Source organism: Paraburkholderia sp. (genome assembly GCF_050742655.1).
Taxonomy (GTDB): domain Bacteria; phylum Pseudomonadota; class Gammaproteobacteria; order Burkholderiales; family Burkholderiaceae; genus Paraburkholderia.
The window spans coordinates 228504-285547 of record NZ_JBOIGG010000005.1 but is presented as its reverse complement, the minus strand read 5'-3'; the positions used below and the strand labels follow the sequence as shown (position 1 = coordinate 285547).

51 protein-coding genes, 2 tRNA genes and 2 pseudogenes (2 of these 55 cut by a window edge) are annotated in these 57044 nt (G+C 62.8%); 37 read left to right on the top strand and 18 right to left on the bottom strand.

The genetic code is table 11. The annotated features are described in order from the left end of the window. Positions 1-914, bottom strand: partial view of a 4Fe-4S dicluster domain-containing protein gene (locus ACREXZ_RS10175; RefSeq protein WP_431763919.1) — the 5' portion only. It extends 760 nt beyond the left edge of the window; the window shows 914 of its 1674 coding nt (coding positions 1-914); the start codon lies at positions 912-914; the stop codon falls past the left edge of the window. 187 nt (positions 915-1101) lie between these two features. On the opposite strand from ACREXZ_RS10175, the gene ACREXZ_RS10170 reads away from it, so the two are divergent. Both ACREXZ_RS10170 and ACREXZ_RS10165 read left to right on the top strand, forming a co-directional pair. Further along, positions 1102-1881, top strand: a complete 780-nt coding sequence (locus ACREXZ_RS10170; protein ID WP_431763918.1) for an SDR family oxidoreductase — start codon at positions 1102-1104, stop codon at positions 1879-1881. Positions 1882-1933: 52 nt separating this feature from the next. Next, the gene (locus tag ACREXZ_RS10165) at positions 1934-2365 is read left to right on the top strand and encodes an acyl-CoA thioesterase (RefSeq protein ID WP_431763973.1); all 432 of its coding nucleotides are present in this window, start codon (positions 1934-1936) and stop codon (positions 2363-2365) included. A 27-nt stretch (positions 2366-2392) separates the two neighbouring features. Here ACREXZ_RS10165 and ACREXZ_RS10160 read toward each other — a convergent pair whose 3' ends face one another. Continuing rightward, complete coding sequence (locus ACREXZ_RS10160) at positions 2393-2938, bottom strand: LuxR C-terminal-related transcriptional regulator (protein WP_431763917.1); 546 nt, start codon at positions 2936-2938, stop codon at positions 2393-2395. 239 nt (positions 2939-3177) lie between these two features. Here ACREXZ_RS10160 and ACREXZ_RS10155 point away from each other — a divergent pair, with 239 nt between their 5' ends. From ACREXZ_RS10155 to ACREXZ_RS10085, 15 genes are all read left to right on the top strand, one after another. Then, a complete protein-coding gene (locus ACREXZ_RS10155; RefSeq protein WP_431763916.1) occupies positions 3178-3882 on the top strand; it encodes a CoA transferase subunit A in 705 nt (234 codons plus the stop codon). Positions 3883-3884: 2 nt separating this feature from the next. Continuing rightward, on the top strand, positions 3885-4526 hold the full coding sequence (locus tag ACREXZ_RS10150) for a CoA transferase subunit B (protein ID WP_431763915.1): 642 nt from the start codon (positions 3885-3887) through the stop codon (positions 4524-4526). Positions 4527-4745: 219 nt separating this feature from the next. Next, positions 4746-5666: an alpha/beta fold hydrolase gene (locus ACREXZ_RS10145; protein WP_431763914.1), complete on the top strand. Its 921-nt coding sequence runs from the start codon at positions 4746-4748 to the stop codon at positions 5664-5666. A 91-nt stretch (positions 5667-5757) separates the two neighbouring features. Then, positions 5758-6111 (top strand): RidA family protein, encoded by a 354-nt coding sequence (locus ACREXZ_RS10140; protein WP_431763913.1) that lies wholly within the window; start codon positions 5758-5760, stop codon positions 6109-6111. A 54-nt stretch (positions 6112-6165) separates the two neighbouring features. Further along, entirely contained in the window at positions 6166-8415 is a 2250-nt protein-coding gene (locus ACREXZ_RS10135) for a RelA/SpoT family protein (RefSeq protein WP_431763912.1), read from the top strand. Positions 8416-8522: 107 nt separating this feature from the next. Next, positions 8523-8599: transfer RNA gene (locus tag ACREXZ_RS10130), tRNA-Val, on the top strand. Between the two features lie 255 nt (positions 8600-8854). After that, positions 8855-10762 (top strand): threonine--tRNA ligase, encoded by a 1908-nt coding sequence (thrS, locus tag ACREXZ_RS10125; RefSeq protein WP_431763911.1) that lies wholly within the window; start codon positions 8855-8857, stop codon positions 10760-10762. A 50-nt stretch (positions 10763-10812) separates the two neighbouring features. Next, on the top strand, positions 10813-11334 hold the full coding sequence (gene infC, locus ACREXZ_RS10120; protein WP_431763972.1) for a translation initiation factor IF-3: 522 nt from the start codon (positions 10813-10815) through the stop codon (positions 11332-11334). Between the two features lie 255 nt (positions 11335-11589). Next, positions 11590-11787, top strand: coding sequence for a 50S ribosomal protein L35 (gene rpmI / locus ACREXZ_RS10115; protein WP_431763910.1), 198 nt, complete (start codon positions 11590-11592; stop codon positions 11785-11787). A gap of 29 nt (positions 11788-11816) precedes the next feature. Further along, positions 11817-12176: a 50S ribosomal protein L20 gene (gene rplT, locus ACREXZ_RS10110; protein ID WP_006052502.1), complete on the top strand. Its 360-nt coding sequence runs from the start codon at positions 11817-11819 to the stop codon at positions 12174-12176. A 160-nt stretch (positions 12177-12336) separates the two neighbouring features. Continuing rightward, positions 12337-13350 (top strand): phenylalanine--tRNA ligase subunit alpha, encoded by a 1014-nt coding sequence (gene pheS / locus ACREXZ_RS10105; RefSeq protein WP_431763909.1) that lies wholly within the window; start codon positions 12337-12339, stop codon positions 13348-13350. Between the two features lie 117 nt (positions 13351-13467). Continuing rightward, positions 13468-15900, top strand: a complete 2433-nt coding sequence (gene pheT, locus ACREXZ_RS10100; protein WP_431763908.1) for a phenylalanine--tRNA ligase subunit beta — start codon at positions 13468-13470, stop codon at positions 15898-15900. Between the two features lie 69 nt (positions 15901-15969). Beyond that, positions 15970-16380, top strand: a complete 411-nt coding sequence (locus tag ACREXZ_RS10095; protein WP_431763971.1) for an integration host factor subunit alpha — start codon at positions 15970-15972, stop codon at positions 16378-16380. Positions 16381-16432: 52 nt separating this feature from the next. Further along, positions 16433-16831, top strand: coding sequence for a MerR family transcriptional regulator (locus ACREXZ_RS10090; RefSeq protein WP_431763907.1), 399 nt, complete (start codon positions 16433-16435; stop codon positions 16829-16831). An 83-nt stretch (positions 16832-16914) separates the two neighbouring features. Further along, positions 16915-16991, top strand: a tRNA-Pro gene (locus ACREXZ_RS10085). A gap of 80 nt (positions 16992-17071) precedes the next feature. Here the strand turns inward: ACREXZ_RS10085 and ACREXZ_RS10080 are convergent. The 4 genes and pseudogenes from ACREXZ_RS10080 to ACREXZ_RS10065 all read right to left on the bottom strand — a co-directional run. Continuing rightward, positions 17072-17642, bottom strand: a pseudogene (locus ACREXZ_RS10080) (type VI immunity family protein); the annotation flags it as partial. A gap of 62 nt (positions 17643-17704) precedes the next feature. Beyond that, positions 17705-19039, bottom strand: coding sequence for a type VI immunity family protein (locus tag ACREXZ_RS10075; protein WP_431763906.1), 1335 nt, complete (start codon positions 19037-19039; stop codon positions 17705-17707). A 41-nt stretch (positions 19040-19080) separates the two neighbouring features. Further along, positions 19081-20316, bottom strand: coding sequence for a VRR-NUC domain-containing protein (locus ACREXZ_RS10070; protein ID WP_431763905.1), 1236 nt, complete (start codon positions 20314-20316; stop codon positions 19081-19083). 27 nt (positions 20317-20343) lie between these two features. Then, on the bottom strand, positions 20344-23103 hold the full coding sequence (locus ACREXZ_RS10065) for a type VI secretion system Vgr family protein (protein WP_431763904.1): 2760 nt from the start codon (positions 23101-23103) through the stop codon (positions 20344-20346). Positions 23104-23385: 282 nt separating this feature from the next. Here ACREXZ_RS10065 and ACREXZ_RS10060 point away from each other — a divergent pair, with 282 nt between their 5' ends. From ACREXZ_RS10060 to ACREXZ_RS10020, 9 genes are all read left to right on the top strand, one after another. Next, positions 23386-23757 (top strand): hypothetical protein, encoded by a 372-nt coding sequence (locus tag ACREXZ_RS10060; RefSeq protein ID WP_431763903.1) that lies wholly within the window; start codon positions 23386-23388, stop codon positions 23755-23757. Positions 23758-23876: 119 nt separating this feature from the next. Beyond that, entirely contained in the window at positions 23877-24359 is a 483-nt protein-coding gene (locus ACREXZ_RS10055; protein ID WP_431763902.1) for a MarR family winged helix-turn-helix transcriptional regulator, read from the top strand. Between the two features lie 346 nt (positions 24360-24705). Then, the gene (locus ACREXZ_RS10050) at positions 24706-25701 is read left to right on the top strand and encodes an ABC transporter substrate-binding protein (protein WP_431763901.1); all 996 of its coding nucleotides are present in this window, start codon (positions 24706-24708) and stop codon (positions 25699-25701) included. Continuing rightward, positions 25698-26567 (top strand): ABC transporter ATP-binding protein, encoded by an 870-nt coding sequence (locus ACREXZ_RS10045; protein ID WP_431763900.1) that lies wholly within the window; start codon positions 25698-25700, stop codon positions 26565-26567. The genes ACREXZ_RS10050 and ACREXZ_RS10045 overlap by 4 nt, the downstream gene beginning before the upstream one ends. Positions 26568-26585: 18 nt before the next feature. Further along, positions 26586-27335 (top strand): ABC transporter permease, encoded by a 750-nt coding sequence (locus tag ACREXZ_RS10040; protein WP_431763899.1) that lies wholly within the window; start codon positions 26586-26588, stop codon positions 27333-27335. Positions 27336-27371: 36 nt separating this feature from the next. Next, complete coding sequence (locus tag ACREXZ_RS10035; RefSeq protein ID WP_431763898.1) at positions 27372-28103, top strand: ABC transporter permease; 732 nt, start codon at positions 27372-27374, stop codon at positions 28101-28103. Positions 28104-28176: 73 nt separating this feature from the next. After that, positions 28177-29013, top strand: a complete 837-nt coding sequence (nadC, locus tag ACREXZ_RS10030; RefSeq protein WP_431763897.1) for a carboxylating nicotinate-nucleotide diphosphorylase — start codon at positions 28177-28179, stop codon at positions 29011-29013. A gap of 5 nt (positions 29014-29018) precedes the next feature. Then, positions 29019-30785, top strand: a complete 1767-nt coding sequence (gene phnN / locus ACREXZ_RS10025) for a phosphonate metabolism protein/1,5-bisphosphokinase (PRPP-forming) PhnN (protein ID WP_431763896.1) — start codon at positions 29019-29021, stop codon at positions 30783-30785. Positions 30786-30840: 55 nt separating this feature from the next. Further along, positions 30841-31638, top strand: coding sequence for an FRG domain-containing protein (locus tag ACREXZ_RS10020; protein WP_431763895.1), 798 nt, complete (start codon positions 30841-30843; stop codon positions 31636-31638). Positions 31639-31880: 242 nt separating this feature from the next. Here the strand turns inward: ACREXZ_RS10020 and ACREXZ_RS10015 are convergent, their stop codons facing one another. Further along, positions 31881-32291 carry a hypothetical protein gene (locus ACREXZ_RS10015; protein ID WP_431763894.1) on the bottom strand — a complete coding sequence of 137 codons (411 nt, stop codon included), beginning with the start codon at positions 32289-32291 and terminating at the stop codon, positions 31881-31883. Between the two features lie 123 nt (positions 32292-32414). Beyond that, entirely contained in the window at positions 32415-33716 is a 1302-nt protein-coding gene (locus ACREXZ_RS10010; RefSeq protein ID WP_431763893.1) for a hypothetical protein, read from the bottom strand. Between the two features lie 439 nt (positions 33717-34155). On the opposite strand from ACREXZ_RS10010, the gene ACREXZ_RS10005 reads away from it, so the two are divergent. Then, positions 34156-34959 carry a lytic transglycosylase domain-containing protein gene (locus tag ACREXZ_RS10005; protein ID WP_431763892.1) on the top strand — a complete coding sequence of 268 codons (804 nt, stop codon included), beginning with the start codon at positions 34156-34158 and terminating at the stop codon, positions 34957-34959. 36 nt (positions 34960-34995) lie between these two features. Here the strand turns inward: ACREXZ_RS10005 and ACREXZ_RS10000 are convergent, their stop codons facing one another. The 6 genes from ACREXZ_RS10000 to ACREXZ_RS09975 all read right to left on the bottom strand — a co-directional run bounded on the left by ACREXZ_RS10000 (position 34996) and on the right by ACREXZ_RS09975 (position 41653). Then, positions 34996-35823: an ABC transporter permease gene (locus ACREXZ_RS10000; RefSeq protein ID WP_431763891.1), complete on the bottom strand. Its 828-nt coding sequence runs from the start codon at positions 35821-35823 to the stop codon at positions 34996-34998. Positions 35824-35847: 24 nt separating this feature from the next. Next, entirely contained in the window at positions 35848-37101 is a 1254-nt protein-coding gene (locus ACREXZ_RS09995; RefSeq protein WP_431763970.1) for an ABC transporter permease, read from the bottom strand. A gap of 37 nt (positions 37102-37138) precedes the next feature. Further along, on the bottom strand, positions 37139-38185 hold the full coding sequence (locus ACREXZ_RS09990; RefSeq protein ID WP_431763890.1) for an ABC transporter substrate-binding protein: 1047 nt from the start codon (positions 38183-38185) through the stop codon (positions 37139-37141). A 1-nt stretch (position 38186) separates the two neighbouring features. Continuing rightward, positions 38187-39368: an ABC transporter ATP-binding protein gene (locus ACREXZ_RS09985; protein WP_431763889.1), complete on the bottom strand. Its 1182-nt coding sequence runs from the start codon at positions 39366-39368 to the stop codon at positions 38187-38189. 42 nt (positions 39369-39410) lie between these two features. Then, complete coding sequence (locus ACREXZ_RS09980) at positions 39411-40559, bottom strand: SRPBCC family protein (RefSeq protein ID WP_431763888.1); 1149 nt, start codon at positions 40557-40559, stop codon at positions 39411-39413. Between the two features lie 164 nt (positions 40560-40723). Further along, positions 40724-41653 (bottom strand): LysR family transcriptional regulator, encoded by a 930-nt coding sequence (locus ACREXZ_RS09975; RefSeq protein ID WP_431763887.1) that lies wholly within the window; start codon positions 41651-41653, stop codon positions 40724-40726. A gap of 199 nt (positions 41654-41852) precedes the next feature. Here ACREXZ_RS09975 and ACREXZ_RS09970 point away from each other — a divergent pair, with 199 nt between their 5' ends. The 5 genes and pseudogenes from ACREXZ_RS09970 (at position 41853) to ACREXZ_RS09950 (ending at position 46997) form a co-directional block, all read left to right on the top strand. Then, the gene (locus tag ACREXZ_RS09970; protein WP_431763886.1) at positions 41853-43211 is read left to right on the top strand and encodes a flavin-containing monooxygenase; all 1359 of its coding nucleotides are present in this window, start codon (positions 41853-41855) and stop codon (positions 43209-43211) included. A 55-nt stretch (positions 43212-43266) separates the two neighbouring features. Further along, positions 43267-43704, top strand: a complete 438-nt coding sequence (locus ACREXZ_RS09965; RefSeq protein WP_431763885.1) for a RidA family protein — start codon at positions 43267-43269, stop codon at positions 43702-43704. Between the two features lie 9 nt (positions 43705-43713). Beyond that, entirely contained in the window at positions 43714-44391 is a 678-nt protein-coding gene (locus ACREXZ_RS09960; RefSeq protein ID WP_431763884.1) for a DUF1028 domain-containing protein, read from the top strand. Next, positions 44384-45553: an acetylornithine deacetylase gene (gene argE, locus ACREXZ_RS09955; protein ID WP_431763883.1), complete on the top strand. Its 1170-nt coding sequence runs from the start codon at positions 44384-44386 to the stop codon at positions 45551-45553. Before ACREXZ_RS09960 ends, argE begins: the two co-directional genes overlap by 8 nt. A gap of 24 nt (positions 45554-45577) precedes the next feature. Continuing rightward, positions 45578-46997 (top strand): annotated as a pseudogene (locus ACREXZ_RS09950) (purine-cytosine permease family protein). Between the two features lie 73 nt (positions 46998-47070). On the opposite strand, the gene ACREXZ_RS09945 reads toward ACREXZ_RS09950, so the two are convergent. Continuing rightward, complete coding sequence (locus tag ACREXZ_RS09945; RefSeq protein WP_431763882.1) at positions 47071-48033, bottom strand: GlxA family transcriptional regulator; 963 nt, start codon at positions 48031-48033, stop codon at positions 47071-47073. A 118-nt stretch (positions 48034-48151) separates the two neighbouring features. Between ACREXZ_RS09945 and ACREXZ_RS09940 the strand changes: the two genes are divergently transcribed. Both ACREXZ_RS09940 and ACREXZ_RS09935 read left to right on the top strand, forming a co-directional pair. Then, the gene (locus ACREXZ_RS09940; RefSeq protein ID WP_431763881.1) at positions 48152-48454 is read left to right on the top strand and encodes a putative quinol monooxygenase; all 303 of its coding nucleotides are present in this window, start codon (positions 48152-48154) and stop codon (positions 48452-48454) included. 164 nt (positions 48455-48618) lie between these two features. Further along, entirely contained in the window at positions 48619-49578 is a 960-nt protein-coding gene (locus ACREXZ_RS09935; protein WP_431763880.1) for a LysR substrate-binding domain-containing protein, read from the top strand. Positions 49579-49669: 91 nt separating this feature from the next. Here the strand turns inward: ACREXZ_RS09935 and ACREXZ_RS09930 are convergent, their stop codons facing one another. The 3 genes from ACREXZ_RS09930 to ACREXZ_RS09920 all read right to left on the bottom strand — a co-directional run bounded on the left by ACREXZ_RS09930 (position 49670) and on the right by ACREXZ_RS09920 (position 52292). Beyond that, positions 49670-50851, bottom strand: coding sequence for an alpha/beta fold hydrolase (locus ACREXZ_RS09930; RefSeq protein ID WP_431763879.1), 1182 nt, complete (start codon positions 50849-50851; stop codon positions 49670-49672). A 170-nt stretch (positions 50852-51021) separates the two neighbouring features. After that, on the bottom strand, positions 51022-51366 hold the full coding sequence (locus ACREXZ_RS09925) for a DoxX family protein (RefSeq protein WP_431763878.1): 345 nt from the start codon (positions 51364-51366) through the stop codon (positions 51022-51024). A gap of 2 nt (positions 51367-51368) precedes the next feature. Continuing rightward, entirely contained in the window at positions 51369-52292 is a 924-nt protein-coding gene (locus ACREXZ_RS09920; protein WP_431763877.1) for an NAD-dependent epimerase/dehydratase family protein, read from the bottom strand. 130 nt (positions 52293-52422) lie between these two features. On the opposite strand from ACREXZ_RS09920, the gene ACREXZ_RS09915 reads away from it, so the two are divergent. From ACREXZ_RS09915 to uvrA, 3 genes are all read left to right on the top strand, one after another. Continuing rightward, entirely contained in the window at positions 52423-53028 is a 606-nt protein-coding gene (locus ACREXZ_RS09915; protein ID WP_431763876.1) for a TetR/AcrR family transcriptional regulator, read from the top strand. Positions 53029-53544: 516 nt separating this feature from the next. Then, positions 53545-53925 carry a helix-turn-helix domain-containing protein gene (locus tag ACREXZ_RS09910; protein WP_431763875.1) on the top strand — a complete coding sequence of 127 codons (381 nt, stop codon included), beginning with the start codon at positions 53545-53547 and terminating at the stop codon, positions 53923-53925. A gap of 143 nt (positions 53926-54068) precedes the next feature. After that, positions 54069-57044: the 5' portion of an excinuclease ABC subunit UvrA gene (gene uvrA / locus ACREXZ_RS09905; RefSeq protein ID WP_431763874.1), read on the top strand. It continues 2922 nt past the right edge of the window; 2976 of the gene's 5898 nt are visible here — the first part of the coding sequence; its start codon is at positions 54069-54071; its stop codon lies off the right edge, out of view.

Sequence of the window (57044 nt, the reverse complement as noted above, 5' to 3'; positions counted from 1 at the left end):
TTGCCGCCCTCGAGAAACGCGCGGATCGCCGGATGCGTCTTGTAGCGCTGGAATTCCTCGAACGGCGACAGATACGGATTCGTGTACCCCAGCCCGACGATGAAGCCGACCATCACCTGGTTGTTGTCGAGGTGATAGAGGAACGAGCCGCCGTACGTGTCGTTCTCGAGCGGCCAGCCGGCCGAGTGGATCACGAGTCCCGGCTTGTGCTTCGCGGGATCGATCTCCCACAGTTCCTTGATGCCGATGCCGTACGACTGCGGGTCGACGCCATCGCGCAGCTTGAAGCGCTCGGACAGCTGGCGGCCGAGATGGCCACGCGCGCCTTCGCAGAAGAGCGTGTACTTCGCGTGCAACTCCATGCCGAGCTGGAAGTTTTCGGTCGGCTCACCGTTCTTGCCGATACCCATGTTGCCGGTGGCGACGCCTTTGACCGAGCCGTCGTCGTTGTACAGCACTTCGGCGGCGGGGAAGCCCGGAAATATCTCGACGCCGAGCGCTTCGGCCTGCTGGCCCAGCCAGCGCGTTACGTTCGCGAGGCTGATTACGTAGTTGCCGTGGTTCTTGAAGTTGTCCGGCAGCGCCCAGTTCGGCACGGTCTTCGCGCCGGTTTCGGACAGGAACAGGAAGCGGTCCTCGGTCACTTCGACGTCGAGCGGCGCGCCCTTTTCTTTCCAGTCTGGAATCAGTTCGGTGAGCGCACGCGGGTCCATCACGGCGCCCGACAGGATGTGCGCCCCGATTTCCGAGCCCTTCTCGAGCACGCAGACCCCGATCTCGACGCCTTGCTCCTGCGCCCGCTGCTTCAGCCGGATCGCCGCAGACAGACCAGCCGGGCCGCCGCCGACGATTACGACGTCGTATTCCATCGATTCGCGCGGGCCGTACTGCTCAATGAGACTGGTGGGGGTCATCGGTGCTCCTCTTACCGTTAGAATGCTTTTTTCGGGTTCGTATTGTCAGCGAACGATACCTGAGCCGCAACCCGATGAGCAACGATTAGCACGATCGTTCCATTTATGTGATACGGTATTGCCGCGCGAAGTCGAAGCGCTTTGTGGCGGCTCCGTACCCGCTACCATCAACGAAAAGGGAACGACAATGGGCCGTTCGATCAATCTGGAAGGCAAGGTCGCGCTGATTACGGGCGCGTCGAGCGGTCTCGGCAAGCGCTTTGCGCAGGTGCTGTCGCAAGCGGGCGCGAAGGTCGTGCTGGCGAGCCGACGTACCGAACGTCTGAAGGAGCTGCGCGCCGAAATCGAGGCGTCCGGCGGCGCGGCACACGTCGTATCGCTCGACGTCACCGACTATCAGAGCATCAAGTCGGCCGTCGCGCATGCGGAAACGGAAGCGGGCACGATCGATATCCTCGTGAACAACTCCGGCGTGTCGACCACGCAGAAGCTGTGCGACGTCACACCCGCGGATTTCGAATACGTGTTCGACACGAACACGCGCGGCGCTTTCTTCGTCGCGCAGGAAGTCGCGAAACGGATGATCATGCGCAGCAACAACGGCGGCCAGAAGCCGGCGTACCGGATCATCAACATCGCGTCGATGGCCGGGCTGCGCGTGCTGCCGCAGATCGGGCTGTATTCGATGAGCAAGGCGGCTGTCGTCCATATGACGAAAGCGATGGCGCAGGAGTGGGGCCGGCACGGCATCAACGTGAACGCGATCTGCCCGGGCTATATCGATACCGAGATCAATCACCATCACTGGTCGACCGAGCAGGGACAGAAGCTGATGTCGATACTGCCGCGTCACCGGGTCGGCAAACCGGAAGATCTCGATGGCCTGCTGCTGCTGCTCGCCGCCGACGAGTCGCAGTTCATCAACGGCTCGATCATTGCCGCCGACGACGGTTTCGGTCTGGCCTGACGGGCCTGTAACACTGCTGTTTCAACGAGTAAGAAGAAGTGCAATGAGTACGATGAGCGATTACCACGCAGTTTTCGAGATGTCGATGCCGATCCGCTGGGGCGACATGGACGCGTTTGGCCACGTCAACAACACGGTCTATTTCCGCTACATGGAGCAGGTGCGGATCTCGTGGTTCGAACGGCTCGGCATCGCTGGCGGCAACGGCGAAGGGCAGGGGCCGGTGATCGTCAACGCGTCGATGGAGTTTCTGAAGCAGTTGCACTATCCCGGCGACGTGGTCGGCCGGATGAGCGTCGGCAAACCGGGCCGCAGCAGCTTCGATACCGGCTTCGAGCTGACCCGTGCCGACGATCCGGATACCGTCTACGCACGCGGCGCCGCGCGCTGCGTGTGGATCGACTATGCGGCCGGCAAGTCGGCGCCAATTCCCGATTTGCTGCGCACGACGATCGAGAACGCCACGCTCGTTAAGGCCGTCTGAATCGTCGCGCGGGATGCCTCCGCCGTGTCAATCGCCGAGCAGCCGCTGCAGTAGTTCGGTCGCGTTCCCCGTATCGTATTTGCGCATCAGCCGCGCGCGATAGACATCGACCGTGCGCGAACTGATGTCGAGCGCCCGGCCGATCTGCTTGCTCGTTTTTCCCGTCACCAGCTGCGCGGCGATCTCACGTTCGCGCGGCGTCAACTCCACCGCGACACGCCGTGTCGCGCTTAGATCCTCGAACGTCCAGACGCCGGCCGCATGTGGGTCGCGGCGGTTCAGCGAGCGTCCCGTCACGTGGCACCAGAACAGTTCGCCGTTTGCGCGCTTCATGATGCGGTCGTCCGCGTAGCTACCCTGCGCGGTCATGATCGGCGTGATGCGCGCGCCGATCCGGTCGAATTCGTCGGACGACGGGTACAGCACCTGGAACGACTGCCCGAGCAGCGACGCGCGCGTGCGGCCGAAGATCGCGGCGAGCTGGTCGTTGCAGTCCTCGATGATCCGTTCGCGCGACAGCACGAGCCCGATCGGCGCGAGGTGGAAGGCAGTCTGGTAGTCGAGGGCGGGCATGGCGCGACGGGCAATGGCAATTGCTTATGTATTTTTGCGTATTGTGCCGCAACGCCGCCGCATCGTACCCTTTCACGCAAATCACAAGCGACGAAGCAGCCCGCCGACGCGTTGCGCAATCCAGCGACGACGCCTGCTTCGGGCGACTAGAATGGCATGTCGGGCCGAGTTTGCGTTGGCCTCCGCGCTCCATCGCACCGATCCGGTTTCGGGTTTCCAATCGAGGAAGGGACACACTGATGAACAAGGTCTATCCAGGCGCGGCCGCCGCGCTCGAAGGCATCGTCAAGGACGGGCAGACGTATGCCGTCGGCGGCTTTGGTCTGTGCGGCATCCCGGAGGCGCTGATCGCGGCGTTGCGCGATACCGGCGTGAAGGGCATCACCTGCATCAGCAACAACGCGGGTGTCGACGGCTTCGGTCTCGGCCAGTTGCTCGAAACGCGGCAGGTGAAAAAGATGATCTCGTCGTACGTCGGCGAGAACAAGGAGTTCGAGCGGCAGTATCTGGCCGGCGAACTCGAACTCGAATTCACGCCGCAGGGCACGCTCGCCGAAAAGCTGCGGGCCGGCGGCTCCGGCATTCCCGCGTTCTTCACGAACACCGGCTACGGCACGCTGATCGCCGAAGGCAAGGAAACGCGTCAGTTCGGCGAGAACCACTACGTGCTCGAACATTCGCTGACCGCGGACATCGCGCTCGTCAAGGCATGGAAGGCCGACAAGTCGGGCAACCTGATCTATCGCCGCACCGCGCGCAACTTCAACCCGATGTGCGCGATGGCCGGCAAGATCACCGTGGTCGAGGTCGAGGAGATCGTCGAGGTGGGCGAACTCGATCCGGACGCGATCCATACGCCGGGCATCTTCGTGCAGCGCATCGTGCTCAATGCGCATCCGGAAAAACGCATCGAACAACGCATCGTCCGCGCGAAAGGAGACTGATCATGGCATGGACTCGTGACGAAATGGCCGCGCGCGCGGCGAAGGAACTGCAGGACGGCTTCTACGTGAACCTGGGCATCGGGCTGCCGACGCTGGTCGCGAACCACGTGCCGGCGGGCGTCGAAGTGTGGTTGCAGTCGGAGAACGGCCTGCTCGGCATCGGCCCGTCGCCGACCGAAGAGGAAGTGGATGCCGATCTGATCAACGCGGGCAAGCAGACGGTGACGACGCTGCCGGGTTCGTCGATCTTCTCGTCGGCGGATTCGTTCGCGATGATCCGCGGCGGCCACATCAACCTCGCGATCCTCGGCGCGATGCAGATCAGCAAGACGGGCGATCTCGCGAACTGGATGATCCCCGGCAAGATGATCAAGGGGATGGGCGGTGCGATGGATCTGGTGGCGGGCGTCAAGCGCGTCGTCGTGCTGATGGAGCACGTCGCGAAGGGCGACCAGCACAAGATCCTCGAGGAATGCACGCTGCCGTTGACCGGCGTCGGCGTGGTCGACCAGATCATCACGGACCTCGGCGTGATCGAGGTGTCCAGCGATGGCCTGAAGGTGACCGAACTTGCACCGGGCGTCACGGTCGATGAGATCAAGGCGAAGACCGGTGCGCCGCTCGATGTAAGCGCGGTGAGCTGACGCGGTTTAGCCGCCGCGGGTTGGGCGGGTTGTATGAGGCGGGCGAAACGTGAGTTTCGCCCGCTTTGTTTTGTGCGTGGCGCGTGGTCCGGGCTCGCCGAGGTCGGCCGGCAAAGCGGTTTACAATCGGCCACAGAGGCTGCGTGCCGCGCCGCGCTTCATCCGCGCTAGGCGCCATCGCAACCGCCACGCTTTCCCCGTCTTCGCAAGGAACCCCCGATGACCGCCACGTCCCTCGCCGCTAGCTCACCCGTCGATCCCGCCGTGCCCCGTCAGCGTTTCGTCCAGTGTGCGAGCGCGAGCGGGCTGCATCGCGTCGCGTACACCGAGTGGGGCGATCCGGCGAATCCGCGCGTGCTCGTCTGCGTCCATGGGCTCACGCGCTCGGGCCGCGATTTCGATCGCGTCGCGCGCTCGCTCGCGGGCGTCTACCGGGTGGTATGTCCGGACATCGTGGGTCGTGGGCTGTCGTCGTGGCTCGTCAATCCGGCCGGCTACGCCGTGCCGCAATACGTTGCCGACATGGTCACGTTGATCGCGCGCCTCGACGTCGAAACGGTCGACTGGTTCGGCACGTCGATGGGTGGGCTGATCGGCATGGTGCTTGCCGGGTTGCCGGATTCGCCGATAGGCAAGCTGCTGCTCAACGACGTCGGTCCGCATGTGGAGCCGGTGGCGCTGACGCGCATCGGCGAATACCTTGGCAAGCCCATCCGCTTCGATACGCTACAGGCGGGCATCGAGCATGCGGCGCTGCTCGCGCAGTCGTTCGGCCCGCTGACGCCCGACGAATGGCGCGAGATCAATACGCCGCTGCTGCATGAGCAGGACGGCGCATGGCAGTTCCGCTACGATCCGCGCATCGCGGAGCCGTTCACGGCAACGACGCCGGAGCAGGTAGCGCTCGGCGAAGCGGCGCTGTGGCATGCATTCGAAGCGGCACCGGGCCCGGTGCTGGCGGTGCGCGGCGCGCAGTCCGATCTGCTGTCGCGCGACACGCTCGCGGCGATGGTCGAGCGCGGACGCGCGGTGTCGAGTGTGGAGATCGACGGCATCGGACATGCGCCGGCCTTTCTGTCGCCGGACCAGATCGGCATCGCGACGCGCTTCTTCGTCGGCGAGACTTCGGACGCGTCATAATATGGGGCTGGCGCGGCGCGCCCGAGTGGGTTGAGTGCGCTGCATGGACCATCCGGTTCCTCCGATTTCTCTTCAACCGTCAGGACATTTCATGGCAGTCATTCGTCACCACGTCGGCAAGCGTCTCTCCGAAATCGCCGTGCATAACGGCACCGCGTATCTTGCCGGCCAGATCGCCGAAGACACGGATCAGGACATCGCCGGCCAGACGCGCGAAGTGCTCGGCCACATCGACCGTCTGCTCGCCGAGGTGAACAGCGACAAGTCGCATCTGCTGTCCGTGCAGATCTACATCTCGGACATGGCGCACTTCGCCGGCATGAACGCGGTCTGGGACGAGTGGGTCGCGCAGGGCGCGACGCCGCCGCGTGCCACCGTCGAGGCGAGCCTCGCGAATCCGAAGTGCCTCGTCGAAGTCGTCGTCGTGGCTGCGCAGCGCAGCTAGGATCGCCGTCGAACCTCCGCTGGGCCGCATAGCGCGGCGGATTGCAGCAGCACCATGAATACCGATACCGTCACGACCGTTTCTCCGCCGGCGCCGTCCTTCGACGATGCGCTGGCATTCGTGCGTCGATACGCGGGCGATGTGCGGCTGTCGTCCGGCGAACTGCTCGCCGAGCACGCGGCGGGCACCGCGTCGATCATGCGCACGCTCAACGTCGATCCGCCCGCGGTGCTGGCGGCTGCGCTGTTCGCGCTGACGCCGCATCTGCAGGACCCGGAGCGCGTGATCGCGGAGAACTTCGGCGAGGAGGTCGGGCAGCTCGTCGGCAACGTGCGCAAGCTGCTGCGTCTCGGCACGGTCAGCCTGCGCGCCGCACAGAACGCATTTCCCGAAGCAGGACGCGACGCCGAAGCGGCACGTCGCACGCAGATCGAGGCGCTGCGCAAGATGCTGCTGGCGTTCGCGCAGGACATCCGCGTGGTGTTGATCCGCCTCGCGTCGCGACTGCAGTCGCTGCGCTACTACGCGGCCGCGAAGATCACGCCAACGCCTGACGTCGCGCGCGAAACGCTCGACATCTACGCGCCGCTCGCGAACCGGCTCGGCATCTGGCAACTGAAGTGGGAGCTCGAAGATCTCGCGTTCCGCTTCGAGGAGCCCGATACGTACAAGCGGATCGCGAAGCTGCTCGACGAGAAGCGCGTCGAGCGCGAGAGCTATGTCGACGAAGCGATCACGCGCTTGCAGCACGAGTTGTCGGCGGCGAATATCCGCGCGGAAGTGAGCGGCCGGCCGAAGCATATCTATAGCATCTGGCGCAAGATGCGCGGCAAGGCGCTGGACTTCGCCGAACTCTATGACGTGCGCGCGTTTCGCGTGATCGTGCCGGACATCAAGGATTGCTACACCGTGCTCGGGATCGTGCACAACCTGTGGCAGCCGGTGCCGAGGGAGTTCGACGATTACATCTCGCGCCCGAAGCCGAACGGCTACCGCTCGCTGCACACGGTCGTGATCGGCGACGACGGGCGCGCGTTCGAAGTGCAGATCCGCACGCAGGAAATGCACAGCTTCGCGGAGTATGGCGTGGCTGCGCACTGGCGCTACAAGGAAGCCGGTGCGCGTGGCTACGACGGCCAGTTCAGTGCGGACGACAAGTACGACGAGAAGATCGCGTGGCTGCGGCAGCTGCTCGCGTGGAAAGACGACGTGTCCGACAGCGACGGAGACGAGGGCAAGGAGCACGCGAGCCAGCCGTGGGAGCAACTGCGCCAGGCCACGCTCGACGACGACCACATCTACGTGATGACGCCGCAGGCGCGCGTGATTCCGCTGCCCCACGGTTCGACGCCGGTGGACTTCGCGTATCACCTGCATAGCGAACTGGGCCACCGCTGTCGCGGTGCGCGCGTCGACGGCGCGATGGTGCCACTCAATACGTCGCTGCAGAACGGCCAGACTGTCGAGATCGTCGCGGTGAAGGAGGGCGGCCCGTCGCGCGACTGGCTCAATCCGCTGCTCGGCTATATGCATAGCCCGCGCGCGCGGCAGAAAGTGCGCGCGTGGTTCAACGCGGTCGATGCGCAGGAAAACATCGCGACCGGCCGCGCGATGGTCGAAAAAACCCTGCAGCGCGAAGGCAAGACGTCGGTCAATCTCGATCAGCTGGCCGCGAAGCTCGGCTTCAAGGAAACCGACGATCTGTTCTCCGTGGTCGGCAAGGAAGAATTCAGCCTGCGTCTCGTCGAGCAGGCGTTGCACGACGCGCCGCCCGCCGAACCGGAAGTCGAAGCACCCGAGCAGTTCGAGAAACGCAGCAGCGGCGCGAGCGTCGCGCACGGCGCATCGACGGGCGTGCTGGTGGTCGGCGTCGACGCGTTGCTCACGCAGCTCGCGCGTTGCTGCCGTCCCGCGCCGCCCGACGAGATCAGCGGGTTCGTCACGCGCGGCAAGGGCATGTCGATCCACCGGCGCGATTGCCCGACATTTCTCCGGATGGTCGAGCGTGCACCCGAACGTGTGCTGCAGACCACATGGTCCGCCGACGTGATGAGCGGACGCGGGCAGTCCGTCTATCCGGTCGATCTTGCGATCGAGGCAAGCGACCGGCAGGGACTGCTGCGCGATATCTCCGAAGTGTTCGCGCGCGAAAAGATGAACGTGATCGGCGTGAAGACGCAGAGCCGTCGTAACGCGGCGTACATGCAGTTCACCGTCGAGGTGTCGAGCGCGGCGCAGATCCAGCGCGCGTGTACGCTGCTCGGCGAAGTGACGGGCGTCGTTCGCGCGTCGCGCAAGGCGTGACCTCGACACGCCCTGTTCTTGCTTCGCTGCGCCGTGCGGAATTTCTAAAGTCTCTGCATAAAAGGGCTTGCCAAGTTTTGCCGAGCTTCATATAATCTCGCTTCTTTAGGCTCGTAGCTCAGCTGGTTAGAGCACCACCTTGACATGGTGGGGGTCGTTGGTTCGAGTCCAATCGAGCCTACCAACGAAAATCGAAACTCCGGCTTGCTGGAGTTTTTGTAGCAAGCACCAGGCGCATCGGCGCCATCAAGGCGAATACGGTTATGGCACCGCGAACGTTGACCGAAACTACTTCGGAACGACGCTAGTCGAGGACCACTTTCGCTCTTGCAGTTTGCTGAAAATGTGAAATGCGGCCCCTCGAAAGCGGGGCCGCATTTTTTTTGGCTTTTTACGGTTGTTGGATATGCCGCCGCCGGTCGGCATCACGGAGAGCGCAATGGTTTCGATACGTCTGCCTGACGGTTCTGTTCGACAGTACGAGCATCCGGTCACGGTCGCGGAGGTTGCCGCGTCGATCGGCCCGGGTCTCGCGAAGGCCGCGCTGGGCGGCAAGATCGACGGCGAACTCGTCGATACGTCCGCGCTGATCGATCACGACGTGTCGCTCGCGATCGTCACCGAGAAGGACGCAGACGGCCTCGACATCATCCGTCATTCCACCGCGCATCTGCTGGCCTATGCGGTGAAGGATCTGTACCCGGAAGCGCAGGTCACGATCGGTCCGGTGATCGACAACGGTTTCTACTACGACTTCGCGTACAGCCGCCCCTTCACGCCGGAAGATCTCGAGAAGATCGAAAAGCGCATGCAGGAACTCGCGAAGAAAGACGAGCCGGTGTCGCGCCGTGTGGTGTCGCGCGACGAGGCGGTCGATTACTTCAAGAGCATCGGCGAGAAGTACAAGGCGGAGATCATCGAATCGATTCCCGCCACCGACGAAATCAAGCTCTATTCGCACGGCGGCTTCACCGATCTGTGCCGCGGCCCGCACGTGCCGTCGACGGGCAAGCTGAAGGTCTTCAAGCTGATGAAGCTCGCGGGCGCCTACTGGCGCGGCGACGCGAAGAACGAGCAGCTGCAGCGCATCTACGGCACTGCGTGGACGAAGAAGGAAGATCAGGACGCGTATCTGCACATGCTCGAGGAGGCCGAGAAGCGCGATCACCGCAAGCTCGGCAAGCAGCTCGACCTGTTCCATATGCAGGACGAATCGCCGGGGATGGTGTTCTGGCATCCGCGCGGCTGGACGCTGTGGCAGCAGGTCGAACAGTACATGCGCCGCCGCGTGAACGACGCCGGCTATCTCGAGATCAAGACGCCGATGATCATGGACCGCTCGCTGTGGGAAGCGTCGGGCCACTGGCAGAACTATCGCGAGAACATGTTCACGACGGAGTCGGAGAAGCGCGACTACGCGATCAAGCCGATGAACTGCCCGGGGCACGTGCAGGTGTTCAACCACGGACTGCGCTCGTATCGCGATCTGCCGCTGCGCTACGCGGAATTCGGCTCGTGCCATCGCAACGAGGCGTCGGGCGCGCTGCACGGTCTGATGCGTGTGCGCGGTTTCGTGCAGGACGACGCGCATATTTTCTGTACCGAAGATCAGTTCATCAGCGAGTCGATCGCGTTCAACACGCTGGCGATGAGCGTCTATCAGGATTTTGGATTCGATCAGGTCGACATCAAGCTGTCGCTGCGCCCGGATGCGCGCGCCGGTACCGACGAAACCTGGGATCGTGCGGAGCAGGGTCTCCGTGAGGCGCTGACCGCGTGCGGCGTGACATGGGAGGAGCTGCCCGGCGAGGGCGCGTTCTACGGTCCGAAGGTCGAATATCACATCAAGGATGCGCTCGGCCGGTCGTGGCAGTGCGGCACGCTGCAGCTCGACATGGTGCTGCCGGAGCGCCTCGGCGCGGAATACGTCGCCGAGGACAACGGTCGGCGACGGCCGATCATGCTGCATCGGGCGATCGTCGGGTCGATGGAGCGCTTTCTCGGTATTCTGATCGAGCACCATGCTGGTGCAATGCCCTCCTGGCTTGCGCCGATGCAGGTGGTCGTGATGAATATCGCGGAAAATCAGGCCGAATACGCCCGTCAGGTCGCCCAAACGTTGCAAAAACAAGGGCTTAGAGTAGAGGCCGATTTGCGCAACGAGAAAATAAGCTATAAAATACGCGAGCACACGCTCGAAAAGGTGCCGTATCTCCTTGTGGTCGGCGACAAAGAGCGTGATGCACAAACGGTAGCCGTGCGTGCCCGTGGCGGCGTCGATCTGGGCGTAATGCCGGTCGAAGCCTTTACCGAACGCCTGCGCGAGGACGTGCAGTCGTTCCGTTGAGCCACTGCGGCAGCGCGGCTCGTTTTTTTAATTTTTAGAGGAAACGTAACATCGCTACGGATAAGCCGCATCGCATCAACGGCGAAATTACCGCACCTGAGGTGCGTCTCGTCGGAGTCGAAAACGAACCGCTGGGCATCGTGAAACTCGCCGATGCTTTCCGTCTGTCGGAACAGCAGGACGTTGACCTGGTCGAAATTGCTCCGCAGGCGGTACCGCCTGTTTGCCGTCTGATGGACTACGGCAAATTCAAGTACCAGGAAGCGAAGAAGCAACACGAGGCCAAGCTCAAGCAGAAGGTCATCCAGGTCAAGGAAGTCAAGTTCCGGCCGGGTACCGACGACGGGGATTACAACGTCAAGCTGCGTAACCTCGTGCGCTTCCTCGAAGACGGCGACAAGACGAAAATCACGTTGCGTTTCCGCGGCCGCGAAATGGCCCACCAGGAAATCGGTATGCGGGTGCTCGAGCGCCTGCGCACCGACCTCGACGAAGTCGGTCAGGTCGAGCAGATGCCGAAGATGGAAGGGCGCCAGATGATCATGGTTCTCGCGCCGAAGAAAAAGAAGTAAGCAGGAGCGGGGCGTGTCGTGTGATGCGCCCGGCGTTGCAGCAGGATACACAGTACGCAGTACGTCTTCGCCGCTGAAAGTGCTGGCGGAGGCAGGCAGATTTCGGAACGGTGCCCGCATGCGGGCACCGTTCCTGAAAAAGCGGCGGTCGCGGAATGGACCGTTGCATACCAAGTGGAGTGGGTTTCGAAGGGCGGTGAAGGGCGTTCGCGTCGACCGCACACCCATATCCATCAAATAATGGAGTTGTTCGTCATGCCGAAGATGAAGACGAAGAAGAGCGCTGCGAAGCGCTTCGTGGTGCGTCCGGGCGGTACCATCAAGCGTGGTCAAGCCTTCAAGCGCCACATTCTTACCAAGAAAACCACCAAGAACAAGCGTCACCTGCGTGGCTCCACGGCAGTTCATGAGTCAAATGTGAACTCCGTGCGCGCAATGCTGCCGTTCGCCTAACCCTTAACTAAAACTCAAAGGAGTTCATTATGCCTAGAGTCAAACGTGGGGTTACCGCACGGGCCCGCCACAAGAAGATCATCAAGCTGGCCAAGGGTTACCGCGGCCGTCGCAATAACGTCTATCGCATCGCCAAGCAGGCGGTCATGCGCGCCGGGCAATATGCCTATCGCGATCGCCGCAACAAGAAGCGTGTGTTCCGCGCACTGTGGATCACGCGTATCAACGCGGCGGTGCGTCAGCACGACATGACGTACAGCGTGTTCATCAACGGCCTGAAGAAGGCTTCGATCGAACTCGACCGCAAGGTGCTGGCCGACATGGCTGTGTTCGACAAGGCCGCTTTTGCTGCGATCGTTCAGCAGGTGAAAGCCGCCGTTGCAGCCTGATTGCGCTAGTTAGCACATCTGTACTGCGTGGTTCGTTGCAGCGAACATCCGGTAGTCTCGGTGACGCTGCAACAAAAACGGGGCTCCTCACCGAGCCCCTTTTTTGTTGGTCGAACCCGTTTTGCTTCGATTGAACACTGACGTTGAAAAGATGGGATCAATGGATCTGGACCAGATTGTCGCCGACGCGCAGAAAGCGTTCGAACTCGCCACTGACATCACGACCCTCGAAAACGAGAAAGCCCGCTTTCTCGGCAAGTCGGGGGTACTGACCGATTTGCTCAAGGGCCTGGGCAAGCTCGATCCCGAAGCGCGCAAGACCGAAGGCGCACGCATCAACGTTGCCAAGCAGCACGTGGAAGCCGCGTTGACCGCGCGCCGCCAGGCGCTGGCCGATGCGTTGCTGAGCCAGCGTCTCGCCGCCGAGGCGATCGACGTCACGCTGCCCGGCCGCGGCATCGGCACCGGCAGCCTGCATCCGGTGATGCGCACGTGGGAACGCGTCGAACAGATTTTCCGCACGATCGGCTTCGACGTGGCCGATGGTCCCGAGATCGAAACCGACTGGTACAACTTCACCGCGTTGAACAGCCCCGAGAACCATCCGGCGCGTTCGATGCAGGACACGTTCTACGTCGAAGGCAACGACGCGCAAGGGCGCCCGCTGCTGCTGCGCACGCACACGAGCCCGATGCAGGTCCGCTACGCGCGCATGAACAAGCCGCCGATCAAGGTGATCGCGCCGGGCCGCACGTATCGCGTCGACAGCGATGCGACGCATTCGCCGATGTTCAATCAGGTCGAAGGGTTGTGGATCGACGAGAACATCAGCTTTGCCGACCTGAAGGGCGTCTACACGGATTTCCTGAAGAAATTCTTCGAGCGCGACGACATTCTCGTGCGCTTCCGCCCGTCGTATTTTCCGTTCACCGAGCCGTCTGCTGAAATCGACATGATGTTCGAGCACGGCAAGAACGCCGGCAAGTGGCTCGAGATTTCCGGTTCGGGCCAGGTGCACCCCACGGTGATCCGCAACATGGGCCTCGACCCGGAGCGCTACATCGGTTTTGCGTTCGGCAGCGGCCTCGAGCGGCTGACGATGCTGCGCTACGGCGTGCAGGATCTGCGTCTGTTCTTCGAGAACGACCTGCGTTTCCTGCGCCAGTTCGCCTGAGCCTGTACAGCCGGTGCACTGCGCGGAAGAGGCGCGTGCCGCAAGCCGTGACGCCGGCGAGATGCCGATGCATCCGCCGGACGTGGACCTAACTCTGACTGGAACGTACACAGAATCATGCAATTTCCGGAATCCTGGCTGAGAACCTTTGTCGATCCGCAACTGACGACGGACCAGCTGTCGCACGCGCTGACCATGGCGGGCCTCGAAGTCGAAGGCCTGCGGCCGGTCGCGCCGCCGACGTCGAAGATCGTCGTCGGGCGCGTGCTCGAGGTCGTCAAGCATCCGGATGCGGACAAGCTCAACGTGTGCCAGGTCGATGCCGGCACGGGCACGACGCTGAACATCGTCTGCGGTGCGCCGAACGTCGCGCCGGGCATCAAGGTGCCGGTCGCGCTCGTCGGTGCCGAACTGCCGCCGGCCGAAGAGGGTGGCGCGCCGTTCGCGATCAAATTGTCGAAGCTGCGCGGCGTCGAGAGTCAGGGCATGCTGTGCTCCGCACGCGAGCTGAAGCTGTCGGAAGATCACAGCGGTCTGCTGATCCTGCCGGAAGCGACACCGATCGGCCAGGACATCCGCGAAACGCTGAATCTCGACGACACCGTTTTCGAAATCAAGCTGACGCCGAACAAGGCCGATTGCCTGTCGGTGTTCGGCGTTGCGCGCGAGACCGCGGCGATCACCGGTGCACCGCTGCATCCGCTCGACATCCGTCCGGTGACCGTGACGCTGAACGAAACGGTGCCGGTGAAGATCTCGGCGCCGGACCTGTGCGGCCGGTTCTCCGGTCGCGTGATCCGCGGCGTCAATGCGCGTGCGAAGTCGCCGCAATGGCTGGTCGAACGTCTCGAACGCTCGGGTCAACGCAGCATCTCCGCGCTCGTCGATATCTCGAACTACGTGATGCTCGAACTGGGCCGGCCGTCGCATGTATTCGATCTCGACAAGATTCACGGCGGCCTCGACGTGCGCTGGGGTCGTCGCGGCGAAACGCTGAAGCTGCTGAACGGCAATACGGTCGAGCTCGACGAAACAGTCGGCGTGATCGCGGACGAACAACATGTGGAGAGCTTCGCCGGCATCATGGGCGGCGACAGCACGGCCGTTACGCTCGATACGACGAACATCTACGTCGAAGCTGCGTTCTGGTGGCCCGACAGCATTCGCGGCCGCGCGCGTCGCTACAACTTCTCGACTGACGCGGCGCACCGCTTCGAACGCGGCGTCGACTATTCGACGACCGTCGAACACATCGAGCGCATTACGCAATTGATTCTCGACGTCTGCGGCGGCGAAGCCGGTCCGATCGACGACCAGATCGTCAATCTGCCGCAGCGCACGCCGGTGAAAATGCGCGTGTCGCGCGCGAATCGCATCATCGGTGTCGCGATCGGCGCCGACGAGATCGCGCAGATCTTCACGCGCCTCGGTCTCGCGTTCGAACGCGACGGCGACACGTTCGTCGTGACGCCGCCGCCATATCGCTTCGACATCGAAATCGAAGAAGACCTGATCGAGGAAGTCGCGCGCATCTACGGCTTCGAAAAGATTCCCGCGCGGCCGCCGGTCGCGACGAGCGAGATGCGTGCGACTCACGAAACGCAACGCTCGATCCATACGATCCGTCACGCGCTCGCCGCGCGCGATTACGCGGAGACCGTGAACTTCAGCTTCGTCGACGCGGAATGGGAACAGGATTTCGCCGGCAACGACAAACCGGTGCGACTGCTGAATCCGATCGCGAGCCAGCTGTCGGTGATGCGGACCACGTTGTTCGGCAGCCTCGTCAGCGTATTGCGCCATAACCTGAATCGCCGTGCCGATCGAGTCCGCGTGTTCGAAGCAGGGCGCGTGTACCTGTCCGACGCGTCGGTGAAGGACGGCGATCTCGAAGTGGGAGGCTATGCGCAGCCGAAGATGGTTGGTGCGCTCGCGTATGGTCCCGCATTCGAAGAGCAGTGGGGCGCGTCGACGCGCGCGGTCGATTTCTTCGACGTGAAGGGCGACCTCGAAGCGCTGTTGGCACCCGCAGTCGTGCGTTTCGTGAAGGCCGATCACCCGGCGCTGCATCCGGGACGCAGCGCGCGCATCGAACTGGAGGGTCGCGCGGTCGGCTGGATTGGCGAACTGCATCCGCGCTGGATGCAGAAATACGATCTGCCGCATGCGCCGATTCTGTTCGAGATTGCCACCGACGCATTAATTCAGCGCGGATTGCCGACGCCTTCGGATGTATCGAAATTCCCGCCGGTACGGCGTGATATTGCCGTCGTCGTCGACCAGAAAATCGAGGCTCAGGCACTGCTCGACGAGATGCAAAAGGCCCTTTCCGACGACGCCTGCAGGAGCGTTCAAAGGGTTGCACTTTTCGATGAATTTCGTCCAAAATCAAATACTTCCGGAGGGTTGGTAGCGCACGAGAAAAGCCTTGCGTTCCGTGTAACCTTGCAAGATACTGGCGGGACACTTCAGGATGAAACGGTCGATACGGCCATTCAAACTCTGGTGGATCGTCTGGCTCGAGCATATGGCGCACGGCTGCGCGGATAGCCCACGGATCACCTGCGAACGGCAGTTTCCGCATTTTCCGGTTTAGGGGTGGCGCGCCATTTGACAGATATGAATGAAATGAACTCGAGTGATTTCGAAGCCCTTCTTGCGGCGCAACGCAGCGCCATGACTCGCGATATCCCGACATCCTCCGTGGGCGCATCGGGCGAGGCGCCGACACTGACCAAAGCCGAGCTTGCCGAGTTGCTGTTCGATAATGTCGGACTCAACAAGCGGGAAGCGAAGGACATGGTCGAAGCATTCTTCGAGGTGATTCGCGATGCACTGGAGAGCGGCGACAGCGTGAAGCTGTCGGGCTTCGGTAATTTCCAGTTGCGCGACAAGCCGCAACGTCCCGGCAGGAATCCGAAGACCGGCGAGGCGATTCCGATTGCCGCGCGCCGCGTCGTCACGTTCCATGCAAGTCAAAAGCTGAAAGCGCTGGTAGAGAACGGCGCTGAAGCAAGCTTCGCGCGCTAGGCGCGCGGTCGAGTCTGTGCGTTTCCCGCGCAACCCACACGGCTAACTGACGATGACAGCGACGATCGAAAAAGTCGTCTTGCCTCCGATTCCAGCAAAGCGCTACTTCACTATCGGTGAGGTGAGCGAACTCTGCGGCGTGAAGCCGCATGTGCTGCGTTACTGGGAGCAGGAGTTCACGCAGTTGCGGCCGGTGAAACGCCGCGGCAACCGCCGCTATTATCAGCATCACGAGGTGCTGCTGATCCGGCGGATTCGCGATCTGCTGTACGAGCAGGGCTTCACGATCAACGGTGCGCGCAACCGGCTGGACTCGCATGGTGCCGCACACAATGCGTCCGCGGACATCGACGAACCGAACGAAACAGCGGTCCCGCAGACCACGGCCGCCGTCGATGTCGATGCGTTACGCAAGGCACTGTTGAAGGTGCTCGACGTGCTGGGTCGCTAGCCGATTTACAGAAGAAGTTTTGCATCGCGTGACGAGTGGCGGCGTTCAAATCCGAAGGACTGTCTGTTATACTTTTGTTCTTTCGGGGCGTAGCGCAGCCTGGTAGCGTACCTGCATGGGGTGCAGGTGGTCGGAGGTTCAAATCCTCTCGCCCCGACCAGGAAAGTGAAGGACTTACGGTGAAAACCGTAAGTCCTTTTTTATTGGCGAAGCTCTTCCGTGGATGGTGTTTTAGCTGCCAGGGACAATCTTTGGCGGCTCGGGGATCGGCGGGGCATCAGGCAGATCGAAGCGCGCCGCCCATGCATGCGCGGTATCCAATGCATCGGGTTTCGGATCACGCAATACGCGTAGCACGCTGTTCACAAACACATACGGCTCGGGCAAGCCTTCCTCGGGTGCGCCGAGGCGTGGAAAATTCCCCGCGCGGATCAACAGGCATGCATTGGCCCGTTCGATATGAATGTCGGGACGGCCCAGTTCCTCTCGAATCTTCGCCTCTCCGCCTAGTCGCTCGATGAACAGTTCGCCCAGAATCGTGTACCAGTTCACACCCTTGATGAAACCCCGTCCGTTGACTATAGCGCCGGGGTGCAGATGATCCGTACACCGCGGTCGGGTCGTCCCTGGATTTGCCTTCGTATGAAGCGGGGTTATAGCTGTCGATCAATAGATGCGCCGTACTATCGACTTCCAGTCCGCTGAAACGGCTAGCAAGTGCCCATTCCTGCGATGTATAGCGGTGATGGCTATGGGCGAGAACCGGAGAAAGTCCACCGTAGCCGCCGCTTGCTACCAGCTTTCCACACACACCTTAGCTCACACATGAGCATATCCGCACTGCGTCGTATGCCATATAGCTGCGACCGTTTGCTAACTCTCGTTCGGAGACCAGTGCCAGCTTGTCGTACCCCACTGGCTTCCTTCGATCACCGGCATGATTTCGCCCGCCTCGAAATGGCGACGGCTTCCCTCTCTTGCCGGGGTTTGCCACCAGCCCGCCTCAGGGCATGGACTACCACCTGGCACGCTAAGCCTCGCGCGCTCGCGCTTCACTGACTGCGGGACAACCTTCGGTGTCTCGGGGATCGGAGGTGCATCAGGCAAATCGAAGCGTGCCACCCATGCACGCGCATTCTTTGTATCCGCACTTGGCAGATCGGGGATATAGGTATGCAACGCGTCGGGTTTCGGATCGCGCAACACACGCAACACGCTGTTCACAAATACATAGGGTTCGGGCAACCCTTCCTCGGGTGCACCGAGGCGCGGAAAATCTCCCGCGCGGATCAACAGGGACGAGCCGATGTGTTCGATATGAATGTCAGGTTTATCGAGTGCGCTACGAATAGCTGCTTCACCGCCCAAACGCTCGATGAACAGCTCCCCAAGTATCGTGTACCAGTTCACACCCTTGATGAAACCCCATCGACCGACTTTTGCACCAAGGTGCAAATGATCGTAGACCGCGGTGAGGTCGTCCTTTGATTCACCCTCGTAAGAAACCGGGTCATAGTCTCTGGACTGCAGATGCGCGGTACTGTCGATTTCCAGACCGCTGAAGCGTTCTGCAAGCGCCCATTCCTGTGGCATGTAGCGGTGATAGCTGTAGGGGAGAATCGGCGACAGGCCACCATAGCCGCCTCGTACAACGAGTTTTTCGCACACGTAACGCAGGAACTCCTCGTATTGCGCGATGCCGTCACCGGTCGTAACCAGATCCATCGGCACATTGAATTTCAGATACGACAGACCGGACTCTTTTCCCTTTGGCACTCTGAGGCGTCCCGTAGGTGAAACATAGTCGTCGGGAGTTGCGACTCCGGTCAACGTCTGAATGCTGTACTCAGCCGCCGTATCCTGATCGGTTGCGCTGGAACGAACGACACTGACCTCGAGATAGGAAGGTGTATCAAGAATGGCCCGCCGGATTTTTTCGACACCGGCGGCGGTTCGTTTGGTGAACTTGCCAAGGTCGGTGTCTTTGCCTCCCTTCAAATGCGCACCGAACATTTTCTCAAACCGGTCAAAGCAGTCGAGGATGCATTGACGCACGTCGGGTTGGGAGCCACGCGCAAAGAACACCGTACCAATCACGCCAGGCAGTACGCCCATCCGGTCGTCGGTAAGCCGCACACACAGATCTTCTTTGTAGCGGGCCAGTGCCTGCGCCGGTGGCAAAACAGGTTTCGAATCACGAAGAGTCATGTTGAGTTACGTGTCCAATGATCTATTGATCGCCATGAGAATCAGCCTGCTCCCTCGAGTGCCTGCACCCCGAGCATCACGGCCAGCACTGCTGCACCGCCCTCAGCGATAATCGCGCACAGTGCAGCCAGGATTGCGAGCAACTCGGCTCCAAATATGATAACTACCGCGACAGCCGCGATCACCAGCACGACGGCCGCTAACCCTTTGAGGATCGTCATGCCGACGTGCCCCCAGTCCACCTGCTTGAGCAATTCCCATGTCATATCGGTTGCGCGAACGATCTCTTGCCAACCTGCCTTGAGTTGCGCAGCGGTATAGCGATAAAGCTCCTGTCCTTTTTCGTCGACCCATACCCACGCCTGGCTCGTCTTATCCGCGATCCAGTGCCCGGCAGTAAACATCCACGGAGCGTGCTGATGGAGGAACGCACTCGTTTCAGCCGACAGATAGGCATACCCGCGTTTTGTCGCATCCCACATCGCTGCGACCGCTTGCTCCGCCTCTTCACCATGCTGTTCAGCCCACGTCCACCAGTCCTCGTACCATGCATGCTGCGGAATTGCGGGCACGGTACGAAGGGGGACACGCTGCCGTTGCGTTTCGTTCTCAGTCTTTGGCGCGGGCACAGGTACCGGCACCGGGACTTTCTTGAGTTCCCCGTTGCAGTCGCTCACATCGATCACGGTCATGCGGGTTTTATAGTCTCCGGCAATGGTCTGGTAGGCACCTTCCTGACCTATGCCCCAACCATCGCCGGGGAACTTTACCTCGACCAGCCTCAACATATTGTCGATATGAGTTGCACCGTCGAGGTCGACATTGCCCCGACCAGGCCAGCGATCCATCGGGTTCTTCACGATAATTACGTCGGGGCGGCGCAGCAATCCGGGCTTCATGCCTGGTGGGAATGGATTCAGGCTATGGCGTCGTCCCGGTCCCTGCGTCTTGTCAGCACTCAGGTAAGGAATCGGGGCTGCAATTCCACCTGTTGCTATCGAGGGCGCCATATCGAAGCTGACTTCAGCCTTGTACTGCCAGTAGTAATTCGCAGCAGCCTCATCACGCCGAATCGCCAGGGTCATGGCCAGTTGTTTGAGTAACCTGTTGCCAATCGTCCCATCGGGCAGCACGATCGAAACTATTCGCGGCGCCTTCAGCGCAAACTCGATCTTCTCCTGCAAATACCCCTTGGTTCCAGGCGGCAGCAACGCGTACTCCGGAACGCGCTCCCGGATTGTCTCGCACGCCCCTGCGGGTTGAAGTGCTCCGCTCATTGCATTTCCCCCTCGTGTCGCCGGCGCTCACGCGCCGTCGTCAGTGACATCCTTCAGATAATCTGCCCAAATGTCGGGTTGTCCGCCCCCAGCGAATTTCCACGGCTTCACATCCTGCTTGTCCTGCTCGAACGCTTTCAGATTCACATCCTGCGCACTCGGCGTATAAACCGACACGGTCTCACCCAGATCGTTCGTATGCCCAGCCAGCGTACGTCCAGACGCCAGCTTCAGCTGATACGCATGCTGGATCATCGGCGAGCCGTCCGTTTCGCTTTTCAGAATGTATTGCGCCTGATAAGGCGGCTTGAACGAAGGTAGCGGATACGGTTGACTGACCGGCCCGGCGAAAACGAATTGACCCGCCTTGAAATCGACTTTGCCCGGTGCGTGAATCTCGATGCTGCCACCGCTAAGCCGGATATACGCTCCGCCGGAGGTCAGCAGGACTTCCTGCTGTGCGGCGACATCGACCTTCTCCGTCGCGGAGGTAAGGATCAACGATTTCTGCGCGATCACCTCGATGTTGTCCGCATGCGCCTGCACCTCGACCTTGCCCTTCGCAGCAAACAGCTTCATCCCCGCGTTCTGCACGAAGAGGCTCAGCTTCTCCGTGACGCTTGCCACGAGCGATTTGCCCGTCGCGATGTGTGTGCTCTGACCGCTCACCAGGTTGATGTGCTGGTCCGTCGCGACGTGTGCCGACTTCTGCGTCGACAGCGCGATGCCCGCGGGTGCCGCGAACAGCATCACCGGCTGCGTGAATGCATTGGCGTTACCGGTTCCTCCGCCTGCGGTGGCACCGCCGCCGCCCGTCGCGCCTGCTGCGCTGTACTGCGTCGCGTCGGTGAGCGTCTTCAGCGCGTCGTGACCGTCCTTCAAGCTTTCGGCCTGCGACGCTTCGCTCGCCTGCGATGCCGCATCGAGCACACCTCCCGAACCGGTAAGCTGATTGCTGGCCATCCGCGCATCGAGCGGCTGGTCAGTGGCCGGATGTGTGGAGATATAAAGGCCCTGTTCCGCACGCAGCGCACCGTACGCCTCGGAACTCAGATCGAAACCGCTGCCGAGATAGTTTCCGCGCGTATTGCCGGTCTGGTCGATCAGATAACCAAGGTGCAACTGCGCATTTGTGCTTGAGCTATACAGCTGCACACGGTTCTGGCCAGTCGAATCGTCCATCACCATCTGGTTGAAACCGCTGCCCGAAAACTCCTTCGACCGATGGCCCGAGAGCAGCGCATTCGAATGCCATTGCGGTGTCGCCGCGCCGTTGTAGACGCGGTACAGCGCGATCGGCCGGTCGATATCGTTGCCGACATGACCGATCAGCAGTTCCTCGCCCGCACGCGGCATATGCACGCTGCCATAACCGTCACCCGTATCGGACTGTGCGACGCGCACCCAGCACGACGCGCGCTCGTCGCCCTGGTTGAGCCGGTCCCAGACGAACAGCACCTTGATGCGGTTCAGCGCGTCGGTGTAGGCCTCCTGTCCCTTCGGACCGGCCACGATGGCGGTTTCCAGTTTCGCTTCGGGTTTGCTGTGCTCCAGCGGGCTGCGATACGGTACCGTCGTGCGCTGCGCCTCGATGGACACGCTGTAAAAACCGCTGGAGCCGTCCGCATGCGCCACGCTGAGCAGCTTGCCGGGATCGTCTGCCCGAGCCTGCGCAAGCTGGCTATTCAGACTGTGGGGATAATTTGTTTCGTGGCCCGAGAGCGGCAAGTTGTTCTCGATCGCCCACTCGACCTCGAGGGTCGCGAATTCATTTTGGGCCGCCGCGTCCTGGTTATGTTCTGGATGATCGGTCAACGTGAACCGCCGGCCCGCGTCCATTGCACGCAGGCTACCCACGCCATGAAAGCGCTTCGCCTGCGACTCCCATTCCTCCATGCGAATCTTCGACAGATGATCGCCGCGTTCCTGCTCCGGGTACGTGTAGCCGCCCGTGTATTCGTAGACTTCCGTCTGGCTTGGCAGACTCCCCTGATTGGCCATCGTCGGAACGGATGTGCCTTTGGGATTCAGAGGTGTCGATGGATTCTTGTAGTCGAAGGTGCGTGTCGACAGCACGACGGGTTGCAGCGTACGCGTGCCCGACCACTGGGTGAGTGCATCGGCTTCACTACTCACCCCAGCACGATAGAACTCCACTGTGGCGGGCGAGAGCGGTTCGAGTGTCTCGAGCCGGTCGGTGATCACCAGCGTGTGCGACTTGCCGTCGGCGGCCTGCTGCCACACACCGTACAGTCCTTCAGACTCGAGCAGCCGGTGTACGAAGTTCCAGTCGAACTCATCCTGCCGGCAGTACGAACGCGTGGGCAGCGGCTTCGACAGCACGAAGCGGAACATCCCCTGTGCCTGCGGATGCTGGTTGAACACGTCCGTGATGATCTCGTCGACGCTTTTGTCCTGCCAGTGTCGCTGGTCGCGGCGGTACTTCAGGAAGTGCATCCACGACGAGAAACCCAGCTGATACGTGGTCAGGCTGCCGTCTGCGCCGAGTCGGCGCGCTGTGTGCACATAACCATGATGCGGCAGGTACGTCCCGTCGGTCTGCTGGATCCACAGCGTGACGGCCTGCGCGATGACGCTCTTCAGTTGAACGTCGCCTGAAGTGGACACGCAGTCGAGGATGAAAAGGAAATCCCGGCCGATCCGCGAGTGTCCGGCGACCCGATGCGGCAGCAGGACATTATTGCCTGCCGGCGTATCCAGTTTCAGAAGGCGGTCCTGCTGTGACAGTCCACCGGTTATTGCCCCGATTACGTCCTGCGCGCCCATGCTTGCCTCTTTCTGAGTATTTCAGTTTGCCGCCTGATTTTACATATTACGAATGCGTAAAGGCAATCAGGTAAATGTCGTGAATTGCAAAAGCGAAAACGATTTAATACTGTGCGCGTATCCGGGTGAATGTTTTATTACAAATTCACTAACTGGGTCGATCGATTCAAGCAAACGCTCACAAAAGTTTTTCTTCTGCCACGGCCTGAATATCATCGTTTGTCGACGTATTCGAACCGGTTCACAGTCGCGTCTCCACCCACTCTGTGACGAGGATCGTCGATGACTCATTCGCCTCAACGCCACGCCGTGCTGCTCACCGCGGCGGTTCTTCCATTCGCGATGTCGCTGCGTGCACGCGCGGACACGGCATCGTCCGCAATAGCAGGCGCCGCGGATTTCGCGTCGCTCGAGCACGATGCCGGCGGTCGCCTCGGTGTTTTCGCGATCGATACCGCGACCGGCCGGCAGACCGGCTATCGCGCGGGCGAACGCTTTCCGGTGTGCAGCACGTTCAAACTGATCGTGCTGGCCGTCTACTACACGCAGCGCGCGAAGGATTGCGCAGCCGCGCGACGACGTGATCGCCGCGGCCGCACGGATCGCATTACACCAGCCGGGTTGACGCCAGCGCAGACAGCGAGCAGGTCATAGCGCCCGTCAAACCATCGACACCCCTGCGCCCTCCGCGCAGCCCAACGACGAAACTTTGTAGAATGCGCGGATCGACGACCGTAGCGTCCCTTCCTTCCTTCGCGAGATCACGATCGATCATGGTGCCGCCCAAGTCCCTTCCCGAACCGGTCGCGCCTGCTCAGGTCGACGCGTCCGGCTACGAGTTCTCCGAACAGATCGGACATCTGCTGCGCCGCGCGTATCAGCGGCATCTCGCCATCTTCAGCCAGACCATCGACGACCCGCAGCTCACCGCAGTGCAGTTCGCGGTGCTGTCCGCGAACCGGCGGCTCGGCCCTTCGTCGATGAGCGATCTCGGGAAGGCGACCGCGATCGACGGCGCGACGGTGCGCGGGATCATCGAGCGGTTGCAGGCGCGTGGGCTCGTCGAACTGCAGGCGAATCCGGACGATCGCCGCAAGAGCGTCGTCGAGCTGACCGCACGCGGGCGCACGCTGCTCGAGCAAACGACACCAACCGCCGCGCGCATCAGCGAACTGACGATGGCCGATCTGAACGCGGTCGAACGCGTCGCGGTGCTGCATCTGCTGCGCAAGCTGTGCGGCCCGGACGGCGAATAACGCAGCGTGCCGTTGCCCATGCCGCGCCGCGCTGCACCAACGCCGGGACGATTCGTTCGCATGCGCTTTTATAGTGTGTACATGTTTTCTACTGGTGCAGCGCGATATCGATAGAAAGCTGGGTGTCAGCGGAATTGAATTTTGATGGTGCGTGTAATGTGTTGAATTTAAAGGAATAAATTTGTATGAGATGAGCCAGTCGAGTCGCGGGTAAACACCGCTAACCATGGCATGCTCATTGCAATTACTCTTCCAATTACCGCGTGTACGCTCTTTTGACCATTCGGCCGGGCGGTCGCGGTGCGCAGCTTCAATAGCGATCGGATTCCTGCCTGGAGTGATCTACATGAAGTGTTTCCTCAAACGGGTATGCGCGACGCTCGCCGCGTCACTGGCCGTATCGATGCTCGTGGTGCCCACGACGAACCTGCGTGCCGACGAGATCTCGGTCACGCAGTGGGGCAGCAGTCTGTACGGTCTGCCGTACGCGGTGGCGATGGACAAGGGTCTCTTCAAGAAAGCCGGTGTGGACATCACCGGCATCCTCACGTCGGGCGGTGGCGGCACGACGGTCCGCAACATTCTCGCGAGCAAGACGCCTTACGGCGAAGTGGCGGTTGCCGCGGCACTAGCGGCGCAACGCCAGGGCCTCGATCTCGTGATCGTCAACGTCGGGACGCGCAGCGTCGCCGAGGCGTCGATGGTGACGATGCCGAATTCGCCGGTGCACGGCGTTGCCGATCTGGTCGACAAGAAGGTCGCGATTACGTCGCCGAAGGGCGTGTCCGAAATGCTGCTGCTGATGGTGCTGAAAGCGAAGGGCATCGACGCGAGCAAGGTGCAGCGGGTCGCATCGGGCGGCTATGTGAACGGTCTCACGATGCTCGAACAGGGCGCCGTGTCGGGCGCCGTGCTGATCGAGCCGCTGTCGATCGTGCGCAAGGACAAGTACCGCACCGTGTACCGCGCGGGCGACATCCTGCAGCCGATGACCACCTCCGTCGGTATCACCACACGCGAGTTCGCGAAGAGCCATCCCGACGAACTGCGCGCGATCATCGCAGGACGCCGCGCGGGCGTCGATGCGGTCTACGCCGATCCGGCCGGCGCCGCGAAACTGCTCGAAACCAGTTTCAAGCTCACGCCCGACATCGCGCGCGAAGCGGTCGACAACATGGTCAAATCGCGGATGTGGAGCGACGGCGATTTCGATCGCGCGGAACTCGACCGGATGACGGACGGCCTCAAGCTGATCGGTGAACTGAACGGCGAGGTCGATTGGCCGAAGCTCGTCGACCTGAGTTATCTGCCCGCCGATCTGAAAGCGAGGAGCAAGCTATGAAAGCGTTCAACGCGCCGGCGCTGCAGGTCGTCGAGGGTTCGACGTTGCGTGCGCCGGCGCCGCAGGAAGCTCACGTCGAACTCACGGGCGTGACCCGCTATTTCAGCAAGAATGGATCGAAGGAGCTGTTTCACGCGCTCGGTCCGATCGATCTGACGCTGACGCGTGGCGAGTTCTTCTCGGTAGTCGGTCCATCGGGTTGCGGCAAGTCCACGCTGCTCGATGCGCTCGCCGGTCTGTCGAAGCCGAGCTCCGGCAGCGTCACGTTCGAGGGCCAGCCGGTGAAGGGTGTGCCCGACGGTGTCGGCGTCGTGTTCCAGGAGGACGCGTCGTTTCCGTGGCTCACGGTGCGCGACAACATCTCGTTCGGTCTGCGGATGGCGGGCGTCGATGGCGCGGAGATTCGCCGTCGCGTCGATTACGCGCTCGGCTTCATGGGACTCAAGGATTTCGCCGGCGCGTATCCCGCGCAGTTGTCGGGCGGCATGCGGCAGCGCGTGTGCATCGCGCGTACGCTCGTGATCCAGCCGCGCCTGATTCTGCTCGACGAGCCGTTCGGCGCGCTCGACCAGCAAACACGCTTGTTGATGGGCGACGAACTGCTGCGACTGTGGCGCGAAACATCGGCCACGGTGCTGCTGATCACGCATGCGCTGGACGAAGCCGCGATGCTGTCGGACCGCGTCGGCGTGATGTCGGCGCGGCCGGGTCTTTTCATCGATATCGTCGAAACCGGCTGGGAGCGTTCGCGTGACAGCCGCGTCGTGTCGACGCCGCGCTTCGGCGAAGTGAACGCGCGGCTGTGGGAAAAGCTGCGCGTGGAATCGCTGAAGGTGATGGGCGCGCAACCGGCGCGCGAGCACTAGCGGACGCGGAGGTTCAGGGTGAAAACCGAAAGTGTCGTACGCATCGCTGTCGTCGCCGGGTTCGTCGCGCTGATCGAACTGCTGTGTCGCACGGGCGTCATTCCGGCCGCCGTGCTGGTGCCGCCCTCCGCGATGGTGTCGCACGGCATCGAGTTGCTCAGGAGCGGCAAGTTCGATCACGACATCGCGACGAGCCTCGCGAACATCGTCGTCGCATCGGTCGTGTCGGTGCTGCTCGGCTTCGTGCTCGGGCTCGGCATTCATGCGCTGCCGTCGCTGCGCCGCTCGATCGAGCCGCTGCTGTCGAGCTACTACGCGGTGCCGACCTTCATCTTCTATCCGGTCTTCATCGTGCTGCTCGGCGTCGGCTCGGCACCGATCATCGCGATCGCCGTGATGCTCGCTGTCGTCACGATGATCACCGCGACGCTGAACGGACTCGACCGGATTCCGCGCGCGCTGCACAAGAGCGCGCAGGTGATGCGGCTGTCGCCGTGGCGCTCGGCGATCCACATCAAGCTGCCCGCGACGCTGCCGTATCTGTTCACCGGCGTGAAGCTGGCGGTCGCCTACTCGTTCATCGGCGTGATCGCGTCGGAGTTCATCCTGTCCGGCTCCGGCATCGGTTACGCGATCGGCTATGCGTACAACAACTTCCAGAACGACGACATGTATTCGCTGATGCTGTTCGTGCTGGTGCTCGTCACGCTCGTGAACGTCGTGCTGAACCGCATCGATCACCGGTTCCAGGCGCGCCGGCAGCGCTGATGCGTAGGTGACATATAGGTCATGGGAGCCACCGCGATGAAACGCTTCACCGATATGCTGCTGGTCGCCGTCGTGATCGTTCTGTGCTGGCAGTGTCTGCACTGGGCGGTCGGCGACAGCGCGATGGGTTCGCCGTGGAGCACGGTACGGACGCTCGTCGCGATGCTCGGTACCGCGGAGTTCTGGCAGAACGTCGGCGAGACCGCGCGGGCGCTCGCATATGCGCTCGTGATCGCGCTCGCGGGCGGCGTCGCGCTCGGCGTCGTGCTGGGCGTGAACCGGATGTCCGGCGTCGTCGCCGAGCCGATTCTGTTGAACCTGTACTCGCTGCCGAAGGTCACACTGTATCCGCTCGTGCTGCTGGTGTTCGGTCTCGGTCTGTCCGCGAAGGTCGCGTTCGGTGTGATGCACGGCCTGATCCCGATCCTGATGTTCACGATGAACGCGATCCGTCAGATGCGGCCGGTTTATCTGCGTGCGTCGAAGACGATGCGTTTGCCGTTTCATCGCACGGTGCTGTACGTCGTGCTGCCGGCGATCTTTCCGGAGATCGTCGCGGGGCTGCGGCTTGGGTTTTCGTTGACGCTGCTCGGCGTGCTGATCGGCGAGATGTTCGCGTCGCAGCGCGGGCTCGGTTATCTGCTGACGAGCGCGATGAATCTCGGCGACATCCGTACGATCATGGCCGTTGCATTGTTCCTGACCGTGTTCGCGCTTGTATGCAACGGCCTGCTGATGATGGTCGACCGGCGTCTGCAGCACAGATGAACCGTTAAAAATGCAGCAGGCACCCGTGTTTCCGTAATTTCCGAATTTTCCGTTAGAGAAGGGTAGAGACATCATGTACGACGTATTCCAGACGGACCGGCTGATCGATATGTGGTTAACCGAGGACATCGGCTATTGCGACCTGACCGCGCAGCTGATGATCGAAGCGCACGAGAGAGGCGCGTTCTATATGAACGCACGCGAGCCGCTGATCGTCGCGGGCATCGACGTCGCAGCGCGCGTGTTTTCGCGCTACGACTCGACGCTCGAGATCGTCGTGCGCGTGAAGGACGGCGACAAGGTGGACGCGGGCGCGGTACTGCTCGACGTACGCGGCGCCGCGCGCAGCGTGCTGACGGCCGAGCGCACCGCGCTCAACATCGTGCAGCGGCTGTCGGGCATCGCGAACCTGACTGCGCAGTACGTCGCCGCGGTGGCCGGCACGCGCGCACGCCTGATCGATACGCGCAAGACGACGCCCGGCCTGCGGATGCTCGAAAAGCACGCGGTCACGTGTGGCGGCGGGCTGAATCACCGGCTCGGTCTCGACAACGGCGTGATGATCAAGGACAACCACATCGCGGTGTGCGGCGGGATCGCGAAGGCGGTGCAGCGTGCGCGTCGCCAGTTGCCCGTGCTGACGAAACTCGAAGTGGAGTGCGACCGTCTCGACCAGGTTGGCGAAGCGCTCGAAGCGGGCGTCGACGTGATCATGCTCGACAACATGTCGGTCGCGGACATGACGCGCGCGGTCGAGATGGTCGGTGGCCGCGTGCAGCTCGAAGCGTCGGGCGGCATCAGCCTCACGACCATCGGCGCGATCGCGAAGACCGGCGTCGACTACATCTCCACCAGCAAGATCAATCAGGCGGCGGCCTGCGTCGACATCGGGCTGGACGAAGCGGAGTAAGCGCGATGAGCGCGGGCATCTTCTTCTTCGTGGTCGGCCCGAGCGGGGCCGGCAAGGATTCGCTGATCGAAGGCGCGCGCCGTCTGGAACCTCGCTTCTGCTTCGCGCGGCGCGCGATCACGCGGCCGGCCGGCTCGCCCGGCGAAGATCACGACGCGCTCGATGAAACCACCTTCGACGCGCTCGAAGCGCGCGGCGAATTTCTCGTCACGTGGGCTGCGCATGGGCTGCGCTACGGTCTGCGGCGCGATCTGCTCGATGCGGTCGCAGAGGGCCGTCACGTGATCGCGAACGGCTCGCGCCGGATGATCGGCGATCTTGCCGGGCGTGTGCCGCGGCTCGTCGTGATCGAAGTCAGCGCGCCGGCCGAAGTGCTCGAAGCACGGCTGCTCGGGCGCGGCCGCGAAACGCCCGAGCAGGTGCGTGCGCGGGTCGCGCGCGAAGTCGAGCCGTGCAGCGCCGACGTCGAGATTCGCCGCATCGTGAACGACGGCTCGCTCGAGGAAGGTGTCGGGCGCTTCATGAATGCGTTGCGGCACGCGATCGAGCCGCCGCCCAGCACGCCGCTGCTGTACGCGAAGCTCGCGGGCGCGGCGCTCGATGAAGCGCAATACGAAGCGCTGTCTGACGACATCCTCGCGCAGCGTTACGCCGAACGCGACGTCGACCGCTTTCTGCTGCATGCGTGCCAGCACGTGAGCGACGCCGAAGTGCTCGCGCTCGCCCGGGTGCGCACAAAACGGATGCCGCGGATCGAATGGAACGAACCGATCGTCGTCGACAAGCATTCGATGGGCGGCATCCCCGGCAGCCGCATCACACTGATCGTCGTGCCGATCGTCGCGGCTTACGGGCTCGCGATGCCGAAGACGTCGTCGCGTGCGATCACGTCGGCGGCCGGCACCGCCGACGCGATGGAAACCGTCGCGCGCGTCGACCTGACTCCGCAGGAAATGCGTCGCTGCGTCGAAACGGCACGCGCGTGCATCGCGTGGAACGGCCGCCTCAATCATTCGCTGATCGACGAGCGGATCAATGCGTTCACGCGGCCGCTCGGGCTCGACACGAACCGCTGGTCGGTCGCGTCGATCCTATCGAAGAAAGTGTCGGCGGGTTCGACCCACGTGATCGTCGATCTGCCATGCGGTCCTCACGCGAAGCTGAAGCACGCCGACGACGCGCACGCGCTCGCCGCGCTGTTCGAATATGTGGGCGCAGGCGTAGGCTTGCAGGTGAAGGCGCTGGTGACGGACGGCAGCGGTCCGGTCGGCCGAGGCATCGGCCCGGCGCTGGAGGTGCGCGATGTTGGTCTCGTGCTCGACGACGCACCCGATGCGCCACCCGATCTGCGTGACAAGGCACTGACATTTGCGGCGCATATCCTTGCATGGGCGCCGGGCGTTCGCGACGTCGAAGAAGGGCGGCGCATCGCGCAGACGCTGCTCGCGAGCGGTGCGGCGCGCGCGGCGTTCGAGCAGATCGTCGATGTGCAGGGACGGCACGCGCAACCGGTGCGGCCGGCCGCGCGCGTGCATGACGTGACGGCGGCGCATGGCGGCACGATTACGTCGATCGACGGCTGGCAGGTGGCGGGCATCGCACGGCAGGCAGGCGCGCCGGCCGACGCGGGCGCGGGCGTCGACCTGCTGTGCCGCGTGGGACAGACGGTCGCGTCGGGCGACGTGCTGTACCGCGTGCACGCGGAGCACGCGGTGGCACTCGACCGCGCAGCGACGCTGGCCTCGCTCGACACGGGGTACCTTATCGTATAAATACGCGTAGACAGGGGATGATACGAAGCGTGAATGACCGGACGAGGTGGACGACGTGAAAACGACGGTGGTTTCGAGCTGGCAGCAATTCATGGGCTTGACGTCCGAGCTCGACGGCTGGGCGTTTCGCGGTCAGCAGGACGCCAACTGGCCGCTGCAGAGCTCGCTGTCGCGCTATCTGTCCGCGTTCGTTGCCGACCGCTCCACGTGGCGCATTCAGGAGCAGCGCGCGATCCGCATCTTCCGGCGCAAGGCGCACAACTATCTGTCCGACGTGCGCGCGCTGTCCGACGACCTGCGCTGCCTCGGGCTGATGCAGCATCATGGCGCACCGACCCGGCTGCTCGACTTCACGAAATCGCCGTACGTCGCCGCGTTTTTCGCGCTCGAACGGGCCGTCTCCGATGCGGCGATCTACGCGGTCAACACGCCGGCGCTGTGGACCAACCGCGCATACCCGACGACCACGCCGCATCTCACGCGCGACATGATCGACCCGCGCCGCAAAGGCAACTTCGAGAAGTTTTTCCTGACCGACAAGAACCCGGTGATCTGGTTCGGCGAGCCGTCGGAGATGGACCAGCGGCTGATCGCGCAGGCCGGCACGTTCGTGTTGCCGGGACTGCTGCAGAAAACGCTCGACGAGATCCTGAACAACTATTCGAGCGACGACGAACTGCTGCGCAAGATCGTGCTGCCGCCGTCGGTTCGCGAGGACGCGATGCGCTCGCTGTACCGGATGAACATCACCAACGCTTCGCTGTTCCCCGACATGGAAGGGCTCGCGCGTTCGATCGCGCTGGAACTGGAGATCGTCTGGCCGGGCGTCGCGGTGAACGATGGACCGGGCTGAGGGCTGACGACGGTGGCGCGCCGCGACCGGTGTTGCGGTCCGGTCCGGTGTCCATCAGGGAAACCCCGTCTGCGCGGCAACCCCGCCGATGTCGTTAAATGCGACGAAAGCGATCCGGTATGCCGGGCGCCCGGGGAACTGGCACCGTCACGCGGCGGTCGGCGCCGCAATGCACATCCGGGCAGCGCCAGTCCGACGGCGCCCGGCGGTACGGGATGCTTTTCCTTCCGCGTTTCTCCGCCTCACTCTCCTGACTCCTCGCAGCGCACATCCTTCTTCTGCACGACGATGATTACCGGATAGGTTTGCCCGTGATCGAGTTCGATGCGTGCGACCACGGACATCGTCGTGGCGTCGATATCGTCGTACACGCTGACCCGTTCGTTCCGCAGATTCTCGAGGCCGGTGCAGGCGGACGCGTGACCGTCGTCGGAGACCTGGCACTGGATCGGGTTCTCGTTGACGAGGCGATACCGGTCCCGGCTGGGCGCGGCCAGGTAGTCGCGCATGCTCTGCGCCGCCCCGCCGACGCCCGTGACGGTGCCGATGGCGCACTGCCGTGTGGGGGCATCCTGGGCTAGGGCGGCCACGCTTGTGGCCAGGCATGTGGCCGCGATGACGACGGCTAGTGCCGATGCGAGGAAGGTTTTCATGGCGCTCGTCACGATTCCGGATCGAAGTGCTGGATTGTAAAGGGATCCTCGGGGTGGCGTTGTTTCGGGCGGGCAATCGAGAAAATCGGGAGTGACGACGTTGGTCGACAGGCGCCTTCCTTTTTAACCTGTCCGCGTAGCGTCATTGCCAGCGGTTCCGCTATCGCTTACATGCTCGTCATCGACGGTGGACGCGACCTGACTCAAGGAGCTTGGCGTAAAGCTGGAAGCGAAGGGATTCGTGAACGACGGAAAACTGGTTTGCGCCGTGGGCGCAGACAGATTGCTCTGGGTCGAACCACGTCGTAACGGAAGGGGACGGGGTGCCCCCGCGAATGGATCGGAAAACTGGACCGCAGGATCCAGCGGTTGAACCGAGTTGCGGCGCGCAAAAATGAGGGGAAGCGACGGACGACGACCGTCGGCCTGCGCCCGCGCCTGCGTTTGCATCGAACCACGTCGTGAAGGGGCGGGCGAAGATTCATTGCTATGGGGCCCAGCGAGCGACGATCGACGCGACCCGGTATCGCCGGCATTCCAGCCGTCCTTGATTTCCACGCCCAGGCTTTTATAGAATTTCCCGAGTTCCTTTTCCGTCGAGATGATGCTCCATGTTCCGCGGACGCACATGGCGACCGGGAGCGAAGGCCTGGCGACGTTGTCGTCGATCGGCTTGCCGCTTTCAATCGACTTCATGTAGGCCACATAGTTGTATTGCGGCCCGTGCTGAACGATTGCCATGGCGGGTGCATCGAGCGGGCGGTTGGGATCCGTTGCGGCGACTGCCGTATTGATTGCCTGTCGTACACGCTGTTCGTCGGCGCTGCCCGCGGTGATCGGACTCCGGTTACCCTGGAGATTGATCATGTCGTGTATGTCGCAGTCTCCGGTGAGTACCTTTTTCTTCCAGTCCGGTTCGTGCGCTCGCAGCGGCGCCAGGCTTTCCTCGAGCTTGTCGTGATCGATGGGATAGTAGAGTTTTCCGTCCGGAAGCTTCTCGAGGAACGGCGCGAGATTTTCGTTTTTCTCGGCGTCAGGGTCGACGTACAGCCCGAGCAAACCATGCTCGCCCCAATGGCCGACGAATCCGTCGATATCGTTTTTCTCCATCTGCTCCAGGCGGGTCTGCGCCGCAGCCTTGCCGTAAACCTCTTCCAGCTTGCTGAGCTTGACCGTCTTTTCGAGAATGTCGTGTCCCTTGGTGGGCGCGCCCTCGGCTTGACGCTTAAGCGACGCCTCGCCGGCAGGCCGGAAGCTTATCGCTACCCCCATCATCTTCGAGGCAACAGTGATCGACCTGAGGTGATCTTCGCTCATGTATTGCTTGCAGATGATCTTTTCGACGTCGGTCAATTCCCGCTGCGCTTCGCTAATAGCTCTCGCCGTGATGTTGGCTACCTTGTTTTCGCTTAGCGTGGCGGACACGGACGAAACGGAGATCGTCGATGCGACCGACGATCGCCGCCGTTCGGCGATGGGTCCGAGCGGTCCTTCGCTGATCGAGGGACGGGAACGTTCAGGCGCAGTCGGTCCTGAGACCGACGTTCGAGGCGCGGGTGTATGGGATGACGGCGGAAGCGACGAGACCGGAAGCGCTGCGGGGGACTGGATCGGCATACTGGAATTTCTCGATACGGGCATATTGCGTGTCCCGACGGTATCGCGGCCCGGCTTGCTGCGATCGACGCGTTGCGAATGATGCGCGCGGGGTGCGAAGCGCGGACGGTCGAAAGTCGTGACGCAGTCGACCCCGCACTTCGACCTCCCGCTTCGCATCCCCATCCGTCACTTCGCATCGCCTCTTCGTGCCCAGCAAACTACCGCCCGATAATCATCGCAAGTCAACCGTGCGCGGGAGTGGAGCATGATCAACATCAATGGGAATCAATCTCTGTCTCTGGACACCAGCCTGGGTGATCCGTCGCAGAGCTCGTCGACGCAGAGCATGCAGTTTCTCGAGCAGTTGCTGCAGATGATCCAGTTCCTGCTGCAGCAGATGCAGGGTGGCTCGAACGACAGCGGCGGTACGCCGTCGGTCGGCGGGGCCTCGCCGGGATCGTCACCGGGTTCGTCGATGCCGCAACTGGCCGCATCGAGCGGGTCGGTGCCGCCGTCCACGGGAGGCGCGGGAGGAGCAGGAGGAGCGACGCCTCCACAGACGCTGGCAGCGACGCCGCCAGCCACGCAGCCGCCGGCAGGGTCAGCGCCGTCTTCGGGGACATCGTCGGTGGGAGACGTGACTGCGGCCCCTGGCACCGACCTGACGCCGGCCCAGGTCGCGAGCAAGTACAGCACTCAGATCGCGGCAGCCTCGGACGCCACCGGCGTCCCGCCCGGTATTCTCGCGGGACAGATCTGGCAGGAGTCGAAGGGGATCGCGAACACGCCCGGCGGCGGCCTGATGCAACTCGGAGACAACGAGTTCCAGCAGTACGGCGGCGGCAACATCTCGGACCCGGGCAACAACATCATGGCGGGCGCGAAATACATGCAGGCGCTGTCGACGCAATTCGGCGACAACACGCAGGCTGCGCTGCGCGCGTACAACTCCGGCCCGAACGGCGTCGACGTCAACAATCTGAACTCGACACCCGCCGGCACCGGGGACCCGACCTACGTGACGAAGGTCATGCAGGCGGCACAGCAATCGGGTCTCGCGACGACCTGATCCGGGCGCGGCGCGCCTACGTTTCGACGTGCGGCTTCAGACGAGCGCCTGGCTCGCCGCAGCCGTACGGCCGCGCAGCCACGTAATGCTCGCGAAGAGCAGCACCGCGAACACGATCAGCATCGTCGCGACCGCGAGGATCGATGGATCGATCGAGTCGCGGATGCCGCTCCACATCTGCCGCGGCACGGTCTTTTGCTCCGGCCCGCCGATAAACAGAATCACGATCACTTCGTCGAACGACGTCGCGAACGCGAACACGCTGCCGGTCGCGACCGCCGGCGTGATGAGCGGCAGCGTCACGCGCCTGAACGTCACCCACGGTGTCGCACCGAGGCCCGACGACGCGCGCAGCAGACTCTGATCGAACGAAAGCAGCGACGCGGTGACGGTGATCACGACGAACGGCGTGCCGAGTGCCGCATGCGCGAGCACGACACCGGGATAAGAATTCACGAGCCCGAGCGGCGCGAAGATCAGATAGAAGCCCGCCGCAACGACGACGATCGGCACGATCATCGGCGAGATGATGATAGGCATGATCAGCGAGCGCAGTGGAAACTGCGTGCGGCTCAGGCCCAGCGCAGCGAGCGTGCCGAGGCAGGTGGCGATCAGCGTCGACGCGGCGCCAATGCCGATGCTGTTCAGCAGCGAACGCTGCCAGTCCGGGCTCGTGAGCGCCTGTTCGTACCAGCGCAGCGAAAAACCCTGCATCGGGTACGAAAAGTACGCCCCCGAATTGAACGACAGCGGAATGATCGCGAGAATCGGCGCGATCAGAAAGAACAGCACGACCGCGGTATGCAGGCGCACCCAGCGCGAAGCGATGCGTTCCGTCAGCACCTTGTTGCGTTGATCCTGCATGTCGTCGGGTCCTGTACGGGGCACTCAACCGAACCGCAGCCGGTCGATGCCGACCAGCCGGTTGAACACGAAATAGAAAATCGCCGTGAAGATCACGAGGTACGCCGACAGCGCGCCGGCGAGCCCCCAGTTGAGCTGTGTGTTCGTCTGCAGCGCGATGAGCTGGCTGATCATCTCGTCGCCTGCGCCGCCGAGCAAGGCAGGCGTGATGTAGTAGCCGAGCGCGAGCACGAAGACGAGGAAGCAGCCCGCGCCGACACCCGGCAGCGTCTGCGGGATGTACACGCGGACCAGCGCGGTAAACGGATGCGCGCCGAGCGATTGCGCCGCGCGCACGTACACGGGCGACACACCCTTCATCACCGAATAGATCGCGAGGATCATATAAGGCAGCAGGATGTGCGTCATGCCGATCAGCACGCCCACGCGATTGAATACGAGCGGCACGGGATGCGTCGTGAGATGAAGTCCCATCAGCAGGCTGTTGATGACGCCGCCTGGCTGCAGCAGCACATACCATGCAGTTGTTCGCACGAGCAGCGACGTCCAGAACGGTACGATCACGAAGAGCATCAGCCGGTTGCTGCTTTTTGCGGGGAGATTCGCGAGCAGCCACGCGACCGGGTAACCGAGCAGCAGGCACAGCAGCGTGACGGATCCGCTGATCGAGATCGTTCGCAAAAAGGCCTGCCGATAGACCGACGCGTTGTCCGGCAAGGAGGCGACTGAACCCTGCGGCGTCACCTGCGCATCGACGGCGGCGAGCAGATAGTCCGGCGTCGGCGACGCGGCCGCGCGTTTGAGCAGGCGCCAGGTTTCCGGTGCCCCCCAGCGTTCGTCGAGTTCGATCAGCGCGGGCTTCCATGCGGGCGGCGCGTCCGTCGGCAACTGACGCGCGGTGCGCAGGAACAGGCTGCGAAACCCGGCCTGCGCGAAGTTCAGACGCCGCGCGACGTTGCCGAGCTGTTCGTTTTGCTGCGCGTCCCTGAGTCCCGTGGCGAGCAGCGCGAACGTATGCTCGTCGGGCACACCGTGGCCGTCCCATGCATTGAGCGCGCGTGTCAGCGCGGGCATGCTGTCGGGCACTTCGCGGTTCTGCACGCTGCGCGCGAGCAGCAGCGCGATCGGTGCGATGAACGTCGACAGTAGAAACACGATCAGCGGTAACGCGAGCAACAGCGCCTGCAGCGATGCGCGGCGCCGCGCCTTTCGATACGACGCGCGGCCGTCGGCTCCCGTTGGAGAGCCTTGGGCCGCGGTCTGAGCCGACACGGGCATGCTAGTAGTCAAGTTGAGCCTTCGTTCGACGTTGACGTTACTGCGTCAGCCACACCTGGAAGCGCTTGTTGATCTGGTCCGCGTTGTCGGCCCAGAAGCCTGCGTTGATTTGCAGCGCACGCTTGAAGTTCGCGGGCGAGGTCGGCAGATCGGCGAGGCGCTGCTTGTCGATGAGCGCGACCGCATCCTTGCGCGGCGGCGCATACGCGATGTACTTGGTGAGGTCCGCATACTGCTTCGGCTGCGACGCGAAGACGATGAACTTCGCAGCAGTGTCGGCGTGCTTCGAGCCTGCCGGAACGCCCCACCAGTCGTAGTCGTAGACCTGCGCGTCCCAGACCGACTTGAACGGCTTGTTGTCCTTCTGCGCGGCATCGCTGATGCGGCCGTTGTACGCCTGGGTCATCACGACCGCGCCGTCCGCGAGCAGCTGCGGTGCCTGCGCGCCTGCCTCCCACCACACGATGCTCTTCTTGATCGTGTCGAGTTTCTTGAACGCGCGATCGACGCCAGCCGGCGTGCCGAGCACCTTGTAGACGTCCTTCGGATCGACGCCATCGGCGATCAAAGCCCATTCCATCGTGACCTTCGGCGACTTGCGCAGGCCGCGCTTGCCGGGGAATTTCTGCAGATCGAAGAAGTCGTTCACGGTTGTCGGCGCGGTCTTGAGCTTGCTCGCGTCGTACGCGTAGACCGTGGACCACACCATGCTCGCTACCGCGCAATCGCTGATCGAGCCGGGAATGAAATCGCTCGTCTTGCCGATCGTCTTCCGGTCGAACTTCTTGAGCAGACCTTCGTCGCACGCGGTGATCGCATCGTTCGTTTCGAGGTCGATCAGGTCCCACGTGGTGTTCTTCGCCTGTTCCATCGCGGAGAGTTTGGCGAGACCGCCGTCATACGATTCGGTCGAGAAGTCCACGCCGGTCGCCTGCGTGAACGGCTCGAAGTACGCTTTCTTGGCAGCCGCCTCGTAGGCGCCGCCGAACGTCACGACGGAAAGCGTCTCCGCGGCGTGAACGGCAACGGTGGTAAAAGCGAGTGCTGCAAATACGGCGCATTGTGATTGGATGAAGGTGCGCATGTCAGTTGGCTCCTGCTGTAGCGGTCGTGATGATGGAAGAGGACGGCGGTAGGGTGGGGCGGGTTGTGGATGTGCTGCGCGGTGCGTCCATTGCGAGGATCTTGCAGTCGTCGTGGCGCCAGGCGATGTCGATCGTGCTGCCCGGTGACGGCAGTGCGTGACGCTGCGTATTGGGCACCTTGACGACGAGGCCGTCGCGCGAGCCGAGCGTCAGGTGCACGCGATGGTGATCGCCGCAATACACCAGCTCGTCGACATGCGCGCGCACCACGTTGTTCTGGTCGTCGACGTGCGTGCCTTCCGGGCCCGCGATATGCGCGCGCTCGGGGCGCAGCGCGAGCATCGCCTCGTCGCCGGATTGCAGGCCGTGTTCGCAACGGCCGCGAATCGCGTTGCCGTCCGCGAGCACGAGCGTCGCGAGGTCGTCGGTTACGTCGGCGACGCGTCCCGTCAACCCGTTGTTCTCGCCGACGAAGTTCGCGACGAATGCGTTCTGCGCGTTCTCGTAAAGCTCGCTGGGCGTGGCGGCCTGCTGGATGCGTCCGTCGGAAAACACGGCGACGCGGTCCGACATCGTCAGCGCTTCGGCTTGATCGTGCGTCACGTAGACGATCGTCAGCGACAGCTCGCGATGCAGCCGCATGATTTCGTATTGCATCGTTTCGCGCAGGCGCTTGTCGAGTGCGCCGAGCGGTTCGTCCATCAGTACGACGCTCGGTTCGAACACGAGCGCGCGCGCAAGTGCCACGCGCTGCTGCTGGCCGCCGGAGAGTTGCACGGGACGGCGGTTCGCCAGATGCGGCAACTCGATCATCTCGAGTGCGCGCTTCACGCGCGTTTTTTGCTCGGCGCGGCTCACGTGCCGGACGGAAAGCGGAAACGCGACGTTCTCCGCGACCGTCAGATGCGGGAACAGCGCGTAGTTCTGGAACACCATGCCGATGTCACGCTGATGCGGCGGCTTGTCGTCGAGCCGTCGTCCGTCGAGGCGGATCTCGCCGTGCGTCGGCGATTCGAAGCCCGCGAGCATCATCAGCGTGGTCGTCTTGCCCGAGCCTGACGGTCCGAGCAGCGACAGGAATTCACCCTTGTGCACGTCGAGGTTCAGATCGTCGACGACGTAATGCGCGCCGTCATACGATTTGCTCACGCCCGAGAACGAGATGTAGGAAAGATTTGACATCGTGATCGCGTCCTGTCCAGGTGCCGGTGTGCTCAATGTGCTTTAGTCCGTGTCGACTTTGCCCGCGAGGTAGCGCGCGAAGTCATAGTTGGGGCGTTCGAGATGGCTGAGATGACCGGGCTTCGCGAGCGGTGCATGCACGCCGCGAAACACCGCCTCTACGCCGCGCCGGTCTTCTGCGTTCACTTCGTCGAGCAGTTTTTTCAGCGTCGCCATGTGTGTGACCGCTTCGGGATCGGCGATGAACTCCGGCGCGAGCCCTCCGCCGAAACGGATATGCACGCGGTCGACGCCTCGCGGCTGCAGCACGAGGTACCAGAAGTAGCCGGGCGTCAGCGTGACCAGATGCGTCGGGTAGATCGCGAGCAATGCGGTGGTCTTGCGCCAGTGTCCCGTGAGACGCGTGTTGTCCGGATGCGCATTGCCGATCGGCAGCGACGCTTCCTTCGTAATCCAATGGTAGTTGAACGCGGCGTGACCTGGCGGACATTCCATTTCTTCGAGCCGCGAATGCGGGCCCACCGTCGCGCGATGCAGCATCGGCAGGTGGTAACTCTCCATGAAGTTTTCCGCGAGGATCTTCCAGTTGGTGTCCCACACGTGCTCTTCATGGAAGGTCTCGACGTAGTCGGACATGCCGTAAGCGCCGATCAGTTCGCTCAGTTCGGCGAGCTGCGTACGAACGGGCGGCGCGTTTTCGTCGAGCGTTACATACACCCAGCCCTGCCATTCCTCGCAGCGCACGGCGGGCAGCCGGTAGTTTTCCTTGCAGAAGCTCGCCTGCCGGTCCATCAGCGGCGCACCGGTGAGCGCGCCATCGAGCGAGTAATTCCATGCGTGATACGGGCACACGATCCGGCGCACGTTGCCGCGTCCTTCGAGCAGCACCGACATCCGGTGCAGGCAGACGTTCGACATGGCCCGCAGCTGCATCCGCTCGTTGCGCATCACGACGACCGGCTGGTTGACGATGTGCGCCGTCAGATAGTCGCCGGGTTCTTTCAGCGCGCTCGCGCGGCCCACGCATTGCCAGTCGCGCGCAAAGATGTTGCGTTCTTCGAGCGACAGGAATTCGGGCGATGTATAGACACACGGCGGCATCGCATGCGCGTCACCGAATGGCCGCTCGCAACCCGTCCGCAACGCGTCGACGAGCGCCTGCACCGTGATCGTCCTTGCCGGGTTAGCCATGGGCCCTCCGCGTTTCTTCCCCGTGAAAGCGGCAACGCGGGGCTCTTTGCCGGTGCGCCGCCGCATCGCTTCAACATGGACTCAATCTATCAAGCCAAATTGCCAGCCAAAATATTGTTTTCGGATACAAAGCAGAGCTTTTACCTATACAGAGCCAGTGCTGCTCACGTATTGATATGAAGCCGCCGGATGTAGGTCTCGCAGAACGACGCGAAGCGTTGCACCACCTGACGCGGCTTCATCGTGCGCGACTGCGCGATGCCGAGCGTCGTCGCGTTGACCTTCTCCTTGAAACGTTTAATGACGAAGTCCTCGCCATCGACAGTGCGGGTCGATTTGAGCGGAAAGTTGAGGATGCTGTAGCCGAGACCGTTCGCGACCATTCCTCGTACGACTTCCGGCTGCGACGAACGGAACGCGGGCACCGGCCGGCTGCCGGCCGCATCGAACAGCGCGGCGAAATACTCGCGGCTGTGCGGCAGATCGAGCATCACGTAGGGCTCGGGCAGCAGGTCGGCCAGCGAGACCTTGCCGCGCGCACGGGCCAGCCGATGCGTGGCCGGCAGGATCGCGTAAGGCGGCAGCGGCAACAGCGGCGTGAACGCGATGTCCTCGGTCAGATCGAGGCTATACGTCAGCACGATATCGAGCGAACCGTCGTGCAGACCCTTGAACAGACCGTCCTGATGCGCTTCGACGGTGCGAAACGAAATGCCCGCGTGTTCTCTCGTGAAGCGGCTGATGAGTCCGGGCAACAACGGCGGTGCCAGCGAGACGAGACAGCCGAGCGCGATCGCGCCCGTCATGCCGCCGTCCATTTCCTTCGCGGTGGTCTGCAGTTCCTCGGCGATCTTCAGCAGATTGCGCGCTTGCCCGAGCAGATCGCGTCCCGCCTGCGTAAGCGACAGACCGCTCGCGTGATGCCGTATGAAGAGCTGTACGCCGAACGACACTTCGAGGTCCGCGAGCGCGGTCGAGATCGACGGCTGCGAGATGTGCAGCCGTTTTGCCGCGGCGGTAAACGACAGCGCTTCCGCCGTGACCACGAAATAGCGCAACTGGCGCAGCGAGTAGCGCAGCGGGTGGTTTTCCATCGAGGGTGCTTCCTGTGCGGACTTTCGGTGCACGACATTGTGAGGCGGTCAAAAAAATCTTGCATAGCCAAACCTGATGCTATGCATTTTTTAAATATATTTTTCAGATTCTGCAGACACGCGTAGATTTTGACGGAGACAAGCGACCCCTGGGTTGGTGGTCGCACCGAATCAATCCGTCTTTCAGAAGGACACAGCCATGACAGTCGAAGCAACGTCAATCGACACGCTCGTAGTCGGCGCCGGTCAGGCCGGCGTCGCGATGAGCGAACATCTGAGCCGGCTTGGCGTACCGCATCTCGTGCTGGAGCGCGATCGCATCGCCGAGCGCTGGCGCACGGGGCGCTGGGATTCGCTCGTCGCGAACGGTCCCGCCTGGCACGACCGCTTTCCCAATCTCGAGTTCGCCGACGTCGATCAGGACGCGTTCGCATCGAAGGATCAGGTCGCTGATTACTTCGCCGCCTACGCAGGGAAGTTCGACGCGCCGATCCGCACCGGTGTGGAAGTGACGAAGGTCGTGCGCAATGTGGGCCGGCCAGGTTTCACCGTCGATACGTCGGACGGCACGATCGAGGCCAATCGCGTGGTCGTCGCGACCGGGCCGTTCCAGCGTCCCTTGATTCCCTCTGTTGCGCCGAAAACCGGGCACCTCACGCAGATTCATTCCGCCGACTATCGCAACCCGGCGCAATTGCCCGCCGGCGCTGTGCTGGTGGTGGGCGCGGGTTCATCGGGCGTGCAGATCGCCGACGAACTGCAGCGTTCAGGCAGGCCGGTCTATCTGTCGGTCGGGCCGCACGAACGTCCGCCACGCGCGTATCGCGGACGCGATTTCTGCTGGTGGCTGGGCGTGCTCGGCGAGTGGGATGCCGAGGTCATGCGGGCGGGCCGCGAACACGTGACGATCGCGGTGAGCGGTGCGCGCGGCGGCCACACGGTCGACTTCCGGCGGCTCGCGCATCAGGGGATCACGCTCGTCGGGCTGACCCGTTCGTTCGACGATGGCATCGCGACGTTCGAAGCGGATCTCGCGGAGAACATCGCGCGCGGCGACGAGAACTATCTGTCGCTGCTGGATGCCGCGGACGCGTACGCGGTGCGCAACGGCCTCGATCTTCCCGACGATCCCGACGTGCGCATCATCCCCGCGGATCCGGAGTGCGTGACGCATCCGATTCTCGAACTCGATCTCGCCGGGGCGGGCGTGACGTCGATCGTCTGGGCCACCGGCTATGCGGTCGATTTCAGCTGGCTGCAGGTCGATGCATTCGACGACAAGGGCAAGCCGAAACATCAGCGCGGCGTGTCGAAAGAGCCAGGCGTTTATTTTCTTGGCCTGCCGTGGCTGTCGCGTCGCGGCTCCGCTTTTATCTGGGGCGTCTGGCACGACGCGAAGCATATCGCCGACCACATCGGCACGCAGCGCAAATATCTCGCTCAATACGACGGGTCGCAACCTCGTGCGGAACAGTCACATGATGAAAATGCCGCGGATGCATCGACCGGTTTTCGGGTTCGCCACGTCAGCACGATCGGCGCGCTCGGCGTGCGCTGAAACGTGTACACGTCCTACACCACGTTCCTTTTACTTCTGAAATCAAGGTGCATCGATGAGCCAACCTACGCACACCCGTATCCGCATGTTCAACACGAAGGATACGTACCCGAACCAGACGCTCGATAACGATCTTTGCCAGGCCGTGCGCGCGGGCAATACCGTCTACGTGCGCGGTCAGGTCGGGACGGATTTCGACGGCCGTCTGATCGGACTCGGCGATCCGCGCGCCCAGGCCGAGCAGGCGATGAAGAACCTCAAGCAACTGCTGGAAGAGGCGGGCAGCGACCTGTCGCACATCGTCAAGACGACGACGTATCTCACCGACATCCGCTATCGCGAGCCGGTGTATCAGGAAGTGGGCAAGTGGTTGAAGGGCGTGTTCCCGATTTCCACGGGCCTCGTCGTGACTGCTTTGGGTCAGCCGCAATGGTTGATGGAGATCGACGTGATCGCGGTGATTCCCGATGGATGGACACCGCCGCAAGCCTGAGGAGCCAACATGACATTCTCGATCGTCGGACGTTGCGAGGAAACCGGGCAACTGGGCATCGCGATCAGTTCTTCGAGTATCGCGGTGGGCGCGCGCTGTCCATGGGTGCGCGCCGGCGTCGGCGCGGTGGCGACGCAGAACGTCACGCTGCCCGCGCTCGGTCCGCAGATTCTCGATTCGCTCGAACATGCACGACTCGATCCCGCCGCCGCGCTGGAACATGCGCTCGGTTCGAGCGCGTGGAGCGAGTATCGACAGGTGACCGTGATCGATGCACGCGGCCGCACGGCGTTCTTTAGCGGCAAGGAAGCGCTCGGCACGTATCACGCGGTAGCCGGTGCGCAATGCGTGGCAGCGGGGAACATGCTGGCGGGCGTTCACGTGATCGACGCGATGATTCCGGCGTTCGAGAACGCATCCGGCGCGCTCGCCGAGCGTCTGCTCGCCGCGATGCATGCGGCGATGTCGGCCGGTGGCGAAGCGGGCCCCGTGCATTCGGCGGCGCTGAAAATCATGGGTGACCAGAGCTGGCCGCTCGTCGATCTGCGCATCGATTGGGCCGATGACGATCCGCTCGGCAAGCTCCACGATCTGTGGACCGCGTACCAGCCGCAGATGCAGGACTACGTGACGCGCGCGTTGAATCCGACCGCTGCGCCAAGCTACGGAGTGCCGGGCGATGAATGACCGCTCCAGCCGCGCGCTGCTCGAACGGCTGATCGGCTTTGCGACCGTCAGCCGCGATTCGAATCTGGAGATGATCGATTTCATCCGGCAATACCTCGCCGATCTTGGCGTCGAAAGCGAACTGTTCTACAACGCCGAGCGGACCAAGGCCAATCTGTTCGCGACGATCGGCCCGCGCGATCGCGGCGGCATCGTGCTGTCGGGGCATACCGACGTGGTGCCGGTCGATGGCCAGGCGTGGACCGTCGAGCCGTTCGCGCTCACCGAACGGGATGGGCGTCTGTACGGTCGCGGTACCGCGGACATGAAGGGCTTCATCGCGTCGGTGCTGGCGGCGGTGCCGCGGTTCGTCGAACGCGAACGTGAGCTGGAGTTACCGGTGCATCTCGCGTTTTCGTACGACGAGGAAGTCGGCTGCCTTGGCGTGCGATCGATGCTGGCGGACCTCGAGAAACGTCCGCACCGGCCGGTTCTGTGTCTGATCGGCGAGCCGACGGAGTTGAAGCCGGTGCTGGGTCACAAGGGCAAGCTGGCGATGCGCTGTAGCGTGAAGGGCGCGCCTTGCCATTCGGCCTACGCGCCGTATGGCGTCAACGCGATTCAATACGCGGCGCGTCTGATCAATCGTCTGGAGCAGATCGGCGAGCAACTGTCGCAGCCCGAACATCACGACGAGCGTTTCGACCCGCCGTATTCGACGGTGCAGACAGGCACGATCAAAGGGGGCCGTGCGCTCAACATCGTGCCGGCGGAATGCGAATTCGATTTCGAAGTGCGTGCGCTGCCGGGCTTCGATGCTCAAGTTGTCGCGGATGAATTGCAGACCTATGCCGACGCCGAGTTGCTGCCGAAGATGCGCGCGGTGAAGTCGGACACGGACATCCGGTTGCAGCCGCTGTCGGCTTACCCGGCGCTCGCGACTTCGCCTGATAGCGAAGCGGCGCGTTTGCTGGCGTTGCTCAGCGGCTCCACGGAATTCGCTACGGTCGCGTTTGGTACTGAAGGCGGGCTCTTCGATCAAGCCGGTATTCCCGCGGTGGTGTGCGGACCGGGGAGTATGGATCAGGGGCATAAGCCGGATGAGTTTGTGAGCGTCGAACAGATGGATGCTTGCGAGGCGATGTTGGAGCGGTTGATGGAGCATCTTGCGACCGCCCGCTGAGAGTGCTGGAATAGGAGACAAACTTTGACCACGACAGAACACACCACCTCACCACTAATCGAAAAACACACCATCGGCTACGTGCCGCCCGAAGATCGTCACGGTAAAGTGCGCGATCTGTTCACGCTCTGGTTCGGCGGCAACATCGCGCCGCTGCCCATTGTCACCGGCGCGCTCGGCGTACAGATCTTTCACCTGAACCTGCTGTGGGGCATCGTCGCGATCGTCGTCGGGCAGGCGGTCGGCGGTGCTGATGGCGCTGCATTCCGCGCAGGGTCCGCAGATGGGCATTCCGCAAATGATCCAGAGCCGCGCACAGTTCGGCTCATGGGGCGCGCTGCTCGTCACGCTGATCGCAGGCGTGATGTACGTCGGCTTCTTCGCATCGAATATCGTGCTCGCCGGGAAGTCGCTGCACGGCATCGAAAACAGCGTGCCGGTTCCAGTCGGCATCGTGATCGGCGCGGTGGGATCGGGGCTGATCGGCATCATCGGGTATCGCTTCATCCACATGCTGAACCGCATCGGGACATGGGTACTCGGCATCGGTATTTTCGTCGGGTTCGGCTATATCCTCACGCATCTGACCACCGGCGATTTTCTGACGCGCGGCGGCTTCAACATCGCCGGCTGGCTCGCGACTGTTTCGTTGTCGGCGCTCTGGCAAATCGCGTTCGCGCCATACGTGTCCGACTATTCACGCTATCTGCCGCAGAACGTGCGCGTCGCGTCGACGTTCTGGGCGACGTATCTCGGCTGCACGATCGGCTCGACGCTCGCGTTTGTCTTCGGTGCGGTGGCGGTGCTCGCGGTGCCGCCCGGCGCCGACACGATGGACGCCGTCAAGCAGGCCACCGGACCGCTCGGGCTACCGATGCTCGTCCTCTTCCTGCTGAGCGTGATCAGCCACAACGCGCTGAATCTGTACGGCGCGGTCCTCGCGAGCATCACGTCGCTGCAGACGTTCGCGTATCGCTGGATTCCGACCGCGAAGTCGCGTGCCGTGCTGTCGATCGTGATTCTTCTCGCGTGCTGCTATGGCGCGATCGGCGCGTCGACGAACTTCGTCGGCAACCTGGTCGATCTCGTGCTCGCGCTGCTGGTCGTGCTGGTGCCGTGGACCGCGATCAACCTGATCGACTTCTACGTGATTCACAAGGGGAAGTACGACATCCAGTCGATCTTCCGGGTGGACGGCGGCATCTACGGCCGCTTTAATCCGCAGGCACTGATCGCTTATGGGATCGGCATCGTCGTGCAGATCCCGTTCATGAACACGCCGATGTATGCGGGCCCGGTGCCGAAGTATCTCGACGGCGCGGATCTGTCGTGGGTGATCGGGCTGCTGCTCACGTCGCCGCTGTATTACTGGCTCGCGTCGCGGGACACGGTTTATCGGCGCAGGCAGGCGAGGGCGGGTGTTGGCGGTCGTGCGGCGGGGTAGTCGTGAGCGGTGAGGTGTCGCCGTGCGGAGGCGGCGATACAGGTGATCACCAGGGGCACAGATTCGGGAGCAGCTAGTAGTTGGCCTTGATCTCACGAATGCCTTTGCCCAGGCGGCGGCGCAGCAGAGTGCGAAGCGTGACCCCGTCGGCATATCCGACCATGCCGGCGATCTGCTCGACACTGGTGTCGCTGGTTTTCAGCAGGTGTACGGCCTGCTCGATCCTGAGATCCTGCACGTAGGCAACCGGCGTCTTGCCCAGTACGTCGCGGATACGTCGGGCAAGCGTTCGCTTGCTCGTGGCGAGTTCGCTAGCCGCCAGATCCAGATTGAATCCCTGGTCAAGGCGTTCGCGTGCCCAGCGGTCGAAGCGGGCGACCAGCGGGTCAGCATGGGCAAGATGGTCAGAAATCGCGTAGGCCGATTGCGACGGTCTGGCGTCGACGATGAGGTAACTCGCGACCAGCGCCGCGAGCTCCGGACTCGCCTGCCGGATCAGCCAGAGCGCGAGATCGATATGGCCGAGCGCCGCTCCGGCGGTCGCAAACCTGCCTGACGGCACCACCATTCGCCGCGCGTCAAGGTGTACGGCCGGGTAGCGCTGACGGAATAGCGGCGCCAGCCACCAGCTCGTCGTAGCCTCATGGTGATCGAGCAGGCCGCTTTCGGCCAGCAGGAACGTGCCGACGCAAGCGGCCGCGATGCACACGCCCCTCGCGTCCCAGGCGCGCAGCGCCGTCGCAGCCTCCGCGACATCCTCGCGCGTCAATGCCTGCTGCAGCGGACCCGGTGTTTTGGTACCGATTGCCGGGACGATGACCCAATCCGGCAGCGGACAGTCGGCAAGCGGAGTCACCGGCACGCGGAGCCCCTGGGCGGTCAAGACGTCTGAACGCACGCCGCCGATCGTGACGGCGAATTTCTGGCCGGGGTTGGGCGTCAGGACGCTGAGTTCGTTCGCCGTGGTGAACGCGTCGAGGATCGTAGCGAGTCCGGTGTCGAACACCCCCTCCAGCGCCAGGACAACGATCTTCATGGCAAGATTCCTATCAAAGATGTCAATCGAGCCAATATGGCGGCCAGATATCTTCCCATAAAGTCCAACAGGTCCCCTACGCGTCCTCTGCGGCGCAACCTGACTGGAGGTTTTTCTTATGATCAAATTCGCACTTTTCGTCCGCCTGGAAGCCAAACCGGGCCAGGAGCAGGCAGTCGCCGACTTCCTCGCGGCTGGGCTCGAAATGGCGAACAGGGAGGAAACGACACCGATCTGGTTCGCGCTGCGGCTTTCGCCCAGTTCGTTCGGCATCTTTGACGCCTTCGAGAGTGAGCCCAACCGGCAAGCTCATCTGCAAGGGCCGATAGCCCAGGCGCTGATGGCAAAAGCCGGTGAACTCTTCGCGGTACCACCGGCGATCGAAGCCATCGAGGTGCTGGGCCTGAAGAACCAGGGATAAGCGCAGGCCAGCTCGCCTGGAGAGGGACTGTCGATGTCCGCTCTGCAACCACCAGACGACGCTTACCAAAGTCCCGGTAGCCGAAACCATTGACCTCCCATTCAGTCGATAATTCTGTTCCGTGCTCACCTGTCCGATAGCCTCGCTATCGAATTGAGGAACGAATGGACCGCTTGACTGGAATGGGAGTGTTCGTCGCGGCCGTCGACGAAGGCAGTTTCGCGGCGGCGGCGCGACGCTTTGGGTTATCCGCGGCGATGGCCGGCAAGTACGTCAGCGCGATCGAAGCCGGGCTGAATGCGAGGTTGCTCCAGCGCACTACGCGCCGCCTGCGTCTGACTGATGTCGGTCACGCCTATTACGAGCGATGCAGGCGAATTCTGGAAGCCTGCGACGAGGCAAATCGCGAGGCGAGCGATGCTAGCGGAACCGTCCGTGGCGTGCTGAGAATCGCCGCTCCCGTCACCTTCGGGACAATGCATCTCGGTGAACTCCTCGCGAAATACCTGGAAGCGTACCCGCACGTAAACATCGAAGTGTCGCTAAGCGACCGCTATGTCGATCTTCTGGAAGCCGGCGTGGACGTGGCAGTACGCATCGGACGCCTGCCCGATTCCACGTTGGTCGCGCGTCGGCTCGCGCCCTGTCGAATGGTGATCTGTGCGTCTCCAGACTACCTCCGGGACCACGGAACGCCGCGCAGCCCGGACGACCTGCGTAAAGCACCGCGGCTCACGTTTAGTGAAGCCGTGTCCGTCGGCGACTGGACGCTGGTCGACGCGAAGCATCGCGTGCACGTCATCGATGGCCCGTGCCGGATGACCGCCAACAACACCCAGATGCTGCTTGCAGCGGCACTTGCCGGTACCGGTATCGTCTACGGGCCGACGTTCGTGTTTGGAGAGCAGATCGCGCGTGGAACACTCGTCGAACTGCTGCCGGAGTACCACGCTTCGGAACTGACGATCCAGGCGGTCTATCCGAGCGCACGTCATGTACCTCTCAAGGTGCGCCACTTCCTCGATTATCTTGCAGCTGCATTCGGCGACGAGCCGCCGTGGGATCGCATTGCGCCGTCACGCCCTGTGCGCCAACGCCGTGCTCACGGCAGCAAACGCGCATAGGCACCGAACCCGTCGTTCCAGCGGTTATGTCTCCCGCGTGCGGCGACGAACCCGCCGCGTCCGACAATCTTCGCGGTGGCCAGGCAGCGGCCTATTCGAGGGTTTGCCTGGTCCCAAGCGGGTTGGAGATCCGTAGCTTCCATACGCCTTCATCGTCACGTGTCATCACCTGCGTAGCGGTGCCGGATTGACTGGCGCGCTGACCATCCGGCAGCGTCGCGGTCACCGCCCAGTCGAGCAATACCAGTGCGACGTCGTCGCTGACGAGCGTCAGCCGCACCTGGTTGTGGATGCGTGGCCCCGCCTTCAAGAGTTGCGAGAACTGGCGACGCAAAGCCTGACGACCGCTTGCGACATTTTCACCGTCTGCCATCCGCATCGTCGCGTTATCGTTGAACAGGGAGAGCAGGCCGTTGATATCCCCCGCATTGAATGCGGCATCGAAGGCGACAGGAACCTGCTCCGGCGCGTTGGGCCTTCCGGTATTGCCGTTCGATGCCCGTTCGCCGACAAACTGCCGGATCACCGTCGCGAGCGCAGAAGGAGCCTCGAGCGGCGACAGGTGCCCGGTCCCAGGCAATACATGGAGGCGTGCGCCAGCAATCCGGGGCAGCAGTTCCTTCTGCAAGGTCTCTACGCGATCGATCTGATCCAGTTCGCCTGCAATCACCAGCACGGGTACATCGATGGAGCCGACGTGGCCCGTGATGTCTTCGAGCATTGCGGCGTTGGGCCATGCAGCCTTGGCTTGCGGCGCGCCGCGCAGGCTGTCGACGACGACCTGATCACGCTGCGTCGGGGTGAGCGGATTTGCTGTCAGCACGTTGTCCAGCAACCACTCGATGGATTCGCGCGAATCGTAGGCCGCAGCCATCGCCGCGCGCTGCTCGTCGGCAAGGGCCATCGGCGAAGGGGGCGACGGAGCCACGAGCACGATACCTTCGAGTCCGTCAGGCCGGCGCGATGCGATCAACTGCGCTACTTTCCCGCCCATCGAGTGACCCACCAGAACGTAGCGCCGCAGCCCCATCGCTTCGATCACATCCTGTGCATCGTTCGCCAGATCGGCGATCGCGTAGCCCCGTTCGGGCGCCTCCGAGTCTCCCCATCCACGATGGTCGGTGGCGATGACCCGATACTGGCTCGACAGTTCGCTGGCAACCGCGTCCCATGTGCGGGACGATCCTCCCCAATAGTGCAGAAACACGAGTGCCAGCTCGCCGTCACCCTGTTCCGTGACATGAATGCTCGTTTCCCTCGTCCTGATATCCATTGCGATGCTCCTTGCTGGTGTGCCACGGCATGGTGGCGGACCGGTTCGGGCTCATCCCGGAACCATGGAGACATTCTGGATTTCGTCGACTCGTTTGATAATCACCGCTTTCCTATATGCAGCCGATCATGCGGTGATCGGATAGAAGGGCGGCTGAAGGCGAGCAAGCCTCAACCGCGGACCGCCACAGTAGCCACAACGAGTGCCGAGAACATCAGCGCCGGGGCGAGATGCCGGAACGGCTCGCGATTTCGTACCAACGTGAAAAGCGCGCCGATGATGATCGCACCGGCCAGCGTCAGGCCCAGGACTCTGGTTTGTTGTCCAGGAAGAAGTGCCGCACTGAACAGCTCGAGAGTGCCGCAGAGCAACCGAAACCATGCCGGATAACCCCAGCGTGCGAAGTCGCGCTTCACCGCGCCGGGTCCCGCGAGATTGACCATCCCGGCAACCGCGAACAGAACCGCCAGGATCGCCGCGAGAATCGATTCGAGAGATGCAGTGTTGAACGCCATCGTCATGCTCCGTTGCTTTGCTGAAAGTGCTTCTGTACAGAGAGGTCCGCAATCAGGCCCGGGCCGTGGGGTTCCCACGCAAGAACTCGCCGGGCATGCTGGCCGCTTACCGTCTGGTCGAGCGCCAGTGCGTCAGCAAATGGCCCAAGCGATTGGCGAGCATCGTCGAGCGGCCAGAATTCGACGCGGTCGGCGCCGACCGAGGCGCGAATCGCTTCGCCCATTTCGGCAACGGCAACGGCATCTTCCGCGACCACGTTGAAGATCTGTCCCGTGACCCGACCATTCCCGCTCGCTGCCTGCTCCACCGCGTTCAGGTAAGCCGTGGCGAGATCATCGACGTGCACGGCAGGCCAGTGGTTGCGACCATCGCCAACGACCCTCACACTGCCGGTCTGACGGACCATCCCGGCAAGCATGCCGAAGATGCCGCCGCCGTAGCCGTGCACCATCGCCGGCCTGAGAATCACTGCGGCAATCGAGCGGCGTGCTGCCAGCGCCAGCACGTCTTGCTCCACTGCGGGCCGCCAGGCGACGAGTGGTGTCGGGTTCAGCGCCGATGCTTCAGTCGCGGGCTCCCCCTCCGTATTGCCGTAGACCCAGGTGCCCGACGTATAGACAAACGCCGCGCCCGGATGCAAATGCGCAAGCATCGCCTCGGCCGCGGCCTTGTCGGCAACACCGGCGGAAGCATCGTTGGTCGACGCCATGTGCACCACGCCATCAGCGGCACCGGCAGTCGCAGCGAAAGACTGTGGCTCACGCAGGTCGCCGCCATGCAGTTTCACGCCGAGACCTGCCAGCGCGCTCGCGGCCGCCGACCTGTCGTCGCGCACCAGCGCCGTCACCTGATGGCCGAGGCCGATTGCCTTGCGCGCGACCGCTTGCCCGATGTAGCCCGTACCACCTGTAATGAACAGTTTCAAAGCGTTCTCCTTGATGATTGCCTGCAAAGTTGATAAATCACACAAACGAGACTTGTCGGTCTCGTTTTGACAAATCTAAACGAGACTGGGTAGTCTTGTCAACTGCTGGATGATCTGTTATTTATCTTCTATGAACACGTCTTCTCTCCCCGACCTGAGCCCGCTGCAACGCCGCAAGCGGTCCGCCATCCTCGACGGCGCGAAAAACGTTTTTTTAAGCCAGGGTTTCGGCCTGGCAACGATGGACGATGTCGCTGCGGCCGCTGGCGTCGGCAAACAGACGGTCTACCGCCACTTCAAGTCGAAGGAGGCGCTCTTCGTTGGTCTGGTGAGCTCGATGTGCGCTCAGGTGGGTGGATTTCTTGCCGGCGCTCAGGACGAGCAATCCGATGGATCACCCGAAGTCGAGTTGCGCGAGTTGGGATGGTTGCTGGCACGAAGCCTTATCGCGCCGGATAATCTGCGGCTTTACCGGGCCGTCATTGCTGAGGCCGAGCGCCTTCCGGAACTCGGCCAGGTGTTTTACGAAAATGGTGCAAAGGTCGTGCGTGCCGTCGCCGCAAGAATTCTGCGAAAGCGACTTGACGAATCGACTGCTGCATTCCGGGCAGCGACATTCGTCCAGTTGGTGCTAGGCGACGCGTATCTGGAACTGTCGATTGGCTACACGGTCCCCGATGTTGACGCGCGTTTCGCGCTGCAGATCGACGAGGCGGTGGCAGCTGCACTTCGCTGAGGAGCGTCGCATAAGATGTCGAGCCGCTGCACGCGGAGCGCACACCTTCCGATTCTCCGACGCACCAGGTCTGACGCAGGAGCTACCCGTTACGCGCGACGTCGCGAAGGAATTGAACGCGGCGCTGGCTCAGGTGGCGCTGGCCTGGATTCTGGGGCGCAGCGAAGTCAGTTCGGTCATCGTGGGCGCGCACGCCAGACCAACTGGCCGCTAACCTCGAAGCGCAGCAAACCAGGTTGAGCGCGGCGCAGACCGAACGTCTGGATCAGGTTTCGCAGCCGCATGTGCCTTATCCGTACTGGATGCAGCTGTTTCACGACAGGGACCGAATCGTCGTGTGATGGGTGAGCCGGCTGACGGGTGGCGGTCGGCTCCCACGCCGACCACTCTGGGATTCTTCGTAAATGGGCTATATACAACCCATTAACAGGGGTTGCGGGCGATATTGGACTCAGACATCGAGATTTGACGTCGATGTGCTATATTTAACCCATTAACGCAACTATTGGGTAAATAATGGCCCACACAGATGTATCGGTCGGCTCCCAGCCGAGGGGGCAAACAGATATTCCAACCTCATTCAGGCAAGAGCCGTACGAAGTGCGAAAGCTCGTGACCGAGCTTGGCCAGCGCATCCGTATCGCGCGTATCCGGCGGAACAAGAGCCAGGATGATCTTGCGCGTGCCTGCGGGATCACCCGTCGCACGCTGTATCGACTCGAGCAGGGCGATTCAGGAATCGCGAATGGCACATTGCTGACCGTACTCTGGGCACTGGGCCTGCTCGATTCCGCCGCCGGCATTGCAGATCCCGATACCGATCAGCACGGAAAGATTCTCGAAGCGGCAAAACGACCGACACGCGCACGCGTCGAAAAGCTCGATAACGACTTTTGAGCATCATGGCCAGCAAGGAAAGCTGTTACGTCTACAGTCAGGGTAGAAAACTGTATAAACATACAGTATAGTGTTCCGGTCAATTCCGGCTCTCGCAGCGCCATGTCCTGAAGCCGGATCAACCCCTTCAGACGGTCAGCAAATTGTCCTCTCACGGAACCATCCGCATCCGCGGAGCTCGCCAGCACAATCTCAAGAACGTCGATCTCGACCTGCACACCGGTGAAATGACGGTGGTCACCGGGCCGTCCGGCTCGGGCAAGTCGAGCCTCGTGTTCGACACGCTGTATGCAGAAGGCCAGCGGCGCTACGTCGAGACGTTCAGCGCGTACGCGCGGCAGTTTCTCGACCGGATGGACCGGCCGCAGGTGGATCGCGTCGACGGCGTGCCGCCGGCAATCGCCATCGACCAGACCAACCCCGTGCGCAGTTCGCGCTCGACGGTCGGCACGATGACCGAGCTGAACGACCATCTGAAGCTGCTGTACGCGCGCGCGGCCGAACTGTTCGACCGGCGCAACGCGCAGCCGGTCCGGCACGACACACCCGAAACCATCTACGCGGAACTGCTCGCGCGCACCGAGGCGGACGATCAGCGGCTCGTCGTCACGTTTCCGGTCGAGTTGCCCGAGTCCGCGTCGGATGCGGAGATCGAGCAATGGCTGTCCGCGAGCGGCTATACGCGCGTGCAGGCGCAGCGCGAAGTCGCATCGCCCACAGGCCCGCGCAAGGTGCTCGACGTCGTCGCGGACCGCTTCCGGCTGCGCAACGTCGACAAGGCGCGTGCGGTCGAGGCGATCGAGGCATCGCTGAAGCGCGGCGCGGGCCGCGTGAACGTGTACGTGCTGCCGGCCGACAACTCAGAGACCAGCGCCGACGTCGACGCGACGATATGGCGCTTCTCCACCGGCCTGCACAACCCCGACAGTGATCTGCGCTACGCAGACCCGCAGCCTGCGTTGTTCTCGTTCAATTCGGCGTACGGCGCGTGCGAAACCTGTCGCGGGTTTGGCCGCGTGATCGGCGTCGATCTCGGCCTCGTCATCCCCGATGCGCGCAAGACGTTGCGCGGCGGCGCGATCAAGCCGATGCAGACGCCCGCGTGGAAAGAATGCCAGGACGACCTGATGCGCTACGCGGCGAAAGCCGACATCCGTCGTGATACGCCGTGGGCGGACCTGACCGACGCGGAGCGCCACTGGGTGATCGCCGGCTCGCCGGACTGGAACGGCAAGTGGCAGAGTCAGTGGTACGGCGTGAAGCGCTTCTTCGAGTACCTGGAATCGAAGGCGTACAAGATGCATATCCGCGTGCTGCTGTCGAAGTACCGCAGCTACACGCCGTGCGAAGTCTGCGGCGGCGCGCGGCTGAAAACAGAATCGATGCAATGGCGGCTCGGCACGAAGGCGAACGCCGACTCGGTGCTCGCGCCGACGCAGCGTTTCCTGCCGCGCGGCGTCGACTGGAATCGCGCGCAACTCGAAGCGCTGCCGGGGCTCACGGTGCACGACGTGATGCTGCTGCCTATCGAGCGCATCCGCCGTTTCTTCGACGACATCGCGCTACCGAGCGCGCTGCTCGACGACGCGTTGAAGCTGCTGCTCGCGGAAGTCCGCACGCGGCTCAAATATCTGTGCGACGTGGGGCTCGGCTATCTGACGCTCGACCGGCAAAGCCGTACGCTGTCGGGCGGCGAGGTGCAGCGGATCAACCTCACCACCGCGCTCGGCACGTCGCTGACCAAGACGCTGTTCGTCCTCGACGAGCCGAGCATCGGGCTGCATCCGCGTGACCTGAACCGCATCGTCGAGGCGATGCATCGGTTGCGCGACGCGGGCAACACGCTTGTCGTCGTCGAGCACGATCCGTCGGTGATGCTGGCGGCGGACCGTTTGATCGACATGGGCCCAGGTCCTGGCGAACGCGGCGGCACGATCATCTACGACGGCACACCCGCCGATATCCGCAAGGCCGGCACACTGACCGGCGACTATCTCGCGGGTCGCAAGCACGTCGCCGACGCCGCGCACTGGGCGCGCCGCGAAGTCACCGACGACACGCCGCGCATCGTGCTAGAAGGCGCATCCGAACATAACCTGCGCGACGTCACCGTCGAGATTCCGCTGCAGCGGCTCGTCTGCGTGACGGGCGTGTCGGGCTCGGGCAAGTCGACGCTGCTGCAGGACGTGCTGTACCCGGCGCTCGCGCGCCACTTCGGCAACCCGACGGAATCGCCGGGCGCGTTCCGCAATCTGTCGGGCGCAGAGCACGTCAGCGATGTCGTGTTCGTCGACCAGTCGCCGATCGGCAAGACCGCGCGCTCGAATCCGGCCAGCTACGTCGGCGCGTTCGACGAAATCCGCAAGCTGTTCGCGAAGGCGCCGCTCGCACAGCAGCGCGGCTACAGCGCCGGCATGTTCAGCTTCAACTCGGGCGACGGCCGCTGCCCGACCTGCGGCGGCTCGGGCTTCGAACACATCGAGATGCAGTTCCTGAGCGACGTCTATCTGCGCTGCCCCGATTGCGACGGTCGCCGCTATCGCGCGGAAATTCTCGAAGTGAAAATCGAGCATGGCGCACCGGCGCGCGCGCTCAGCATCGCGGACATTCTCGATCTGACGGTCAGCGAGGCGGTCGCGTATTTCGCGGCCGATGCCGATGTGCTGCGCGTGCTGCAGCCGATCGTCGACGTCGGGCTCGAGTACGTGAAGCTCGGCCAGCCGGTGCCGACGCTGTCGGGCGGCGAAGCGCAGCGGTTGAAGCTCGCGGGCTTCCTCGCCGAAACGGCGGCGCCACGCAATGCACGCCCGGCACGTACCGTGAAACCGCAAACCGCTGGCCGTCTCTTCATGTTCGACGAGCCCACCACCGGCCTGCATTTCGACGACATCGCGAAGCTGATGCGCGCGTTCGGCAAGCTGCTCGCGGGCGGCCACTCGCTGATCGTGATCGAGCACAACCTCGACGTGATCCGCGCGGCCGACTGGCTGATCGACCTCGGTCCCGAAGGTGGCGACGGCGGCGGTCTCGTGCTGTGCACGGGTACGCCGGACGACGTGAAGCAATGCGAGGGCTCGCACACCGGCGTCGCGCTGACGCAGTACGACCGCGCGATCGGT

Coding starts and splice junctions, on each gene's coding strand:
- ACREXZ_RS10045 (WP_431763900.1), top strand. CDS start 25,698: ATGAAAGCGTTCAACGCGCCGGCGCTGCAGGTCGTCGAGGGTTCGACG.
- ACREXZ_RS09915 (WP_431763876.1), top strand. CDS start 52,423: ATGAACACGTCTTCTCTCCCCGACCTGAGCCCGCTGCAACGCCGCAAG.
- rpmI (WP_431763910.1), top strand. CDS start 11,590: ATGCCGAAGATGAAGACGAAGAAGAGCGCTGCGAAGCGCTTCGTGGTG.
- ACREXZ_RS10095 (WP_431763971.1), top strand. CDS start 15,970: ATGAATGAAATGAACTCGAGTGATTTCGAAGCCCTTCTTGCGGCGCAA.
- ACREXZ_RS09970 (WP_431763886.1), top strand. CDS start 41,853: ATGACAGTCGAAGCAACGTCAATCGACACGCTCGTAGTCGGCGCCGGT.
- phnN (WP_431763896.1), top strand. CDS start 29,019: ATGAGCGCGGGCATCTTCTTCTTCGTGGTCGGCCCGAGCGGGGCCGGC.
- ACREXZ_RS10065 (WP_431763904.1), bottom strand. CDS start 23,103: ATGGGCGCGCAGGACGTAATCGGGGCAATAACCGGTGGACTGTCACAG.
- ACREXZ_RS10160 (WP_431763917.1), bottom strand. CDS start 2,938: ATGCCCGCCCTCGACTACCAGACTGCCTTCCACCTCGCGCCGATCGGG.
- ACREXZ_RS09975 (WP_431763887.1), bottom strand. CDS start 41,653: ATGGAAAACCACCCGCTGCGCTACTCGCTGCGCCAGTTGCGCTATTTC.
- ACREXZ_RS10155 (WP_431763916.1), top strand. CDS start 3,178: ATGAACAAGGTCTATCCAGGCGCGGCCGCCGCGCTCGAAGGCATCGTC.
- ACREXZ_RS09985 (WP_431763889.1), bottom strand. CDS start 39,368: ATGTCAAATCTTTCCTACATCTCGTTCTCGGGCGTGAGCAAATCGTAT.
- ACREXZ_RS10140 (WP_431763913.1), top strand. CDS start 5,758: ATGGCAGTCATTCGTCACCACGTCGGCAAGCGTCTCTCCGAAATCGCC.
- ACREXZ_RS09980 (WP_431763888.1), bottom strand. CDS start 40,559: ATGGCTAACCCGGCAAGGACGATCACGGTGCAGGCGCTCGTCGACGCG.
- ACREXZ_RS10145 (WP_431763914.1), top strand. CDS start 4,746: ATGACCGCCACGTCCCTCGCCGCTAGCTCACCCGTCGATCCCGCCGTG.
- pheT (WP_431763908.1), top strand. CDS start 13,468: ATGCAATTTCCGGAATCCTGGCTGAGAACCTTTGTCGATCCGCAACTG.
- ACREXZ_RS09940 (WP_431763881.1), top strand. CDS start 48,152: ATGATCAAATTCGCACTTTTCGTCCGCCTGGAAGCCAAACCGGGCCAG.
- ACREXZ_RS09990 (WP_431763890.1), bottom strand. CDS start 38,185: ATGCGCACCTTCATCCAATCACAATGCGCCGTATTTGCAGCACTCGCT.
- ACREXZ_RS09960 (WP_431763884.1), top strand. CDS start 43,714: ATGACATTCTCGATCGTCGGACGTTGCGAGGAAACCGGGCAACTGGGC.
- ACREXZ_RS10060 (WP_431763903.1), top strand. CDS start 23,386: ATGACTCATTCGCCTCAACGCCACGCCGTGCTGCTCACCGCGGCGGTT.
- ACREXZ_RS10035 (WP_431763898.1), top strand. CDS start 27,372: ATGAAACGCTTCACCGATATGCTGCTGGTCGCCGTCGTGATCGTTCTG.
- rplT (WP_006052502.1), top strand. CDS start 11,817: ATGCCTAGAGTCAAACGTGGGGTTACCGCACGGGCCCGCCACAAGAAG.
- ACREXZ_RS10070 (WP_431763905.1), bottom strand. CDS start 20,316: ATGAGCGGAGCACTTCAACCCGCAGGGGCGTGCGAGACAATCCGGGAG.
- ACREXZ_RS10075 (WP_431763906.1), bottom strand. CDS start 19,039: ATGACTCTTCGTGATTCGAAACCTGTTTTGCCACCGGCGCAGGCACTG.
- ACREXZ_RS09995 (WP_431763970.1), bottom strand. CDS start 37,101: ATGCCCGTGTCGGCTCAGACCGCGGCCCAAGGCTCTCCAACGGGAGCC.
- ACREXZ_RS10150 (WP_431763915.1), top strand. CDS start 3,885: ATGGCATGGACTCGTGACGAAATGGCCGCGCGCGCGGCGAAGGAACTG.
- ACREXZ_RS09935 (WP_431763880.1), top strand. CDS start 48,619: ATGGACCGCTTGACTGGAATGGGAGTGTTCGTCGCGGCCGTCGACGAA.
- ACREXZ_RS10050 (WP_431763901.1), top strand. CDS start 24,706: ATGAAGTGTTTCCTCAAACGGGTATGCGCGACGCTCGCCGCGTCACTG.
- ACREXZ_RS10135 (WP_431763912.1), top strand. CDS start 6,166: ATGAATACCGATACCGTCACGACCGTTTCTCCGCCGGCGCCGTCCTTC.
- ACREXZ_RS09925 (WP_431763878.1), bottom strand. CDS start 51,366: ATGGCGTTCAACACTGCATCTCTCGAATCGATTCTCGCGGCGATCCTG.
- thrS (WP_431763911.1), top strand. CDS start 8,855: ATGGTTTCGATACGTCTGCCTGACGGTTCTGTTCGACAGTACGAGCAT.
- pheS (WP_431763909.1), top strand. CDS start 12,337: ATGGATCTGGACCAGATTGTCGCCGACGCGCAGAAAGCGTTCGAACTC.
- ACREXZ_RS09930 (WP_431763879.1), bottom strand. CDS start 50,851: ATGGATATCAGGACGAGGGAAACGAGCATTCATGTCACGGAACAGGGT.
- ACREXZ_RS10170 (WP_431763918.1), top strand. CDS start 1,102: ATGGGCCGTTCGATCAATCTGGAAGGCAAGGTCGCGCTGATTACGGGC.
- ACREXZ_RS10165 (WP_431763973.1), top strand. CDS start 1,934: ATGAGCGATTACCACGCAGTTTTCGAGATGTCGATGCCGATCCGCTGG.
- ACREXZ_RS10015 (WP_431763894.1), bottom strand. CDS start 32,291: ATGAAAACCTTCCTCGCATCGGCACTAGCCGTCGTCATCGCGGCCACA.
- ACREXZ_RS09945 (WP_431763882.1), bottom strand. CDS start 48,033: ATGAAGATCGTTGTCCTGGCGCTGGAGGGGGTGTTCGACACCGGACTC.
- ACREXZ_RS10090 (WP_431763907.1), top strand. CDS start 16,433: ATGACAGCGACGATCGAAAAAGTCGTCTTGCCTCCGATTCCAGCAAAG.
- nadC (WP_431763897.1), top strand. CDS start 28,177: ATGTACGACGTATTCCAGACGGACCGGCTGATCGATATGTGGTTAACC.
- ACREXZ_RS09965 (WP_431763885.1), top strand. CDS start 43,267: ATGAGCCAACCTACGCACACCCGTATCCGCATGTTCAACACGAAGGAT.
- ACREXZ_RS10005 (WP_431763892.1), top strand. CDS start 34,156: ATGATCAACATCAATGGGAATCAATCTCTGTCTCTGGACACCAGCCTG.
- ACREXZ_RS10055 (WP_431763902.1), top strand. CDS start 23,877: ATGGTGCCGCCCAAGTCCCTTCCCGAACCGGTCGCGCCTGCTCAGGTC.
- ACREXZ_RS09910 (WP_431763875.1), top strand. CDS start 53,545: ATGGCCCACACAGATGTATCGGTCGGCTCCCAGCCGAGGGGGCAAACA.
- argE (WP_431763883.1), top strand. CDS start 44,384: ATGAATGACCGCTCCAGCCGCGCGCTGCTCGAACGGCTGATCGGCTTT.
- ACREXZ_RS10000 (WP_431763891.1), bottom strand. CDS start 35,823: ATGCAGGATCAACGCAACAAGGTGCTGACGGAACGCATCGCTTCGCGC.